We start from the raw sequence: 57,671 nt of genomic DNA, 5'->3' as shown, positions 1-57,671 counted from the left end.
ACCGCTTAAATGTTTTCCCCATTATGATGCCGGCATTAAGAGAACGAATCGAAGATATTCCCTTACTGTGCCATAGTATTTTAGCGCAACTGAATCATAAGCTTAATAAAGATATCAAAGGAATAAGTAAAAAAAGTTTAGCTAAATTAGCGGATTATCACTGGCCGGGTAATATCAGAGAATTACAAAACATTCTCGAACGAGAAGTGATTCTATCCAACTCTCATACTTTGTATATCCAGCAAAAATTCGATAAATCTCAATCAGCTGCGCGTTCACTCAACAAACCTTTAGCAGACATTGAAAAGGCCTACATTATCGAAGTATTAACTGATTGCCATTGGCAAATTGGTGGTCAACATGGCGCAGCAAAAATACTGGGCTTACCCGATAGTACTTTACGCTCACGCATGCAAAAGCTAAATATTCATCGCCGTTAAATCAAATAAAGCCTTCAAAACCACGATATATCGCATCAACACGATATATCGTGGCAACACCTTACCTAAAAAGTAAATTTAACCATATAATACAACACCTTAAAAACCATAATTTATGGCGCGTTTATTGATATAGAGTCATTACTTAATTATGACCCTGTAGTAAGAAATGAAGTTTGATATAAAAGAAGAGCACCTCATCATTAAGCCGTATAAATCTCAAACATCTGTTTATGTTAGAGAACAAAAAGGCTTTTACCAAAAAATTCGCCGCTATATTAACTGGCTACTTATGCTTGCTTTTATTGCCATGCCTTTTGTGCAATTTAATGATCAACAAGCGGTATTGCTCGATGTAGTTAAACAAGAGTTTAGAATATTTAACCTCACGTTCTGGCCACAAGATTTTATTTTGCTTGCCGGAATTTTTATGGTGGCAGCCTTTGCGTTGTTTTTTATTACCACTTGGCTTGGACGGGTTTGGTGTGGTTATGTTTGCCCGCAAACTGTTTGGACACTGGCCTATGTGTGGGTTGAGCATCGCATTGAAGGCACACGTAACAAACGCATGGCATTAGACAGAGCGCCTTGGACGCTAACTAAAGCCTACAAAAAAACACTCAAGCATAGTATTTGGCAGTTGATGTCGTTAGTTACCGCGACAACGTTTATTTCTTACTTTGTACCCGTGAGCGAGCTTTATAGCACTATGCTTACCTTTGATTGGAGCGGTGCAGTCACTTTCTGGGTATTGTTTTTTGCCCTAGCAACCTACGCTAATGCGGGTTGGATGAGAGAGCATGTCTGCATTCACTTATGTCCATATTCTCGCTTTCAGTCAGCCATGTTTGATAAAAACACCTTAATGGTTGCCTATGATGCAACCCGTGGTGAAACAAGAGGACCGCGTAAACGTAGTGATGATAGACAAACACTCAAAGATGACAAAGGTTTAGGCGATTGTGTTGACTGTAATTTATGTGTTGATGTGTGCCCTGCCGGCATAGACATTCGTAACGGTATTCAATACGAATGTATTAACTGTGGTCTGTGTATTGATGCTTGTGATCAAACCATGGAGAAATTTAACTACCCTAAAGGCCTTATTAGCTACACCAGTGAACAACAACTCGCTGGCAAAGAAACTAAACGTTTTAATTTAAAACTCGTCTCTTATGGGTCATTGAGTTTACTGTTCATCATATTATTAGGCATTTGGATTGAGGGTAGAATTCCGTTAGAAGCCAATATCATTCGCGATAGAACTGCGCTATATCGCGTTAATTTTGAAGGGGTGGTTGAGAATACTTATACCTTAAAAATCCTCAATAAAAGCCAAGTACCACTGCACTTTAATATTGATGTCGACAACTTAGTTAACACACAATCAACACTGACATTAACGTTGCCTAAAAAAGTACTGATTGGCGCGGGTGTTATGCAAGAGATCCCTGTGACTTTAGCTATTGATGGTTACGAACTCAAGAAGAAGATAACGCATTTTAATTTCATTATTCAAGCTATTGAACAGCCCGATATTGTCTTGCAAAAGAATACCGTGTTCTTTCGTAATTAATCGTTTAAGACCCGTTAATCATTAACCTAGCATAAGTTAAGAGCAAGTAGCTATTTAGTCAGCTACTTGCCGCTTCACATAAGACAAAATTTGATCACGAAAGTAATTTTATAAACCGATGTAACTTCTTTGCTCGTTTATTCTCTTAGTCTTTGTCTGCGTCACTGTCGTTTGCTTGCCACTGAAATAGCTCATCAAGCTGGGTATCGAATATATCGGTCAAACAAAAAGCCACCTCTAACGAAGGAGAATACTTCCCTGCTTCAATAGCAGCAATAGTTTGGCGAGTTACGCCCAACGCTTTGGCGAGTTCTTGCTGGGTCATTTCATCTTTTTCGAAGCGCTTTTTTCTTAGCTGATTACTAATCACGCCTTTAGCCTTTTTACTCATGCTTTTCTCCATAATTAATCATCGTAAGGTTAACCTACTAATCGCTTTAGCTAAGCCGCTTTACGGTAACGGTAGATTTGTGACGCACGTAAAATAAACTCAACCAGTAAGCTTGAAAGCATCAAACCGTGAATGAGAAAATCGATGGGGGGCACATTAGGAAAAAAGGGATAATTAGTAATAACACCTTGACAGAATATATGTACAAACAAAAGAATAATGCAAGTACTCAAGTTATAGTAAGCCCATCTAGTCGCTCTTGCTTCAATGAGTTCATCTCTTTCATCAACCAAAGAAATATCGTCATCATCGCCAGTGAACTTCCTAATAACAGCTAGAGCGGTAAAGGCAATAACAACAAAAATAATACTAGCAAGCATTGTTTGACCCCATAAACCAACTATTTGGTCGGCATGGGTCGAAAACGTTCCTTCAAGTTGTGTCATACCATTGGCATAAAACCAGGCTATAAATACGGTAAAGGTCACACTAATCCAAGCCGTTTGTTCACTAAAGTTACTATCTTTAAAAATCATGTCGCACTTCCAATGTTAAATAAACTTAACATACAGTACGTAGTTTAAATAGTAATGTCAAATAAAGTTAACATTGGGTTAATTAAAGTTAACCTAGCGTTCTGTTTTGTTAACATGATATATAGCTATTTAATAATCGTGGATGTTACGCAAATAATTGATATTAATAAAAGTGACGGTATATTTAATACCGAGAACGTCATCCTCGAAATCTATTAATAGAGACTCCTACTTTTATTTAGCATCTATTCTAGATTAAGTTACTTCGGAAATGAGCAATTTGCTTAATCTGCTATTAAAATCATTAATAGAAAAGAAAGTGACGGCTTAATTTCCAATGCCATTTACTACCTGAAACACATAGGAGCGTATGAAAATTAAAAACAATCCATTCAACATGACCGTGATAATTCTTACTATCGTCTTTTTCAATTTATGTCTGTTACCTACGAGTCAAGCCGAACCTGTTTTAGCTGAGTCGACCTTGGTGGTTGCTGAGATAATCGAACAAAAAATAGTTATTCGAAACGTTACTTTTGTTGATCCAGCAAATAAAGGCAAGAGTACAACTGCCAACTTAGTTATTACCAACAAATTATTTGATTTAGTGACTCAAGATGATGTTGACATTAGCCATGACGATATAATTTTTGACGGTCAAAATGGTTTTATTCTTGGCTCACTAGAATCAGGTCAAATTGCCAATTTCATGATTTTAGATGCTAATCCCCACGACAATATTGAAGCCTTACTCGACACAAAAAAGCATGTATTACTCGCCATACATAACGGCGTGATTATTCGAAATAATCTCAAAGCCGAAAGTAATATCTCAGCCCTAGCTGAACAAAAAAGAACCAAAGCCAAACGTGCCGGTTGGTTGGCTTATACCCCTCCGCCTATTGTTTTACCCAGTAACTACAAAGATGCCAATTGGATAAAATTTGACAATGATTATTTTTCGACCATCTTAATTGGTGCATTAGCTTTAGATAGGCAAAGCTGGCAATCACAAGATGAAGCCAGTTTAGCGCAAGTGGGAGATTTACAAGATTTTAATGGCGGTGAAATTCGGGCATTACGTTTTGGCTTAGCTGGCGCCATAAAATTTGATAAACCTTGGGTTTATATGATCACTGGTGCAACCAATACCTTTGATAAAGGTTTTGACACTAACACCACAGATAATGTCAGCGTTATAGATTGGCGCCTTGATATACCTACCTTTTATAACACCACCCTCAGTATAGGTAAGCAAAAAGAGCCTATTTCTATGGAAAGACTGATGAGTATGACCTTTTTACCGATGCAAGAGCGCTCTTTGGTTTCGGATGCGCTACTACCCTCTCGTAATTTCGGCGCTGTTCTCAGCGGTATTACGCTTAATCAGCAATTAACTTGGGCAGGTGGTGTTTTTAATAACTGGTTAGAAGATGATGGTTCAATTAGCGATAACTCGACAGAATTAGTGGGGAGAACAACCTGGTTACCTTATCTGTCTGAAGATGAAAACGAGTTGGTCCATCTGGCTTTTGGCCTACGTTACAGTAACGCGAAAGAAGCATTAAGATACGCCTCAGAACCTGAATTTAATAAATCAGCCATCTTTGTTGATACCGGTGAAATTGATGCTGATAACAGCCTTACCTACAACCTTGAAGCATCATGGCGAAAAGGCCCTATTTGGGTGATTGGAGAATATAGTAAGAATAAAGTGTCGGCAGATTACCTGAAAAATCCTGAACTCTCTGGCTACCACGTTAGCGCGGTATTATCACTAACAGGTGAGATGCGAGAATACAATAAAAGAAGTGGCACCTTTTCCCCTTTAATGGTTGCTCGTAGTGTTGAACAAGGCGGCTGGGGCGCATTAGAAGTCAGTACAAGGTGGTCGGTATTTGATGGCAGCGACGGCGGTTTATCTGCCGGCGATACCGCAATATTTTCTGTTGGCCTGGCTTGGTGGTTAACGCCAAAATTCAACATCAATTTCAATTACCGTTGGATCGATTTAGACCGCTGTAGTTTCATTTCAGAGGCGTGTGACTTACAAGGGAAAAGCAGCGGTTTCAATACGCGCTTAGTGTTATTCCTGTAGCCGCTTTATTACTGTAATAGATTTGACCGTAAACTAAGTAGACACATACTTAATTAACATAGCAAAACACATGAATACCACTAAATAGCGTAAATAATTGACCGGTATTTTGAACAAAAAGTGAGAGCCAAGCCAAGCACCAATAAATTGCCCACACATCATAGTCAAGCCAACCATCCAGATCACTTGCCCGGCAAAAATGAACACAATAAGCGAAGCAATATTGGTGGCAAAGTTTAATGTTTTAGCGATAGCGGTAGCTTCAAGAAATTTTTGTGCGCGTAATGCGCGACCTGCTAAAGTAAAAAATGAACCCGTGCCAGGACCAAAAATACCATCGTAACAGCCAATTAGCGGTATCACGAATCTCTTGTAATTTTCCGATGAGACTTTAGCTAACTTATTTTCTTCATCAACGGTAGGTGTAATAAGAAAATAAATACCAATACAAGTGATCACCACAGGGATAATAAGTGTCAACATTTGTGCATCGACAAACTGAATAATGACTGTGCCTACCGCCGAGCCAATAAAACCTGCAAGCATTAAATGCTTTACCTGATGCCAGCGTACTCGCCTAGCCCGTAACATCATTATGGTAGCTGTGGCTGTGCCCATGCTTGATTGTAATTTATTAGTCCCTAATGCTAGCAGTGGCGGTATACCACTCATCATTAACGCGGGTAACGTTAATAGACCACCACCGCCTGCTAAGGTATCGAGAAAACCGGCAATAATGGCAACGGTAAATAAAAATAAGGCTATTTCAATGGTTAGGTTGGCAAACTCCAAGACACTTCCTTTAAACGTTAATAATGGTTACAGCAATCAATAACCGAGACTGTAAGCAAGTAGTAGCCGATTAGCAACCTATCAAGGTTAATAATCGATTTCAAAAAGAGAAAGCAAAATAAGGGCTATCGTTATTACCACCATTAATCTTCAACACTGCTAATGTGCTTACGACACCCGAAAACAGTCACGGACAACATTGTTTTGTGCATTTAACTCTTTTAACAATAAGATAGTCATTAATAAATGAGTCTATTTAGTAATATATTCATGGAGGTTCATGCTACATTGCCCTCAACATTGACCGCCACAAGATAAAAAAGTGAAAATCCAAAATAAAAACGTACTGTTATTCGACCTCGATGGCACTTTAGTAGACAGTGCCCCTGACCTTGCCTTAGCGATTAATCAAACATTACTAGACCTCGGCAAAGCTGAGTTTGACCAGCAGATTATTCGTAGCTGGGTGGGCAATGGCGCAACGGTTTTAGTTGAACGTGCACTATCGGGTTCAGCTAACATTAATGAGCAATTAGATATGACATACGTTCAAGGTGCTTTGGCGATTTTCATGCGTTATTACCAGCAGTATTTATGCGTAGAATCCACTTTGTATAAAGATGTCAAAGAAGGTTTGTTTGCGTTAAAAGCAGACGGATTTCGTCTTGCCATTATTACCAACAAACCAGCCGAATTCATTCAACCTATATTAAGTGGCTTAGGTATTGATAATTTATTTGAGGTGTTAATTGGTGGCGACACTTTATCGCAGAAAAAACCACACCCAGCACCCTTATATTATGCCTTAAAGCAACTTGAGGTTTCTGCTGAGCAGTGTGTGATGATTGGCGATTCTAAAAACGATATCTTAGCGGCAAAAGCGGCCAACATAGATAGTGTCGGCTTAACTTATGGTTATAACTACGGTGAAGATCTCAATCAATATCAGCCACAGTGGTGCTTTGATACGTTCAATGAACTATTGATAGCGTTAAAAGGTGAAAGGAAAAGTTAATATAAACTATAAATTTTTTGCTAACGCTATTGGATAATCGCGCTGTTTTGCTAACATAATGGCTCGTTCAGTTACTTCGTATTCAGAGCACTGTTGGCTTATTGGAAAGTAATGTTCAGTTAAATAATTACCTAACTCCGACTCAGCTATTAATCCGCAATCGACTAAATTTTGTAATATTGCATCTGCTGCCGCTAGTGCCGAAGAGGCTTTTACAATTTCAGTGCGCGCATAATGTTGACCATAAAATGAAACATCGGCAGTACGTAAATCAGCATCTTCACCGGGAATTTGTTGAGCACCAAACAGCGGTTTTGCTGCCACTGTAGCAGTATTAAATCCAGGAACAAACTGAGCAATATGTTCAATCGATCCTAACGTTCTATTATTCACCAATTGTTCAGGCCACTGTTTATCAATTTTTTCAATGAATCGTTGTGCTAATTTTGGCTGTGCGCTCTGTTGACAACTGGCCACTAAGCCTTGATCAAACAAGGTAATATCTTGGGTCATACCATGTAGTTGAAAATAACCGTCTGGGTAAGGCGTCAATTGCGCCATGCCTTGAGGTGTTCCGCGCTCACCGTAAAATACAATCTCTGGCCACAATCCTTGGCATTCTGGCCAATGTGCAACATAAGCAGCTTTAAATTCCACCATACGTTTACGCTTGGCACTGACCATGTCATCAATTTCACCACTTTTAAATCCACACGCATTAATAACATAATCAAATTGCTGATGGTGGATCGTTTGGCTTTGCTGATATTGAGTTGAAACTTGCCAACCTAAAGCAGTTTTTTGCTGGATAATAGCGACAACTTGGCTGTCTGTTTGCAGGTGGCAGCTGGGTAAAGTATCAATTGCCAAACTCGCAATGGCGGCAAAACGAAAAGCAGATAAACCATACTCTTGCACTAATAACACAGGAAACTTAAGGCGGTCTAAATCAACATGATGTGCAAATGAAATAAGCCAATCACTGTCTTGAGTCGCCTCATTAGGTATCGCTTTGCTACGTAGCACATCCACTTCATCACGTGAATAAAACCTAAAATAGTCTGCTGGCTCACCGAGTACTTTGTTACGACTGTCTTTCGCCACCAATTCGCTATATTTAGCGCGTAATTTCTCTAAGCGAGGCAATAAGTCTTCCGGTTGGCCGTGATCCGTTTTAGGCAGCGCGATAACGGTTGGCCTAACGTTGACACTCTGAGGGTAAACTCTAACGGTATCTATCGATTGCTGTAATAGCGTAATGCATTGCTCATCACAAATTTCGCGATACAAGTTACCGCCGGCGTGCAAATGGCAAATAGGCGGTCCATTCACTAAACTGGGGCCCTTTTCTATTAGTGTGGTATTTAAACCTAACTCAGCGAAACGCAAAGCAATTGTTGATCCTGCAACACCACCGCCAATAATGGCAATTTTTGCAGTTGAACTGAGTAATGGTTGCGCTGTTGTTTGATTTGCTTGAACTTTATTCATAACAGTGTCGAGAAAATATCTTCATGGGTGGTATTTTACTTTGATGTGCACAGCTTGCGTAGTATTAATGACTCAAAAAGATGAACGCTAACGTGCTTTCTTTTTACATTTTACAAAATAGTTACCAGAAAATCGACTTATTCTACGCGACTATCTAACGATTTTTGCTCATGGTAACGTTCAATACAAGCATTACACACACAGCTTACTCCCTTGAGATGCGTAGGTATTTTTGCCAAAAGTGCTGCGGGGACTTGAGTATTCATACACCAACACCCATTGCTAGCTTTAACATCGCAGCGATTACTTTGTTCGCATAAAGGGCAAATGCTGTCATCATTTTTATAAGTCATAAACATTCAGTAAATTTGATTGTGAGGGATAAGCCATGGTGATGATTATGTTAACAGCTTTACTCAGGGTTAAGCAGGTGTTTTTCAGACATAAAAAAACGACCCGCAGGTCGTTATTTTAGTTTTCTTTATTAGCGCATGATTGTATCTACAATACTAATGAACTAAGCAGAAAAGTCATTGGCTTTTTTACTGCGACTTTTAGCCATAAAGCCTAATGCTAAAAGCATAAGTAATACTGTTGCAGGCTCTGGTACGCTAGTAGGACGGTTAACACTTACTACGCCATCAACTACATCGTTTGCACAAGACATTGCCCAGCTAAATGCTAGTTGTGAAGCATTTTGAAAAACATCAATACCATTGACGTTAAAGCTAAAACTAATGACATCATAGTTGTCATAGTTATTACCCGTATTTTGTCTGTCGACAGACCAAGCACTTTGTTGCCCTGCACCAATGGTATTACCGGCCATTATTTCGCCTGTTTGAACAGAGCTAGAATTATTGTGGTATTGCTTCGCTGTCACGGTAGAGCCAATTTCAGTTAAAGTACCAGTATTATCCCAGTGATTCTTTTCCCAGTACTTATCGCGCTGTCTATCAGCATCAGATAATACGAAGGCATAGTCAAACGGAGAATTAGCACCGTCGGTACCAATAAGAAGGTCACCCATGACAATATTGCCATTGCCGCTACCTGTACTATATTCATTGTTGTAATCAACAAAATTAGTATAAATATCAACAGTAATTAAGCCATCGTTAGCCCATTGAACATCCATTTTATCAATTTCATATTGCCATCCACCAACCGCATCATTATTGGCATCATCAATCGTTGTATCAACGAGAAAATCAGCTGAGAATACATTTACCGATGAAAATAAAGCAGTTACTGCAAGAATTTTAAATACATTTTTAATTAAAGTCATAGTCTTATACGTTATCACTTTCAGATTGAAGAGAGAGGATGAACAGCTTATTTAGAACTCATCACTAATTGACATCATTATAAGCAATTATTGTTCCACTATTTCATTGTCGCCATATAACAACACTTTAGCTATGTTACGTAAATGTAACATTGGAGTAAAGCGCACTACTGTAAAAAAAACTGACAATAACCTTTAAAAATATCACCTTATATTTCAGATAAATGTTTATCAACTAAGTGTCTATCAGTGTTACTATTTTATCGTTTTATTTCTTCTGTCTGGCTATCTTTTCTTATGGTATTTAGCTTTTGGGTAGGATTAAACATGCATTGTCGCCATATAGAAACACATCATTAAAATCGGTATCACATGAATATAAAAAATAGTATACGCGCTTCCCTACTCTCATTATTGTTCATTTCCTCTTCAACGCTTGCTAACGAAAACCTTAATGCCAATTATGAACAAGCCTTAATCGCCTTTCAAAATGAAGAGTTTGCTAGTGCTGTTATCCATTTAAAAAATATTATTCAAGAAAACCCTACACATATGCCGTCTCGGGTTTTAATGGCACAAATACTGATTACCCAAGGTAATGGCTCCGCTGCACAAATAGAATTAGACCGAGCAAGAGATGGCAAGGTCGATGATGATCGATTAATTACTTTGTATGGGCAAGCTTATGTCCTACAAGCTAAGTATGATGACGCGTTAAAAATAGCTAAGTTAGGGCAACGTAACGAGAAAATAGAAAGCGAATTATTACTTATCAGAGGACAAGCCTATATTGGCAAAAAACAATATAAATTAGCGGATAAAGCCTTTATATCTGCACTAAGTTTACAACCTAAAAGCCAAATCGCTTTATTAGGAAGAGCACAAGTTGCTTTGCAAGAATCAAACGTTGATCAAGCGCTCACCTACATTGACTTATCGCTTGCCAGTGTAAAACCTTTCATTAATGGTTGGGTATTAAAGTCCAAGATTTTACACCGCTTAGGCGATCGCCAAGGCGCATTAATGGCTATTGATGAAGCACTTAAGATCAATAACAAACACTTATCTGCTCGGTTAACCAAGGCTATGCTGCATATTGAACTAAAGGAGTATCAACAAGCACTGCCTCACGTAGATTATATTCTTGCAGAAATCCCTAATGAGCCTAGAGCTGGATATTTAAAAGCCATCATCAACGTTAGCTTGCCTAATAGTGATAAAGAAAAAGGCAGTTCGGATAAGAATAAGTTAACTGAAGTCATTGCAACCTTAGCCGCCGTTCCGCCTGAGGTAATGAGAAACACGCCAGACTATTATTTTTTAGCTGGGCTAACTAATTTTCAATTTGGTAACTTAAATGATGCGCATCGTTACCTAAGTTATTACCTAAATTATGTTGAATTTGATATTGATAGTGTCCGTATGTTGGCCAGTATTGAAATAGAGCAAGGTGATTTAAATTCAGCTCGGCACTTACTAACGAAAACCAATGTTGCCCGCCCAGGTAACCCAGATATTTTAACTTTACTTGGTTTAACTTATTTACAGTTAGAAGACAGTGAAAAAGCTCAGTTTTATTTTGAAAAAGTGGTTGATAGCTATCCAAAGTCTACTGTCAGCATAAGTAATTTAGCTCGCAGTAAAATGCAATCGGGTGACTATCAAGCAGCAATCGAAGCTCTTTCTGCGATTAAAGATAATGAGATTAATGGCACACAAATCAAATTACTACTTATTGATTCATACCAAAGCACTAAAAAATATTCTTCAGCGATTAATATTGCTAAGTCATTAATCGCTGAGTTTCCAGAAAATAGTTTTTTCCAACAGCGTATAGGTATGCTCTATGGTTTAAATGAGCAAATACCAGAAGCCAGAGCCGCATTTGAACAATCTCTAAAGTTAAATGAAACCAACTTTATTGCTATGGTGCATTTAGCACGTATGGATAATATTGCCGGTGACTTCGATAAAGCACTGCTATTTTTACAAGAAAAGCTCGCTATTTTTGATAAAAACATTTTATTGATGACTGAAATATCTGACAGTTATTTATTCAAAAAAGATATTGATAACGCGCTGATTTGGATAAACAAATCATATGCGCAAAACCCAAATGATTTTTATGTAGTGCTAAAGTTAAGCCGTATCTTAGCTAAGCAAAACAAATTGGATGAAGCGATTGATTTAGTTGATGTATTCATTGGTTTGAATCCAAAAGAGCCACAAGCTTTATTAACCATTGCCAAGTTATATCAGCAACAAAATAAACATCAACAAGCCGTGCTTGCATTAAGAGATTATGTTGAAAAATCTCGTAAAAAAACCACAGCACTGATCACTTTAGCTAAGGCGCAACTTAAAGCGAAAGATAATGCTGGCGCGATAAAGTCTTATAAAAAGGCCATTATCGCTGATGATAAATATTTGCCTGCTTATCTTGGATTAGTAAATCTGACTATCAAAAACAAAAATGAAGCATTTTCATTAAGTCTGATTTCATCCATCGCTGAGATTACTCAAAGTAGCAGTTTACCTTTAGTACTCAAGGGTGATTTATACCTTGCATTAGGGGATAGCAAACAGTCCATTGATTTTTATCAGCAAGCATTAAAAAAGTCTGATCAAAAACAAGCGATTCTCGGTTTATATCGTAGTTACAGACTTCAGGACAAGCAAAGTAAAGTGATAAGACCATTAACAAATTGGTTAAAGAAATATCCCAATGACATGTTAGTGGCTATCGCTTTAGCTGATAGCTATAAAGGCAGTGAACAAATCCAGAAAGCGGCTGACTATTACCAAGCATTAATGAAAAAATATGGTCCGTTACCTATTTTATTGAATAATGCTGCCAGTGTTGAATTTACCTTGGGTAATACCGAAAAAGCTAAGCAATATGCCCAACAAGCTTATGATTACTTACCTGAAAATGTCGCTATTATTGATACGCTTGCTTGGATTAAAAGTAGAATGGGTGAACATAAACAAGCGATTGCTTTATTTCGTTTAGCACTGACAAAAGATTTTGATAATGCTGAAGTGAAATATCATATTGCTGTTACTTTATTCGCTCTATCACGAGAAGTAGAAGCTAAAAAGTATTTAATTGAAGCAATAGATAGCGAGCAAAATTTCCCTGAAAAAGAAGCCGCTAAAGCCCTTTTAAATAAATGGTTGGGTTAAAACGCGGTAATAAAATGTTGAGCTAAGTTTATTAAATAAAATAGCGTTAGCTTATATTGAAATTTTTACTTCAGCACACGGTCTTTTAGGTAATAATTAATAAAGGCTGTTACGTAAATGAAGAACATAAAAAACTTAAGCTTAAAGAAAAACATTGTCATCTCAATTTTTTCGCTACTATTATTACTCGCTAATAACGCCTCAGCCAATACATCGATTGATGTCGGCCCAACTCTTGGTAAAAAAGCACCGATAATATCTGTTATTAATACGCTAAAGCAGCCAGTTAATATCAAACAACTTAGGGGTGATAAGGGCCTGATCATCCTATTTTTTCGCTCTGCCGATTGGTGTCCTTTTTGTAAAAAACACCTAATAGAATTGAATAATCATGCTGAACAATTTACTAAGTTAGGCTATGGCTTAGCCGCTATTTCTAATGATAGTACTGATATTTTAAAAACCTTTACTGAGCAAAAAAATATACGTTATCCATTACTTTCTGACCAAAAAGTACAAACTATGTTGGCCTACGATATTGTTAACGCTGAATATGCTGCAGACAATGAACATTATGGTATCCCTTACCCTGGTGTAGTAGTCATTGATAACAAAGGTAATGTTATTCATAAACACTTTTTCAAAGGCTATAAAAAGCGCGTTAAGTTTGCCGATCTTTACTTACAACTAAATGGCGGCATGTAATACTCATTAACTCGCCGCTTGATAATCGCTATATTGATAATGTTCTTATGAATATAAAGCACTATCGACAAAAGCTTGAGTTAACTGTTGATACAGCTGATCGATTGTCGGTCGCTCAGTAATATTTTCAAACAGCGCAGTATGAACCTGCGCTTTTACCCGCTCGGTTTTATCACATAGTTGATAACATAAGTTCACCGGCTTTATGATCTCATCGAGTAACACATCAATCAGAATAAAGGCTTGCGCTAATACTATCTTGCCGCCCCCTTTTTTTAATATCACCCGCTGGGCAGTACCCACTATTTTTTTACCATTAATATTAATATTGTAGTCACCATCACAGTAAGAGAATTCTGTCGCATGCGCTTGGCTAACTAAATTAAATTGACGAAAAAAACCATGTAACACTGTACATAAGTTTTCGTAAGCTTGGGGGATTGAATAAGGGGTATCTTTTGACCAAAGATACAGGTGAGATAAATTTATAATACCAGGACACTGCGGTACGGGTGCACCGCCAGTTTTACGCGAATGTAGCAGCCATTTATCCGCCAACAAACCCGCTTTAAGTGCGTCTGATTCAGGCCATTTTTTACCTGCTGGTAATACTAAAGTAGGTTCTTTAGCTTGCCACAGCATTAAACATTGCTTGAACTCTCCGGCTTGAATTTGAGCAATAAGCGCTGTTTCTTTTTCAAATACCTTAGCAACAGAGCTTTGCTGGTAACGCAGGAGTTTATTACGACTCATATTCATTTCTTACGTTATATTTAGCCATATTTTAGTTGTTCTTTTTTAGGAGTCTTCTTCATGCATTTGACCGTCAACTAACATCATTAGCTCTGCGGACTTATCATCATGTTTAGTCAATCGATAACTACCATCAAACATATTCTCTAAAAAGATAGTCTCTCCATCACTGGTTTGTAATTGTTTTAGTACTTCTTGAGGGAGTTCAACCCTACACCCGCACCAACTGCTTGTATTTTAAGTTTAATCATCATAATACTCCAAGTTATAAGTTGGGTATATCAATAAAAGGCCCAACAAAGTTCTAGATGTTATTAAAATTATAGCTGGCTATTTTATACTCACCGAAATGAATAATAACTCGCGATTAGTTTGAGCTACTTCTGAGGTACCTAATGACACCTATTTCAGTGATTACAACCAAGTGCGAACCTGTTTTTTATAGTTTGAAAATTCATCCTTAAATAATACTGTCAGCGCTCTTTCTTCAGGGGCAATTTGGAAACGTTGAATGTAAGCTACATACATCATAATTAAAACAACGCCCCACGCAGACCCCAAATAACTTGCCCAAGCAAATAAAAACGCAACGAAACCAACATACATAGGGTTGCGAGTAAATTGATAAATTCCTGAGGTTACCAGCGCACTTGCCTTATCAGGCTTGAGCGGATTAACCGTAGTGTTGGCCAATCGAAAAGATATAACGCCTGAAAGGGCAAAGAATATACCTGCAATCATAAAGGTAATAACTAAGGTTATTTTTAGCGTGCTTGTTAATAAGATGACTGGTGTAATTATACTTAACCACCACATCCCTGCAGCAATGAGTATCGCTACTAAAGGTGGTGGTATTTTATTTTCTAGAAACTTCATCGTTATCCTTAATTGTTGTATTAACTTATCTGATAGTAGATAAAGCTAAGCAATACTAAAATCGTTGCTTGATAAAACTATGGCTTGTAACTTAGTCACTGCTTGCTCCGGTGAAATACCGTATGACGTATCAGCTTCAGTAATCGCCGTAACTACGGCAATGCTTTCTACGCCTGTTGCGACAACTTCTGCTGCACGCGCTAGGTTTATTCCCCCAATAGCCACCACGGGTATTTGTTGTAGCATATTTTCAGGTCGTAATGCTAACACTTGTCTTAAGTTATCTACTCCTTGAATTTGCCCCGTCATATCTTTCGTTTTGGTTGGATAAATTGCGCCAATAGCTAAATAAGATGGTTGTAATTGTTGAGCTAATAAAAACTCATAACAACCATGGGTACTAATACCTAAACGCATGCCTGATTGCTGAATTGCAGTGAGATCTGCATCTTGTAAGTCTTCTTGACCAATATGCACACCATACGCGCCATGTTTTATCGCCAACTGCCAGTAATCATTGATAAATAGGCGAGTACCGTAGTCTTTTGCCAGTTCTACCGCTTCAAAAATCACTCGTTCTAACTCGTCTTCGCTAAGATTTTTCACGCGTAACTGAATGATTTCTAATCCTAGCGGTAATAATCGCTTGAGCCAATATAATGAATCAATGACGGGATAAAGACCTAGCTTTTTTCCTGCTAAGTTTAACGCGTTAAATGACGATAAATTGTGATATTGACGACTTAATTCATCGTTCACATAAGGAAAGGATGACGCCAAAATAGATGATGCATGTGACCAATGGGGTTGCATAAAGGCACCATAATATTGATGACCGAATGATTGACTTATGTGCTCACTAGCCTGTAAACCTTGGCTGATAAAGGCTTTAGCTAAGGTAAAAGCATCACGCACTAAGTAACCTTGAGCAAAGAAAGCGGATAATGCCGTGGCAAAACTACAACCACCACCATGACTGTAATGACTTTCAACACGCTTGGCACTTAACTGGTAACTAATCGCTGTTTGCGTTTTCTCCTGGTTATCTTGCTTGCCATTCAATTGATTTAATTGATGGTAACAATAATCTGTCGAGTAATTTTCATCAGCTAAACTATGACCACCTTTAACAATAATGCTGTTAATAGCGAAGTCTTTAAATATTCTTTTCGCCAGTACTTCGACATCTGTTTCATCGGTTAATTTCGCTAAACTTTTCGCTTCCATCAAGTTAGGGGTTATCACATCAACTTGCTGTAATAAGGGGGTAAGTTGCTGCAAAGTAAGTGCGTTAAAGCTACCACCAACACTGGCTTGACCAACGGGATCATAAACACTGATTAAGTTAGGCATGAGCTGTTTATATTGCTCAAGTAACTTAGCTAACCACAATACTTGTTCTACGTTAGCCACTAAACCAATTTTGATGACCGATGGTGGTTTGTCATCGATTAATATCGCGGCTTGTTGCTGTAATATCTCAACCGAAACAGCATTCACCGACAGCAGTTGCTGCGAATTTTGTACGGTATTGGCGGTAATAAGATGACAAACTTCAACACCCAAACCATGACCCGTTTTAATATCAGCAGCAATGCCTGCCCCACCAGAGCAATCACTACCCGAAATGGTCCAAATTATTGGTTTTTTATTAGTTATATCAATCATGCCTGTCATCCTATTCACTTTTTTTATTGTATTTAAAATAAGCTAAAGAAGTAAATAGCTTAAAGGCTAAGTTAGTTGACGCTAATGCAAGGCGAATACGCGCAGCCTAGTTTACTAGGTGAGCATCTTCAACGCGGCAGTAGTGTTAAATAACAACGCATTTATTAGCTGTTTTGGTGCCAAAATGGAGTATCAAGTGTCGGGGTTGACGGATGGGCCGTTTGTCTTTGTTGCATTATTCCCGCCACATATCCTTGCTCGCCAGCTTGCAGCGCTTGTCCAAACGCTTTCGCCATCAACACAGGATTATCCGCCAGCGCTACAGCACTATTAAGCAATACTCCGTCATAACCCATTTCCATCGCTAAACAAGCATCTGAAGGTTTGCCAATACCTGCATCTAATATCAAGGTGGCATCGGGTAAACGTAAACGAATCGTTTCCAAATTATAAGGATTCATCAAACCTTTACCTGTACCTATTGGTGACGCCCACGGCATAATCACTTCACAGCCTAAATCATAAAGGCGCTGGCATAAAACGAGATCGTCGGTGCAATACGGTAAGACTTTAAAGCCATCATTTATTAACTGCTCGGCGGCACGCAGTAACTCGATTGGATCGGGCTGTAAATTATAATCATCGCCAATCACTTCCAACTTCAGCCAATCAGTTTTAAATATTTCACGGCTCATTTTCGCCAGTGTCACCGCTTCTTTCGCTGTTTTACAACCAGCGGTATTGGGCAGTAAGTGACCGTTCACTTCGGTTACGATTTCTTGTAAGTAAGACCATATTTGTTGACCTGCTTGCTCTGCCGGATTTTGACGTTTCAACGACAGAGTTACCACCTGTGAGCCACTGGCCAAAATCGCTTGTTTCATCACTTGTGGTGATGGATATAAAGCGCTGCCAATAAGCAAACGACTATCTAAATTTTGTCCGTAGATATTCAATGACATTAAACTTAGCCCCCTTGAATAGGTTGTAAGACATCAAGGCTATCGCCATTTTTTACCATGGTAGTGTCGTAATCTGATTTACCGACAAAATCACCATTAAGCGCCACGGCAAAGGTACTTTGTTGCGGTTCAATAAAATACAACGTTAACGCTGAGCTGACACTAATATGTGTTTCATTACTTAGCGGGTAGGCTGTGCCGTTAATATGAATGTTCATAGGATGACTCCTGTAAAGTTCTGCTTGGTTGGTTTATATCCCAAGTATAGTTACCGTCAACAACTACGGGTAATAAGTCACTGTATGGTAAAGCTGCTGCGGTGTTATTTATTCGATTGGCAATAACCGCAAGGGTTTGTTCAAGCACTACAGGTGCAATCAAAAAACCGTGGCGGAACAAACCATTTACTTGAATAAGTGAATCTTGCACAGTAATTTTAGGCTGGTTATCACTAAAGGCAGGCCGACATTGACTGACATGTTGTCGAATATTGGCTTCCGCAAACCCCGGATGCACGCTATACGCGGCACTGAGTAGTTCCATTGCTGAGCGCACTGTCATAGGAGAATCATCATCACTTTCAATTTCTGTTGCACCCACTACATAAAAACCCTTTTGCTTGGGTGCAATATAAAGCTGATACCTTGGATGCATTAAGCGAACTGGCCTTGAAATATTAACCGCTGGAGCATATAACTGAAACAGTTCGCCCCTGACAGCACGTAAATCCGTCATTGGTGCACAGGTGCTATTACTTTGTTTAGTGGTTGCCCCCGTACCACGACAATCAATCACTAAATCAAATTGTTGACTTTGGTTAACATTATTTTGCTGATAGCTAATTTTAGTGGTGTGCTCAGCGACATCAATGCCAGTGACTCGACACTCACTTAACCAATCCAATCGGTTTCCTGTGACTGGATGTTGAGCTTCTGTTTCAAGTTGCTTGCGTAGTGCGACTAATAAACGGCGATTACCCAACTGTCCTTCTTGTGGAAGGTATAATGCTTGGTTAAAGCTTCGCCCTATTTCAGGCTCTAATGCTAAAAGCTCTGCACGATTAAGTGCGTGCTTGGTATGTTCGGGATAATTATTATTAAGGTGTCTAACAAAACGTTGATAATCACCTTTGTCTTGCTCATGACTTACCATGATAGCGCCAGTTTGTTGAAAAAAAGTATGTTCATGCAAACTGTCGAGCAAAGCCGGCCATAAACCTAATGACTCAAAACCCATGCTAACGATATTAGGCTCACAATGCAGTGATTCACCCAACGGTGTTAGCAATCCCGCGGCAGCATAAGCTGCACTGTTATGGGCGAGTTTATTGTCTTTATCAAATAAAGTAATAGTTACGCTATGAGACTGTTTTTGTCGAAGCTGTTCATTACGAAGCAAAGACAGGGCAAGTAATCGCCCCATCAATCCTGCGCCAACAATGGCAATATTCATTGTTTATCCGCCGCCGTTAGTCAGCTAATTGGTAGATTTCGCTACCCGTTGCTTTAAACTCAGCAGACTTTTCTTGCATCGCCTGTTCAATCGCTTCGTCAGCCATTCCTTCAGGAATCAAGGTAATTGTCTCATCAAGCAGTTGAATTTTAATCGCATTTTTATCACTCTTACCTTCGAGATTAGCGGCGTACTCTCGTACTTCTTGTGAAATTTTCATTGAACAGAATTTTGGACCACACATAGAACAGAAATGCGCGACTTTACCAGACTCTTGCGGCAAAGTTTCATCGTGGTAAGTACGCGCTCTTTCTGGGTCTAAACCAATGTTAAATTGATCGTACCAACGGAATTCAAAACGCGCTTTAGACATGGCATTATCACGAATTTGAGCTCCTGGATGACCTTTCGCTAAATCGCCAGCATGCGCGGCAATTTTATAGGTCATCAATCCTTCTTTTACGTCTTCTTTATTGGGTAAGCCTAAATGTTCTTTTGGCGTTACATAACAAAGCATGGCACAACCGTACCAACCAATATTAGCGGCACCTATACCAGAAGTAATATGATCGTAACCCGGCGCGATATCTGTGGTTAATGGCCCTAAAGTATAAAAAGGCGCTTCACCACAATGCTTAAGTTGCTCTTCCATGTTCTCTTTAATCATATGAAGCGGTACATGACCTGGACCTTCAATGATAGTCTGCACATCATGCTGCCATGCTATTTTAGTTAACTCACCTAAGGTATGTAATTCAGCAAATTGTGCTTCATCGTTAGCATCAGCTACTGAGCCTGGACGTAAACCATCACCTAATGAGAATGATACATCGTACTGTTTTAATATTTCACAGATGTCTTCAAAGTGGGTGTAGAGAAAGTTTTCTTTATGATGCGCTAAACACCATTTCGCCATGATGGAACCACCACGTGAAACAATACCGGTAACACGTTTAGCTGTCATGGGTACATAACGTAATAAAACGCCCGCATGGATAGTAAAGTAATCAACCCCCTGCTCTGCTTGTTCAATGAGCGTATCGCGGAAAATTTCCCATGTTAGGTCTTCAGCTACGCCATTGACTTTTTCAAGTGCTTGGTAAATAGGTACGGTACCAATAGGTACAGGTGAGTTACGCATAATCCATTCACGCGTTTCATGAATATTACGGCCAGTCGATAAATCCATTACCGTATCTGCGCCCCATTTAGTTGACCAAACAAGCTTTTCGACTTCTTCTTCAATAGAAGAGGTTACCGCTGAGTTACCAATATTCGCGTTAACTTTAATTAAAAAGTTACGTCCGATAATCATTGGCTCACATTCTGGGTGATTGATGTTTACGGGGATAATAGCGCGACCGCGAGCTACTTCATCACGGACAAATTCAGGCGTGATTTTTTCTGGAATACTGGCACCAAAAGATTGGCCTTTGTGTTGTAGCAGTAGGGTTGCATCTTTTACTTCTTCACGTTTCAAGTTTTCACGAATCGCAATATATTCCATCTCAGGGGTAATAATACCTTGGCGAGCGTAATGCATTTGGGTAACGTTTTTGCCTTTTTTAGCAATACGCATTTGCGGCAAATTATCGAAGCGGATATCGTCAACACCTTCATCATCAAGGCGTTGTTGCGCGAACTGTGAATTAGTAGAAGTTAAAAGTTCAACATCACCACGGGCATCAATCCAGGCTTCACGTAAACGAGGAATACCTTGATGAACATCTATTTCTACCTTTTCATCGGTATAAAAACCTGAGGTATCATAAACACAAAGCGGTTCATTTTTTTCGTAAACGGGGCTGTCTTTGCTAGCGCCTTTCCCTGAAGAAATAAGCGTATCGGTTAAGGTGATTTCACGCATACCTACTTTGATATCGTGGATTTTCCCTTGTACATAAACTTTTTTGGAATTAGGAAAAGATTGGTCTGAAACATTTTTTAAGAATGCTGCTGCCGATTCACGCTTTTCACGTCGTGTTTGCGTCTTATTGGTGGTGTTGCTCATGGTCGCTACCTGTTTTAAAAAATTTAAATTTAAAAAATAGGCGGAGTTTGTTTAGCTAAAGAAGAGGGTCAAATAATATAGTTTAACCCCAAGTAATAGGGTTTAATTGCTCTCTCTTGTTTCCTACGCAGATATTAATCTGATCAGGTTTTACGGATCCCGCTTTCGCGATCTCAGCCTTTGGCACTCCGACAAGTGTGCGTTGTTAGTTAGACTAACAACGCGAGCAGATTCTAACGTGAGCAGATAACAGTTAGCAAGTATTTATATTTGTCCGCACTAAAAGTACATCAGATTACGAATGATCGAACTAAAAAGGTTAAAGTAAATAACTCAGTAAAATAGACTTGCAACCCCTAATTATGACGGTAATATGTGCCTAAAATCACCCAGAGAATAACAAATGTCTAATCTGAATATTAAAATAACTACACCTGATGAGTTTACACTAGTGCCTTGGAAAAATGGTTTAGGTCACACCACTGAACTAGCTATTAGCGATGGTGGTAGTTTAGATGATTTTGAGTGGCGTTTAAGCATCGCCAGTGTGGACAATGATGGTGACTTCTCTAATTTTTCTGGTTATCAGCGTAATTTAGTCTTAATAGCAGGCAATGGTTTAAACCTCGACCATCGAAATGGTGATGTTGATAAACTAACCCATTTACTTGATATTGCTCGCTTTGATGGTGCGAGTAAAACCCATGGTGCTTTAGTCAATGGCGGTATTAAAGACTTCAATGTTATGACTAATCAAAACGCATTCACCCCTGAGGTTGACGGCTATATTGAGCAACAAACTGCGACTGTTGCCATGTTGGCAGACAGCTTATTTTTTGCCTACAGCCTAACTGACGACATGAGTGTCAATACCTCTCAGGATGAAGATTGTTACACGGTACCTGTTGGTCATTTAATCAAGCTTTGTGCAATGAATGAAAAGAAACCAGACGACCAGCTCATTGTAAAAGTAACAGGTAAAAATATGATCGTTATTCAGCTTAAAGTTAAGTAGTTGTGTTTTTAAGGTAGTGATGATTTATATTTACTGAGCTTTAAGATTGAGCCAGAATTGTTGGTTTTTCAGTGATAAGTCACTGCCCAATATGTCATTTGATAATTCAAAATAGCGCTTACCTTGCCATTTTTCCAAAGGAAATAAGTGCTTAGAAACCCTATGTGTTCTCATTAGGTTCATAAGGCTACCATCATCTAAGGCGGTCTTTAAACCACTATCTAATCGCTTAGCTAATACCGTATTATTTTTTTCAACAAAGTAATAGATAGGAAAATTATAATGAAGGATCAACTCATCCATCAGAATAACATTAGGGTACTTTTGCATAGTAATCCTTTGCTCTGCATACCCTTCAAATATTGCACGAGGAAAATAATCACAGCGCTTTTTAGCTAACATTTTAAACATGGCATTAAAGTGTACTACTCTTGAAACAAGATAACCGTTCGCTTCTAAAATATCAGAATCTGGCCAATGAGCACCTTGACAAGCATTGAGTTTTTTTAACTGCTCTGGTGCTTTTATTTGAAGAAATTTTTCTTTATCTTCTTGGCGAATTAATAATACACGGTAGCCTAGCAGTCCTCTAAATAACGGAATACGTACCGGTAAATAACGTAATTCTCGCCTAGCATTAGTACCCGTCCAAAGAATATCAACATAGTTATCCTCTAAGAGCATTAAACTACGGCCTTGCGTTACGTCATCATGCGCCACAAAAACAAGTTTACTCTTCGGATATAAATGTTCACTTTTACTTAAAACTAAACGTGTTAATTCAATAAAATAGTCATAAACAGGATCAATTTTAGCACGAGGAGCAAGTATACGAATATCATTAGCATGTGCTTTTAAAGCCACACCAGGAGAAAGTAACAACACGATCAAGGTTAAGTAAATTACCGATTTTTTATGTGCTGAATTGAATACCATTTATAACCCACAATACCTGCCTATGATTATAATAATAGTGTACTAAACTGAAATATTCCATGATGAAAAACATCCTCAAATATTCTAATTCAAAGTGAATTAAAACAAAAAAGATGATTTTCTGCCTTTATTCATTGCCCTACGCAATGACTTGATTTAAATACACTGAAGCACCCAGTAAACCTGGTTGCTTCTCTGTGATCACATACGTGGCGATCTCTTTATTTAAAGATGACATACGTCCTTTAGCCTCAAAGCGCAGTCTAAAATCACTCTCGCTAAGGAAATCAATAAAACGAGGCACGATACCACCAGCAATATAAACGCCGCCTTGAGTATTCATTGTTAAAGCAAGATTACCGGCAAAACTTCCTAATACCTTACAAAATAAATCAAGTGCCTGATGACAAAATGAGCACGTATTATCTAGTGCTTTCGTACTAATTTCTTTAGCGGTCAATTGAGTTGTCGGTTTAGTCAAAACATCACCATGGTGAATAGATAATAATGCTTGATATATCTGCTCTAAACCGTAACCGGAAAGTAGTTGTTCATAGGACACACGTGGTTTAACACTCTGAATATATTGTAACGTTTTTATTTCTGTGTCACCGATTGCAGCATAATCAACATGACCACCTTCACCACCAAAGCAATACCACTTATTAGCGATAGGTAATAAATTTGCAACCCCTAGACCCGTACCCGGTCCACACACGGCAATGGCTTTATTCGAAAGCGCTTTACCACCCCCAATTTTGACTTTTTGCTCATCCGTTAACATCGGAATAGCCATAGCTATCGCAGTATAATCATTGATAAGTATCAGTTTATTTAACTTAAGTGCCTTTTTTAGCTCGGTTTGAGAGAACTGCCAAGGTAAGTTAGTCATGGAGATGATGTCAGTATCTACCGGACAAGCGATAGCTAAGCAGGCATTAATACTAGCAGCGGTTATTTTCTTCTCTGTTAAATAACATTGAATTACGTCGAGTAAACAAGAGAAATCACAACATTGATAGGTTTCAATGTCGATAAGTGTGTTACTGCTATCACTTCTGGCAAGTCTGATGTTGGTGCCACCGATGTCGGCAACAAGATTAACAGGGTCGTTCATATTTACTTATCACTTTTCAAATGGATATGATTAATTTAAGGACTGTCATACATATACAGTCCTTAATGATCACCTAAGCCTATGATTATTTATAAAACATAGCGTAGTGAATTTTAGCTACTTTACATTTCCTCTAAACGAACGCCGCATGTTTCTTTTATGTATTTTATTACAAAGAATATGCTCAACAATGCTGAAACGGTATATAAACCATAAGCGCCAGCCAAACCAAAACTGCCTAACAATATCGGGAAGGTCATAGTAATGGCAAAGTTTGCTATCCATTGAGCACTTGCCGCGACAGCTAACGCTGCACCACGGATCCTGTTATTAAACATTTCGCCTAATAAGACCCAAACTATAGGACCCCAACTTAGACCAAAAAACACCACAAACAAATTAGCCATCACTAAAGCCACTGTGCCTGTCGTATCGCTTAATGCCAGCTGACCGGCCTCATCTAAACCACCGGTACCGAAGATAAAGGTCAGCACACCTAAGCTGATAAACATACCTACACTGCCGACCAGTAATAACGGTTTACGTCCAACTTTATCTACCAGCGCTATGGCAATAAAGGTAGAGATGATATTGGTTGTGCCGGTGATAATGTTGATAAATAACGATTGGGATTCGTCAAAACCTGCGGCTTGCCAGAGCTCTGCGCCATAATAAAAAACTACGTTAATACCGACAAATTGCTGGAATACCGACAATCCAATACCTACCCAAATAATAGGATGAATTTTTTTCTTACCTTCAATAAAAAGATCCATGATGTTAGGTTTTTTATCACCGTGCAGGGATTTTTTAACTTCTTCAATTTGCTCATTTTCTACGCCGGTTGCTATGCGTCGAAATATTGCTCTGGCTTCCTCAATCTTACCTTGAGCCACTAAATAACGTGGTGATTCAGGAATAAATATCACGCCCACTAAAAAGAGTGCCGCTGGCAGTAACTCTACCCAGAACATCCAGCGCCAGGCTGCAATATCTAACATCAAGATTGCTTCCGCACCACCCGCCACAGAGGCAATGATGAAGTTACTTAAAAAAGCGGTAAACAAGCCCAGTACTATGGCTAATTGCTGCAAAGTAGCTAAACGACCGCGTAAAGCCGCAGGCGCAACTTCGGCGATATATGCAGGAGCCAATACTGATGCAGCACCAATGCCTAATCCACCAATCAAACGATAGAAAATAAATTCAGCCGACGAGCTTGATATTCCCGACCCAAATGCGCTAATGGCAAAGATAATTGCAGTAATGATCATGATGGGTTTACGTCCAAAACGATCAGATATAGGCCCTGCCATCAAAGCACCAACAGCGCAACCTAACAGTACCGAGGCGACATTAAAACCACTTGCAACATCGCTAGCATTAAAGGCGTTTCCTAACGCGGTTACTGTGCCATTAATAACACCCGAGTCAAAGCCAAACAAAAAGCCACCGATGGCTGCTACAGAAGAGATGAATAATACGTATAAAAATGAAGTTTGAATTTCTTCAGTGTCGTGCAGTTTTTGAATTGAATTATTAGGCTCAGGAGGGGTCATCTAATGGTATCCTTTTATTATTTTATTGTTTTATTGTTTTATTGTTTTAAAAAAAGAGCACTCGACTAGGACACTTTCAAGGTAAAGTGATGCGGTCTAAGAAGAATGATTAATAATTAAAAGTGCCAAGTAAAACCGGTTTCAGTTGTAAACTGAAACATAATCCTACTTGGCTAAGGGAGTTTTTTTACTGAATTAAAGAGTAATCAACTTTGTTTTCTTAAGACCACTAATCCTTTATTCACCCGATCAGTTTTAATATTGAAATTATGATTGAGCACATCGATTAATCCTTTAATGTCACCTGTTTTAAAGCGACCTGCAATTTTTATTTTTTTCAAATCTTCATCGGCAATTTCGAATGTTACTGAGGTGTAACGACTCACTTCTTCCATCGCTTCAGCTAAGGTTTCACCATTAAAGACCAAATGACCTTGTCGCCAAGATAAACTTTGTTTGATCAATTTCTTATCTATAACAGATACTTTATCTATGCCGGCTTTCGTGATGGCCAATGAGGCGATTTCTCCTTTAGAAACAGCTAGAGAACTCGATGGTATGATAAGCGCAGTTTCATTTACCTCTTGCTCTTTATTGAGTTGGCCAATAATGACTTTACCCTCAGTGACAATAAGCTCTATTTCACTTGCCTTTACTTGCACGCTAAAAGCGGTGCCCACAGCTTGAATCACTTTATGATTAGCAACAACGCTAAGTGGTCTAGACTTGTCATGAGCAACTTCAACATGAAGTTCACCACGTTGTAAGTCAAGTAACCGATAATCATCGGTATAGCGTACTAATAAAACACTATCGGTATTGAGTAAAACTTTCGAGTTATCAGGTAAGTAGATAGTGCTACTTTCGCCTACTGCTGTTTCGTATCGGACAAACTGTGCCTCTTCTTGCCATAAAGAATTCAAGGTAATATCGGTAAAGAAAGCAACAAATAACGCCAGTACCATTGAGGCCGCTAATGCTAATGGCCATTGTGTTACTTTAGCTGCCGACTTAGTTACTGACTTAGTTACTGACTTAGCTTTAGTAGAGACCGGGAACAGGTCAGCAAGTCGGTCAAGAGAGTCCATTTTATCCCACATGCTGGCCATTTCTATGATCAACTTTTGGTGCTGTGCATTTTCTGACAACCATGTCTTAAATTCTGCCTGCTCTAATTCTGTTAGGCTTCGATCCATTCGGGCTATCCAAATGCTAGCTTGATCAAACATCGCATCATCGTCATTATTAAGAGAATAAACGTTAGTCATTAGCGATCCCCTCGTACTTGATGTGTTTTTTTACTATTTTTCATTGTTTCCGTTCTTTCTTCTTTAGTTAACTGCATCATAAAATAGGTACAGCGTTTAACGCCGAGACCAATATGTTTTTCTACTGTGCTTTCACTGATTGCCAATTTTTTCGCTATTTCTTTTTGCGAGTAACCATACACTTTCTTTAAAACAAACACTTTACGACACTGTATTGGTAGCTGTCTTATTGCTTCGCAGTATTGAGCAAACTCTTTATCCGTGGCGACTTGCTGATATATTGCGTCATCACCACTGACAAATTGCTCAAATTCAGCCATGTCATCTACCGCATCAACGAGTCTAACATCAGCCCGTTTAAGGTGATCTATGGCTAAGTTTCTTGCTGTTTTCAACAAAAATGAGCGCGGTTGTTTAATCGCTTCTTTGTTTTCAACTTGGCATATACGTACATAGGTTTCTTGTACAATATCTTCCACTTCTCGTGGTGGTACAATACGCGAGATCACTCTGCGCATTGTCTGCCTTACTGCCATAAAACTGATGTGTAATGTGCTTTCTTTTATCATAATATTGTTTTCACTTTTTAGGTTTAGCTAAGTGTGAATTTTATTTTTTATCTATTGCCTACTTTATAAGACGAATGACAAATAATTTTCCGCTAGTGCTTTCAATAAAAAATAACAAAAAAATAAAAAATTACTCAAGTAAAATAAAACTACCTATAGTCAAACGTCCTTTTTGAGGCACAGATGACAAACCTAAAGCCGCATTGACATTGCCTGAGTGCAACAAATTACTTGGATAGATAATAGCCCTATTCATACGAGCCTCTACTGAATATAGCTGTTCAAATAGTTTGTCGCTACCGTGCATATACTTAGGTTTTTTATGTATCTGATTAGCAATAGCTTCTTTTTTTACTTGATTAGCATAGTGATATAATCGGTCTTGAGTGATCGTTTGATATCCGGTTTCTTTATGCCGATAAAAAGACGTTCCGCCATGCTCTTTACTACATAAGTAATGCACTACGGCAAATTGATTACTTTGCGGAGTATCAATATGAGGCAGCATTTGCATAGGCCGCAATTTATTTACTGGGGTATCTGCCACAGCTAAGGCTGATATAACTGTTTTGGCCACACTCGTTTGTGAGCAGCCAAAAAAAGAATGAAATTGGGGCAAGTATTGACGACATATCTGCTCACCATAGTCACTTGGCATTAGTTTACGCTTACCCGGATAAAAATTATTTTTATCCGCTTGAAAAGCCGAACCATCACCAGAAAAATCAATTAAATCAGTAACTGAATTGGCAAAGTTATCAATAATAAGTAAAGGAATTTCCTCATCGCCAATGATATGCTTTGTTAAGTTTGCTTGGTTATTTAAGCTAAAATCAAACATGAGTAATTTTTAATTCCAAACGAGAATAATGCTTAGCGCAATTTAATGAAAACTAACTAGCCAGTTGTTTATTTTTTAAATCAATCAAATGATGAATTTGGCCAAGCGAGGTAATTAAGGTATAGATTGCTTGCAGCAGACCCGCTTTATGTAAACTCGATATGTTCTCAGCGGATAAGGCGGCAAGTTTTTCCGTATCAATAGTATATAAACCATTTAACGTGGTACTTTGCTGATTAGCAAAAGTAACTTCCATTTTCATCACTTGCAGTAACTGCAACTTTTCTAATTGCTCAAGTAACTGTTTATTAGCTAACTCTCCTTGTAATAACTGAGTAAGGCAATACTTAGCTTGTTGAAAATATTCAGTTTCCCCACCATTATCATCAAATAATGATTCGCCTTCATTGGTGGAGATTGCTGGGCTTTCACTATCAAAGCAGACAACATAATCGCCAGATCCCGCTTGATCTTTGTTCTGTTCAGGGTTACCAACAAAAAATGGTTGTCGTCTAATTTGTAATGGTAGGTATAAACCTTGCCATTGACCCTCTCGCCAAAATAAATTTTCTCCCGCTTCAAAACCTAGCATAGCAGCAACGACAAATTGCCCCGTATCGCCATTTTTAGTAATAACTAAAGGATACTGTACTGCCATATTGGTAAACTCAGACATAACGGCTGGCACTAAGTGTAAGTTCGCGCCATGTAATTCAGCCTTAGCTGCATCTACTTTTAAGTTAAGGTGATTTTTATTATCTATCGCAACTAACTGTGCCATATATTATTACTCTTTAGGTGATACTAAAATTTAAGCGGTTATACCAAGTGGGTTAAACGGCTTAGCTAAATTCGGCTAAAACCATAGCTTTTAATTTTATCTAATAACTCTCGATTACTCGGTAATGACGATAACGCTTTGTCAATTAATTGCTTGTTTTTCATGAACTGACTATTAGCAAATTCACCGTCATCAAGTGCGTACGGAGTATGACAATAATCACTTTTAAAGTGCATACCATAAAGTACATATTGATAACTCGCCGCAGGGAATACTTCATTATTGCTGGTAAAATCATGATCGGCCGGGGCACGATATTGCCACTCTGTCATCAAGTCTTGTAAACTTTGTGGAATGGTTGTTGGATCACGATTATCGCTCCAAAATGGCTCTGTTCGCTCACTTAAAATATAATGTAGCTTCAAGAAATCAATGATTCTATCCCAACGATATAACGCCGTTTCATTAAAACGTTTCGCCACAACATCCATTACCTCTCGAGAAGCAGGTAATTGCTCACTGATCATTTGTGCCGCGAGCTCAACCATGACTAAAGCGGAGGCTTCAAGCGGTTCTAAAAAACCCGCAGATAAACCAACGGCAACACAATTATTTTGCCAAAACTTCTCTCGATGACCACTGACAATAGGGATTTTACGCACATTAAGGGATGCAAATTTATCGCCAACATATGTCGCAAGAACCGCTCTAGCTTCTGCTTCTGTTGAGTGTTTACTGGAATATACATAACCCACACCACGACGATGTTGTAGCCCTATATCCCAAATCCAACCCGCTTCTTGACCCGTAGAAATTGTATGCGAGGCAATAGGTGAATCTGCTGAGTCGTAAGGAACTTGTACCGCGAGCGCGGTATCAATAAATAAAATGTCATCACACTTCTTGAAAGGTACTTGGTAATGTTTGCCTAATAAAAGTGATGAAAAACCCGTGCAATCAACAAAAAGTTCACCAGCAATATCACCATTATTTTCAGTGCTTACAGAAAGAATATCGCCTTTATTGGTAGTATCATTATTAGCGCTATTATCCGCGCAATTAACACCGGTAACGTCATCAACAATATGAGTAACACCGAGCTTTTTTTGGCAATGTTTTTGTAAAAACACAGCAAACTTTGCCGAGTCTAAATGATAAGCATAATTGGCTACATCAGCGAATTCGGCATGGCGAATGGTTTTGGGTGCTAGACCTTGCTCACAAATGGCTTCTTGGAAACACACATCGTTTGAGAATGAGTTAACATGACTGTGATTTTGCTTTGTTTGTGCTTGCTTAGCTAACCAATGTGCCGCTAAATCTGTTTTACCAAAGCCTTGCGGTAAAACTAAGGGATGATAATAAAAGTCATCTTCAGTGCCATCAAACCACTTGGCAAACTTAGCGCCTTGTTTAAAGCTGGCCTCACATTCACGAATAAAATCACTTTCACTAATACCTAATGCTCTCAGCGTACTGCGCATGGTTGGCCAAGTACCTTCTCCAACACCTACCGCTGGAATGTTGGCTGATTCAATAAGAATAACTTTTAAACCCTGCTCGGTATTACTTTTGTGTTTAGCCGCTAAACGCCCAGCGGTTAACCAACCAGCAATACCACCACCGACAATGACCACTGTTTTTGTTAATTTATTCATGATGTACAACCAAGTATTTTAGTATGCAGATAAGCAGGTTATACGCATAGGCAAACAAACTCGACTATAAATTTGCTTGCTTATAAATACAGAAGGTAAGGTTTCTTTTAACAAAAGAAACCTTACCTTTCAAACAGCTAGATTAATTAGAATGAACCACGTATACCGAATGAAATACGACGTCCGCTATCAACAACATCTAATATCTGATTAGAGAATCGACCACGACTGTGCGTATATTCTTCAGTTAAGTTAATACCTTCAACAAAGACGGTAATTTCATCCGTGATGTCATAACTTGCGCTTGCATCCCACTGAGAATAAGCTTCAACATAAGTTACCCCATCACCGCCGCCTTGCGTAAGGCTGTACAAGAAAGTATCACGCCAGTTATAGGCAATACGACCTTGGAATGCACCACTTTCATAGAACGCGATAAGGTTAGTGGAATCACTTAAGCCTGTTAACGCAAATACTTGAGTAATATCACTATTATCTAATTCGGCATCACTATCAACAAGCGTAGCATTAGCTAACAGGCCAAATCCAGAATCAAAGGTATGTTGTGCCGCTAGTTCCCAACCATCAACAACTGCTGACTCACCATTGCTTGGCGCTGTATTGGTAAATACGGCAACTTGGTCACCTGCATCAGGGCCACTCACATCGCTTCCTGTCGAAGGGTCTGTTAACAAGCTCCCATCAGCAGTAACAAAAGTTTTAGGGTTTTTACTGCTGGTTATAAAGTTAGCTACATGTTTTCTGAAATAACCCGCTGAAACATAACTAGCATCCGCGTAATACCATTCAAGTGACAAGTCTAAGTTATCTGAGCTAAACGGTACTAACTCAGCATTACCACTAGAAGACTGTAAGTTACCCTGGCGCACAGTGTCTAAAGACGTAATTGGACGCAAGCTACTTAAAGTAGGTCGTGAAATACTTCTTGAGGCTGCAGCGCGTGCAACGAGTTCATCTGTGATTTCTAATTTAGTGCTGAAATTAGGTAAAATCTGCGCATAACTACTGCTTTCATCAAAGCCTGAAGCTGGGCCATACACCGCTAGCATTTCAGTGGCATCTAAAATATCTAATCGCTGAACATTCGCTTGTGTAGCGCCTACCGTCACATCAGTGCTTTCGTAACGGAAACCACCGGTAGTGTAGAGAGGCATACCTGCTATCTCACCCTCAAAATCGAGTTCTAGATAAAAAGCGGTAGTTTCTTCTTTAACTTCAAAAGAGTTATTCGTTTTTACTGCGTTAAAATCAACACCTTCAACAGCACCTAAGAAGTCAAATAATGCTTCGCCATCAAATGTTAACCACTGTGATGGTGTACGACCACTACCACTTACATCACTTAAAAAGTCACTACCGGCATCAAATACTTCTTGTGGAAAGGCGCTAACATCAGGGAAGTCTTGGTAATTACAGTAAGTACAATGGGTACCGCTAGAGGTGTTATCCCAAGAATTAACTGTTTTCGTTTCAGCAGAATACATGGCACCAAATCGAGCCGCAGAGAAACCATTATTTCCATCAGATAACCAAAGACTATCCCACTTAACTTGAGTAACGACATCTTCAACTTCTTTACTGTCACGAATCATGACGTGTGCACGACTGTTAGCGGTATCTAAATAATCAGACACACCTTGAGCTGGCACATAATCAGGACTATTTGGATCTTGATTAACCCCATCGCCTTCTTGTTGACCACTATAAATTGAAGCATTTGGCGTGGCAAAGTCAGAATAATAAGGCAAAATATTACCATCTACATTCCATTGCACGCGGTTAGCGTAACCTAATAACGCTAAACTACCACCACGACCATTATTAGGTTCTCTTTTAGCGGTTGAATTACTTAAATCGAATTTCATATTTAAGTTATCGTTAACATCCCAATCAAAGTTCAATCCAATAGAAAGAGAATCGGTTAAACGATCGGCTTTTTTAGCGTGAAAATCTGTTGCTAAACCTGTCTCTTGATACATTGAAGTGATAGTACCATTTGCATCAACAACAGCATTTTCAACATTGTCAGAAGTAAACCAATGACCATAAGAGGTGGTATCAGATGTAACATCAAAATCTGAATATAATGCATCCGCGGTAATAATAAGATTATCAGAGGGGGCATACTGCAAGACTAAATTGGCATTGGTACGTTCACGTTTTTCTGTGGTAACCAATGAATCAAAATTTTGTGGAATAAAAATATTACCGGTATAAACTTCACCAGACTCGGTTACAGGAGCACCTTTGCCAAAAGATGAGTTTTCTCGCCAACCGGCACTTTGTGCACGGTTTAATTTCGTTTCACGTTCTAAATACGATATTGCGAATAGCGCACCAAAAGTATCATCATTAAAAGTATTACTTATCAAAAGTGATGCTTGTGGTGAGGTCTCTTCACTATTTCCGTCGTAAGTTGCTTTAACACTACCTGCTATTTTAAAGCCATTAATTGCAAAAGGTTTCGCGGTTTCAATATTTACCGTAGCGCCAATACCACCTGACTGCACCTTTGCTGAAGATGTTTTATGCACATCTAAGGTTTTTACCATTTCAGCAGCAAGCGTATCAAAACTGAAATCACGACCGGGATCTTCCGAGGCTTGTTGACGACCATTAACTAGTACCGTATTAAATTGTGGACCAAAACCACGCACGGTTATTTTTTGACCTTCGCCGCCAGATCTATCGATTGAAACGCCCGTAATACGTTGTAATGACTCGGCAAGGTTAGTATCTGGAAACTTGCCAATATCTTCAGCAGAAATAGAATCAACTACACCACTCGCCTCACGTTTAGTGTCTAAAGCGCGACCAAGAGCGCCTCGAATACCGGTAACGGTTATTTTTTCAACGTCTTTTTCGGCAATATTACTTTCTTCAGCAGTGGCTTGCATAGAAGCAGTTGAAGCTAAAATTGCTATAATTGCTGTTGATAATGTATTTTTTTTAAACATGTTATCTGTCTTCCCCAAATCATTTTTATTATTTATGGAAAGCAGACCTTGTTCACTCAATGTTGCAACTAACTCAGTACCTTCAAGTAAAAGTTTAATGGCTTGTTCAATAGAATAATTGCCCGTTAACTTATTAGCAGTAGTAGCGCTTACTTTATCTAGTGAGAAAATAAGCGTTAAATCTGCTTGCTCTGCAAATTGAGTGAGCGAAAGATCTGCTCTTTGCTGAGGAATATTGAACGAATAAGTATTATTTAACTCGGCACACTGAGCATAAGGTGCACACGCTAATGCGAGTGTTAACGCTAAACTAGCGGAGTTAAATTTTCGTTGTTCAATAACCTCAACAGTAAGTTTTTCACTTACAAATATTAAAGACGATTGAACAAGTTTTTTCCGCCAGTGCATCAGTAACCTTTTGTTATTATTTAGTGCGTTTATGTTATTTTAGCTAAAGTCATTCTTACAAAACTAAATTAAATTTACTAGATAAAAATAATTTGGCTTGAGCATTGGGTATCTAAGAAACTGTTTTGACTTATAGCCACTTCATTAAATTATTGCTCACTTCTGCTGATTAAAAGGCTCCAGGTCAGCGTTGCTCTCAATCCCAATAACTAGCTATTGCTCAATAGAGCGCCTACCCTGATTCATTTTTCCTGTACACAACAAGACCACAAATTTCATGTGTTTGGTATTGCTGGTGAACAAAGGTTTTATGTGCCAATGAATATATGATTATTTAATTTTTAGATCATGATAATGTTAATTAATAGCCTATTAACCATAAACTTAATTATTAATAGTAATGTTAGCAATTCGTACCAATATAATATTAATTAACAACGTTTCATCAATAAAAGTTAGGCTTAATCATATTGTGAAATAGGGACTATACGTAAAACAATAAATAGTTAGATAAAGCCAAGTGGGGCTTGCCTTTCACCTAATCCTGTATATACTACCAGTAACACTGTGTAAATTTACAGGCTAAAGCTATGATAGATTCGACTACCGAATTACGCCCGCTGACTAATCGACAGCAACAGATTTATGATCTAATCAAAGTAAAAATCCAAGATACAGGCATGCCACCTACGCGTGCCGAAATTGCTACATTTTTTGGTTTCAAATCAGCTAATGCCGCCGAAGAACACTTAAAAGCTTTAGCAAAAAAAGGCTATATCGAAATGCTTGCCGGCACCTCGCGTGGCATTCGCTTAGTTGAAGAAATGCTTGAAGCAGAAGGTTTACCATTGATAGGTAGAGTTGCTGCTGGTGAACCTATTTTGGCACAAGAGCATATTGAAGAACATTATAAAATGGATGGTAATTTATTCCACCCTGCGGCCGATTACCTTTTGCGAGTTAACGGCGAAAGCATGAAAGATATTGGTATTTTAGATGGTGACTTACTTGCTGTGCATCAAACCACTGAAGTACAAAATGGTCAAGTAGTTGTTGCCCGAGTTGAAAATGATGTCACGGTAAAACGCTTTAAGCGTGAAGGAAATATTGTTTATTTACATGCCGAGAATGAAGCTTTTTCTCCGATTAAAGTCGATCTAGCTAATCAAGAATTTAATATTGAAGGTATTGCTGTCGGTATTATTCGAAGTGGTCGTTGGATGTAACTAAATACCAAGCTTACAGTTAAATCATGCGCCATATTCTTTATCTGACTCATTAGGTAATGAAATATGGCGTTTTTATTTGTCTCCATATATTTTTCTCTTCTAAATTTCAACGAAATTTTCTTCAATTTTAAAACCCCTTTATTAAAATTAATAAAAGCTATCCCTGGTAATGCTCACATAGGTTTTAGAGCTAATACTCCATTGAATTAAATCACTTTTTTACTATTTCTTCGCTATAAAATATTTGACCTAGATCAATTTTTAGCGTAATTCTATTACTAGTAACGCATACAAAACGAACATAAAAAGAATAAAAAGACGTCGATGCGCTAATCCTGTCACACTAGTTCACTAGTGCCATGCCTGATTATTATTCACGTCGGTAATTAACCTGATCTCTAAATTAAGTAATATTCGTCATGCACCATTTTACATCACGATATAATGCCTAAACCGAGCTTTAGTTAGTTAATAAAAATAATAACAACAGATATTCAGTTCAATGAGTTATGAAGTACATTGCTGCAGATCTGTTCTCTATAATGACAAAGAGGAGATGCCGTGTGGGGAAACATAAGCTAATTTGGCTAGTGTTGGTAAGCCTATTTACCAATTCAGCCTGGGCAGATATGCAGTTAAACCTAACGAAAGGGGTTACTGCCGTTAGCAGGGAAGTATATGATTTACATATGCTGGTACTCTACATTTGTACTGCTATTGGTGTAATAGTTTTTGGTGCTATGTTTTGGTCTATGGTTTTTCACAGAAAATCTAAAGGAGTAAAACCTGCTGATTTTCATGAAAGCACTAAGGTTGAAGTATTATGGACAGCAATTCCTATTGTTATATTAATAGCTATGGCAATTCCAGCAACACAGACCTTAATTGCCATGGAAGACAATGAAAATTCTGATGTTACCATTCAAATAACAGGCTCTCAATGGAAGTGGCATTACAAATACTTTGATCAAGATATCGAGTATTACTCTGTGCTTTCGACCCCACGCGAACAATACGAAAATCAACAAGAAACTAGTGCCATCAAAGGTGAAAACTATTTACTTGAAGTTGATAAACCCCTTGTTATTCCTGCCAATAAAAAAGTTAGATTCTTAATAACATCTGATGATGTTATCCATGCTTGGTGGGTACCTGCTTTTGCGGTTAAACAAGACGCTAACCCTGGTTTCATCAATGAAGCATGGACTAAAGTTGACGAACCCGGAGTCTACCGTGGTCAATGTGCTGAGTTATGCGGAAAAGATCATGGCTTTATGCCAATCGTCGTTGAAGTGAAATCTGAAGCAGACTATGCCAAATGGCTTGATGAACAGCATCAAATAATTGCCCAAGCTGCAGAAGCTGAAAAAGCCTCATTAAATGCAGCAGTGCCTATGGATGAATTAATGGCATTAGGCGAAACCACTTATGTTGCCTATTGTGCCGCATGTCACCAAGTTTCTGGTACTGGTTTACCGCCAGCATTTCCTGCACTTAAGGGAAGTCCAGTAGCGATGGGTGATATCGCCACGCACATTAAAACAGTATTTAATGGTAAGGCAGGTACGGGTATGCAAGGTTATGGTAAGCAATTGAGCATGAAACAAATTGCTGCTGTTGTTACCTACGAGCGTAATGCTTGGGGTAATAATACCGGTGATGCCGTGCAAGCATCTGATGTTAAATCTGCTGTTGAAAACGATTCTGTTGAAGGTACAACACAAGATGCAACAGCATCCGTAGCAATTGAAACTACTACTGAAGAAGTGGTCGAGACAATAACTGCAGAAGTAGCCGTCGAGGATTTAGCTAAGGTCTATAACCAAGATGAATTAATGGCTATGGGCGAAAAAGTTTATATGACCGCTTGTGTTGCTTGTCATCAACCAACAGGTACAGGCTTACCTCCGGTATTTCCTGCGCTTAAAGGCAGTGTGATTGCAACGGGAGATATTGCTGTTCATTTAGATATAGTGATTAACGGAAGTAAGAAAAATGCTGCCATGGCTGCTTTTGGTAGTCAATTAACCAAAACCGAAATAGCCGCCGTTGTGACTTATGAGCGTAATGCTTGGGGAAATAACACCGGTGATTTAGTTCAACCTGCAGCTGTTGATGCTGCTAGTGCGAAGTAGGGGGATATAAAATGACTACAGACGTTATAGAACAAGATTCGCACGACGAACATCATGATGAACATAAAATGACTGGCATAAAACGCTGGTTGTATACCACTAACCATAAAGACATAGGTACCTTATATTTATGGTTTGCTTTTATTATGTTTTTAACCGGCGGCGCTTTAGCTATGGTGATCCGTGCTGAGTTATTTCAGCCTGGTCTTCAAATAGTTGAACCTGACTTTTTTAATCAATTAACAACCGTGCACGGTTTAATCATGGTGTTTGGCGCCATTATGCCTGCCTTTACCGGTTTTGCTAACTGGATGTTGCCTATGATGCTAGGGGCGCCAGATATGGCATTACCTCGCATGAATAACTGGAGTTTTTGGATTCTTCCCTTTGCTTTTGCTATTTTATTGGGCTCTTTCTTTATGGAAAGTGGTGCACCTAACTTTGGCTGGACATTCTACGCACCATTATCAACGACTTACTCTAATGGTAGTACTGCATTCTTCGTTTTTGCTGTTCATATCATGGGTATATCTTCAATAATGGGTGCGATCAACATTGTTGTTACCATCATGAACATGCGTGCTCCTGGCATGACATATATGAAAATGCCTTTGTTTGTTTGGACCTTTTTTATCACTGCCTATTTGTTGATAGCCGTAATGCCCGTGCTCGCAGGGGTAGTGACAATGTTACTGACCGATACTTATTTTGGTACTAGTTTCTTTGATGCTGCTGGTGGCGGTGACCCCGTAATGTTCCAACATATTTTCTGGTTCTTTGGACACCCTGAAGTTTACATCATGATCTTGCCAGCATTTGGCATTGTATCAACCATTATTCCAGCCTTTTCACGCAAAAGACTGTTTGGCTATAGCTCAATGGTGTATGCAACGTCATCAATTGCCTTACTGTCGTTTATCGTTTGGGCGCATCACATGTTCACTACAGGTATGCCACTATTTGGTGAACTGTTCTTTATGTATTGCACCATGCTAATTGCCGTACCTACTGGTGTTAAAGTCTTTAACTGGGTAGCCACTATGTGGCGTGGTTCATTATCCTTTGAAACACCTATGCTGTTTTCAATCGCCTTTGTTATTTTATTCACCATTGGTGGCTTCTCTGGCTTGATGTTAGCCATGACGCCTGTTGATTTTCAGTATCATGACACTTACTTTGTTGTAGCCCATTTTCACTATGTGCTAGTTACCGGTTCATTGTTCTCTATCTATGCAGGTGCTTATTTCTGGTTACCAAAATGGACAGGTCACATGTATAACGACTCGTTGAGCAAATGGCATTTTTGGTGTTCATTAATCTCAGTAAACTTACTATTTTTCCCTATGCATTTTTTAGGGTTAGCAGGTATGCCGAGAAGAATTCCAGATTATGCACTGCAGTTTGCTGACTTTAATAAGTGGGTCAGCATTGGTGGCTTTGCCTTTGGCTTATCGCAACTGATTTTCTTAGCGGTAGTAATAAAATGTATTCGCGGCGGCGAAAAAGCACCGGCAAAACCGTGGGATGGTGCAATAGGTTTAGAGTGGACAGTAGCAAGCCCTGCGCCTTACCACACATTTAGTACACCGCCACCGCAGCAAGATATTGATAATGCGAACCAACACGAGCACTAATTTATATGAGCACTGATGAACACAAAGCCAACATAAATAAAAATACTAATACTGATACGGGTATCAGTATTAGTAATAACAATAAAACAGTAAAAAAATTACTGCTTGTCGTTATTGCTATGTTTGGCTTTGGTTTTGCTCTAGTGCCTTTATACGATGTGTTTTGTGATATTACCGGCCTGAATGGTAAAACTAATAGTACTGCGGTGGCTTATACGGCAAGTAGCGTCGATGAGTCACGTACTGTAAGAGTACAGTTTATTACCCGCAACGCTAAAGGTATTCCGTGGGCGTTTGAGCCGGTCATTAATGAAATTGATGTTCACCCCGGAGAAATGAAATTAGTATCATTCTACGCAAAAAATAATGCTACACATGACATTATCGGGCAAGCAGTACCATCAGTATCACCAGGTTTAGCAGCAAACTACTTTCATAAAATTGAATGTTTTTGTTTTACTCAACAACCGCTAGCTGCGGGAAAAGATGTTGAAATGAGTTTGCAGTTTTATGTTGATTTAGAACTGCCTACCGATATAAAAACGTTAACTTTATCTTATACCTTGTATGACATAACCGAGAAGTCGTCATAGGGTACTACTCGAAAAAAGGGATAGAAAATGACTAATAAAGAATACGAAAGTTATTATGTACCTAGTCAAAGCCACTGGCCAATTGTCGGCGCGATAGCACTATTTATGATCGCCTTTGGCGCCGCTAACTATGTCACCGATTTAAAAAATGAACAAAGTGGTTACGGTGGTTATTTACTGTTGGCGGGTATTGCACTTGTTGTCTATATGCTCGTTGGTTGGTTTAGTGACGTCATTAAAGAGTCCTTATCTGGAAAGTATTCACACCAAATGGATAATTCATTCCGCCAAGGTATGAGTTGGTTTATTTTTTCTGAAGTGATGTTTTTTGCCGCATTTTTTGGCGCATTGCTGTATTTACGGGTATTTTCTGTACCTTGGTTAGGTGGAGCAGGTAATAACGCTGCAACTGGCGCGGTACTTTGGCCTGACTTTGTTGCTCAATGGCCTTTATTAACAACGCCTGATGGCACTACCACCACATCGATGGGTTGGTTTGGCTTACCCTTGATTAACACCGTTTTACTATTGACGTCTTCGATTACTGCCCATTTTGCTCACACGGCATTAATTAAAAACGAGCGTAAGCCGCTCAAAATATGGTTGGGTATCACCATATTACTTGGCGTATCGTTTATGTTCTTTCAAGTATTAGAATACGCGCACGGCTACTCTGAAGAAATGCGTCTATTTTTAGATAGTGGTGTCTACGGTAATACTTTTTACTTATTGACTGGTTTTCACGGCATGCACGTTACTTTGGGCTGTATTATGTTAATCGTAATGTGGTTTAGAATATTAAAAGGTCATTTCACCCCTGAGAATCATTTTGCGTTTCAAGCGGCAAGCTGGTATTGGCATTTTGTCGATGTGGTTTGGGTAATGCTTTTTGTTTTTGTCTATATTTTATAAGGTCTGATTTTTTGCAGTACGCTGACTTCCCAAAAAAAATATTAGCTAAATCATTAGTAAGAAGCGCCCTTTGGTTAGGGCTAACGCTTATTGTCTTTATTGGTTTAGTTAAATTGTCTTTCTGGCAATATAACCGCGGCTTTGAGAAAGATCAGCGTACTATCCGCATTACTCAGCTAAATGAGGAATCGCCGTTAACCCTAAGTGAAGTAGTCAAACTTTCTAAGGAGAAGCAGTTTACCGGTAAAGAAAGTATTAACGATTTTCCTGTCACCATAAACGGCCTTTTTAATGGTGATTATATATTCCTACTCGATAACCAAGTGGAGAAAAGCTCTCTAGGCTATCGAGTATTACAAGTGGTACAAACGCCAACTTATGCTGTATTAGTCAATTTAGGTTGGGTACAGGGTTCAATTGACCGCAGCATACTTCCTGATATTTCTCCCTTACATGGACAGTTTACCTTTCAAGGCCATGTTCGTATTGTCGAGCAAGGAATAATGCTGCAGGAGCAAGATTTTACTCAGCCAAGTTGGCCATTACGTGTACAACAAATTGAATTAACTAAATTTTCAACGTTAATATCTCCGTTAATTGATAAGCCGCTACTACCGTTCGTAATCTATGTCGACCCAAAAGAAAGCCTAGGTTATATAAAGAACTGGCACCCAATGGTGATGCCCGCTGACAAGCATTTCGGCTATGCCTTTCAATGGGCCGCTTTAGCTATCGCTTGGCTAATATTGATGATTAGCTTGCGAATTAAAACACAAAAATCTACCCGTGTTGCAGCCGAAAATTCACCTAATGTTTTACAGAATACGTAAACGAACATTATTAATAATAATAAAAGAAAAATAAGGCGTTAACATATGGCTAACTCAAACGATTCTAGTGATAGTGCTACTTTGATCAGTACCGATAACTCGGATCATACTTCCAACCATTCCTCAAAAAACAAAAACCGTCGCAGTTTACTCTTGTTGCTTTCAGTATTTATATTACCGATATTATTAGCCAAATTAGCCTTAGAGAATCAATGGCTGGACTTAGGTGTAACCAATCAAGGCAAGTTATTAAATCAGGCATTAACGCTAAATGATCTAGGTATTGATCAGTCAGAATTTGCCAAACAATGGCTTATTATTTATCGATTACCTAACGTATGTCCTGAAATATGCTTGCATAGTATTGAAGCTGTACATAACAGCTATGTCGCGCTAGGAAAAGATATGCCAAGGGTTACTGCGGTATTACTCAAGGAAGATATTTTTTCTGCCCAGCAAAGTAAGCAACTTGCCAAGAGCCAATGGCGTGTGCTTGCCTTAACACATCAAATAAATAACTTACTTCTAGAGCCACAAGTACTTATCGCTGATCCTTTAGGTAACATTATTTTAAGACATCAACCACCAGAGAAAGTGGAACAACAACCCGCTTTTGGTAAAGCTATTATCGCCGATATGAAAAAGCTTTTGAAATATTCTAAGGTGGGTTAACTCAATGACAGAACACAATAAAAACACAAAAACATTACGACGCTTAGTACTAACCAGTTTGCTCTTAGCTATCGTTGTTATTGGCTTAGGCGCTTACACCCGTTTAACGCATGCTGGCTTAGGCTGCCCTGATTGGCCAACATGTTATGGCTTAGTTGATGTGCCTGAAACTAGTGTACAGATTGCAGCAGCAGAGCAAGCTTTTCCAGAAAGACCGGTAGAACCTGCTAAAGCATGGAATGAGATGATTCACCGCTATTTTGCTGGTAGTCTGGGCTTGCTTATTGCCGCTATCGCCTTTTTTTCAATAAAATTACGTTTTTCAAAAAGCTCAAGAGTTCGATATCCGGTCTTGCTACCGCTATGCATTTTATGCGTTGTTATCTTCCAAGCTGCACTAGGTATGTGGACGGTAACGCTGAAGTTAATGCCTATTGTGGTGATGGGGCATTTACTCGGCGGCTTCACCACACTGTGTTTACTCTTTTTATTATATTTACGCATTAAGTCTAAAGGAATAAACGCTCAAGGAGCGAATTTAGTCGATTGGCAACTTAAAAAATACAGTAGCTTTGCACTACTGGGTATTACTATTTTGACCGCACAAATTGCCCTTGGCGGTTGGACCTCATCAAATTATGCCGCGATGAGTTGTGTAGAGTTACCCATTTGTCAGGGTGACTGGTTATCGGATTTAAGTTTTGAACAGTCATTTGACTTAATTCCTCCAGCCAAAGAAAGTTATGAATTTGGTCACCTCGCCCATAATGAACGAGTCACTATCCATGTTAGTCATCGCTTAGGCGCTATCATAACGGGTCTATTTCTCGCTTGGTTAGCCATCATGGTTTTTATCAAGGCAAGAACTCATTCTATAAAAAGTGCCGCTATTATTTTACTGAGTTTATTAATTATTCAAATCAGTTTGGGGGTCAGTAATATTTGGTTTTCGTTGCCACTTAAAGTGGCTGTTGCGCACAATTTAGTTGCCGCCTTTTTAATGCTAAGTTTGATCACCTTAGCTTATAAGTTAAGACAAAATTCCGAGGAGTCTCTCTATGAGTAAAGCTATTAATAAAACAATGTCACCGATATCGCCAGCGAATAACACTGGTCATCAAGCCTTTTCTATTAGTAGTGTTTTTGCTAATTGGCGCGCTTATTACGATATAACAAAACCTAAAGTTGTCGCTTTACTCGTACTGACCGCATTAGTGGGTATGAGTTTGTCTGTTCCTGGAGGTTTACCGTGGCAATTGCTAATACCAGCAATGTTAGGCATTGCTTTATTATCTTCAGCCGCAGCAGCGATTAATCATATCGTCGATGAAAAAATTGATACGGTTATGGGCAGAACACATAACAGGCCTTTACCTGAAGGTAGAATTAGCGTCACTAGTGCCATTGTGTTTGCTACGACCATAGCCTTGTTAGGTTTTATTATGCTTTATGCCTTAGTTAACCCTCTGACTGCATTTTTGACCTTAGCGGGTTTAGTGGGTTATAGCTTTGTTTATACCATGTATTTAAAGCGTGCTACCCCGCAAAATATCACTATTGGTGGTTTAGCCGGTGCTATCCCTCCTTTATTGGGTTGGACAGCAATGACTAATGAAGTAGCACCTAACGCTTTATTATTAGTCTTGATAATTTTTACTTGGACACCACCACACTTTTGGGCATTAGCTATTCACCGTAAAGATGATTATGCCAAAGTTAATATACCTATGTTGCCGGTAACCCATGGAGTGAGTTTCACTAAAACACAGATATTGTTATATACCGTATTACTCTTTGTTGTCTGCTTATTACCTTATTTAGTTGGCATGAGCAATTGGTTGTACTTAGTCGGGGCCTGTACTTTGAACTTGATCTTTTTTGGCTATGCTTGGCAGCTCAAGTTTCATGCAAAAGAAGAAACGGCAATGGCAACATTCAAATTTTCCATCATACATTTAATGTTGCTTTTCATTATTTTACTACTCGATCATTATTGGCTACCCATGGGCTAGTTTTATAAAATAACGAGTAAAATTTATTATCAATAACTTAGTATTATAAATTAGTAACAATAAACACAGGGTTTCGATGAATAAAACTATCTATGGCATTATTGCCTTAATATCAATCAGTGCAGGCGCAGTTGGCTTTCATCTTATGACGCAAACAAAGCAAATGCTGCCACCTGAGTATGCCTTGCATTATAAACAGGCTCGGCCAATATCAGCTTTTACCTTAACTGATGAGCTAGGTCAGCCTTTTAATAACACACAGCTACTCGACAAATGGTCACTGGTATTTTTTGGCTATACCTCTTGCCCTGATGTTTGTCCAACAACCCTACAAAACCTCAATTTTATTTATGAAGACATAACCGCCATTGCCGACAATAGTCAGGTGTTATTAGTCTCTGTTGATCCTAAAAGAGACACCACCGAAAAGCTTGAACAATACATTGGATATTTTAACCCTAACTTTAAAGCTTTGCGGGCAGAACACGACGTGCTCTTCCCATTCTCTCGTAATTTAGGATTGATGTATGCCATCACTAGTAAAGAGGCAAGTAAAGAGGCAAGTAAAGAGGCAAGTAAAGGCGAGGTTGATGTACCTGTTGGAGATGAAAACTATTGGGTAGATCACAGCGCATCATTAGTATTAATCAATCCTGAAGGCAAGATATCGGCAATATTTAGACCTGAGCAAGCTGTAGGTAAAGTGCCTAGCATTGACAATGATAAGTTATTAAGCGACTATCAAAAAATAGTCGCTCTCTATCAATAATTTACAATAGATAAGAAACAAGGGTAAAAACTTACCCTCTTATAAATGGTACCAGCTACCATCCTCTTTTAAGATAAACCACGGTTTAGAATACCAATAGTAGCGACCTGGTTTGCTGATACTTGCCGCGGTACAGTTAGCACGAACTCTGCCAACGGGAAGATCTTTACTAAAGTTAATGCTAAAACTCTTATCATCATGCCAGGTGATTTTTTGCTTACCTAAGCCAGAAATATAACAATTTAAAGCCGATTTATAAAAGTCACCGCTTTCAATATCAAAGGTAATACTTTTGGCTTCATTGTGTTTAAAGGTTGTTTCGGCTTGCTCACCTTTCAAACTAATATTGAATGCCAACGAGTTTAATTTATCACGTAAACCTGATATTTTATCGTACGGTTTTGAGGCAGGAAAACGTGGTACGCTGGTTAAATCAGTCGATAAATCGATTGCTCCTGATTGCTGAGAAAATGCGACAAAGTCATTTGCTTTAGCCCATGCTTGCACCGCTACATCATACTCTCCATAAGGATAAGCATAATATCGCCAGCTTTGACCGGTATTTTCTTTAATAATAGCTTCCGCTTTTAATAATAATTCCGTTTGCTTACTCAGCCATTGTGCTTGCGTTAACCCTCCAGTGATACGTGCCATTGAATCATGTTCATAACCATGGTTTGCAATAATGACACCTTCATCTGAAAGCGCTTTGAGTTGAATCCAAGACAAATAATGTGAGGCATCATTTTTTACATTTCGATTGATAATGCCAGGGTTTACATAAATGGTATAAGGAAAAGCAAACTTGTCTAAAATGGGCTTGGCCTGAGTTAAGACATCCCTATAGGCATCATCAAAAGTGATAGCGACGCTTTTATCCGGTAAGGGTTGTTGTTTTTTTATGCCTTCAATTAACTCAGATAAAGGTACAACTTTAAAATTATTATCTTTAAGATACTGTAAGTGCACTTCAAATTGCTTTGGAGAAATACTGGTGCTTGCTGGTGTACTATCGCTCACGTGATGGTATTGTAGAATTACTGCTGCATGACTACTGAGCGTAACGCTCAATAATAATGAAACTGAAAATAGTGTCCGCAACATCTTTTTCATGGTCTATACCCTTAAAAATCAGAAAAGATAAAATAACGTCTTTTACTTTAAACCACTAGAACTTTAGGATGTTTTTTTGATTAAAACTAGTCCTTTCGATCAATAAAAACGTCTATTTTACTTAATCTTACTCTCGGTCTTATCAATTATCAGCGTTACACTATTCCCATGCATCACGATTAAAACAACGTTGGTAGCATTGTTAATGATCAACATTATTTGGCGCCGGCTTTAAATTTGGAATGCTAGTACCTGCCATCGTTTGACACACAACACCAACAGCAAAACAAAAGAAGGTGGTGGCACCAAGCGCAGCTTTAATATCGGCTTCAACATCACCGCCATAAATGATTGTCACCACAACGCCAATAGCAGCCAAGCCAAAGCTGCCTTTTGCGATTATGGATGATGCTTTTTGCCAAAAACGCTTTGGTGGATGTGCTACAGGAAGATGATGTGCTGGAGTTTTTGTCGACATAGGGTAATTGGCTTGATTAAGTAAAGTAAATGAATATTAACACGCCAATATGTACCAAGCTTGATACCGGTCAACTAATAATCAATCACATGTATAGCTTATGTAATCAAGTGTTACTTAGTGTTACCTTTCACCAAATATTCAATAAATTTAGCCAGTATTATGCCACACGCTAAACCTGCAACATTGGCAGCCATATCAAGCCATTCGCCATATCTATTAACGTAAGGTTGAATTAACTCAATTGCACCGCTAAAACTCGCAAAGCCAAAGGCTATCCATAGCCAGTGCTTTGGTTTTCGTAACGCGAGCGGTAACATTAAGGCACCATAAGAGATGAAGTGATGCGTCTTATCACTTCCCGGGACTTGTGGTAAATGTTCCACTGGCCATAAAGATAACGTTGCGATAGCAGTCAGTAAAAAAACTGTAAGGATAAGCCAATATTGTTTTATTAAATTCGTAATTAATTTCATTGAGTGTATGCGTTTATTTTGTCGGTCGTTTGTTAGTCGGTCTAGTGCGATAAAGGATATTTAGCCAACGATTGGCAAAGATTCCCACATAGCCCCATGCTGCCAATAAGCAGGCGAGTGCCAGTGTTATAATGCCAATAATTTGCCAAAGGTGATGATAGAAATATCCTAAAGCAATGAAGAGCAAACCAATAACAAAAAGGCCAAGTCCACGTAGGAACAGCGTTAAACTGACTTGTGGATTTTGGCCTATTTTTTCTAATAATTTAATCATGTGGAATTAATCACATCAGTAAATTTTAGTAATACGAATGATCACCGCGCTCATGCTCTGTTGCATCTTTAACGCCTTTAATTTCGCCAGCCATTAAGTCAATCAACTGCTTTTCAATACCATCTTTTACTGTAACATCAATTTGTGCACAACCATTACAGCCACCGCCAAATTGTAATACTGCATAGCCATCTTCGGTAATTTCAACCAAAGTACATTCACCACCGTGACCCGCTAATTGTGGATTAACTTCAGCTTGTAAGAAATAATGCACGCGTTCAAATAATGGTGCGTCATCAGCGACTTTCCGTAATTTAGCGTTAGGCGCTTTTAACGTAAGCTGTGAGCCCATTTGATCTGTTGTAAAGTCAATTTCAGCGTCTTCTAGAAAACTTTTACTGTCTGCATCTACCATCGCTGAGAAGCCTTCGAAAGGCAGTGTGATATCGTCTGCTTCAACCGCGTCAGGTGGGCAATAAGAAACGCCACATTCAGCTTTCGCTGTGCCAGGGTTTACAACAAAAACACGAATATGGGTGCCTTCAGCTTGTTGCGAAAGTAATTTAATAAAATGCTGCTGCGCATTGTCTGAAATAGTGATCATTATTTTAACTCTCTCTGCTCTCGGATACTTTTACCACTTTAAAATCACTTTAAAGTAATCAGTTGAAAAATACCTGACTGTTTTACTCAAGTATGACTATTTTACGCTGCTATTTGCTTATGTGCTAATGATTTTTACGCTTTTGTTTGATACCTTAGACAAGTCTATAAACGAGGTCATCTAGATGTTACTTATACGAATTATAATTTTATCAATTACTCTAGTCTGCTCTGCCAAACTTATTGCAATGCCTGTACAAGATTACTTACCTACGGGTAGTCAATTTAATAGCAAAATTTCCTCACCTCGTCACAGTTTAGGATTTGAAATTGGCCAACGTCATGTCAGACATGATCAACTAAAGAGTTACTTTTATCAGCTAGCCAAGGATTCTGAGCGTGTAAGTATCACGTCTATGGGAAAAACACCTCAGCAGAGAGAACAGCTACTTGTTACCATTTCTAGTGCTAAAAATTTAGCAAATTTATCGACTATTCTCAGTGATCGCGACATTTTTTCTCAAAAGGTTTCCCAACAGAAAAAACAGTCTGATAAACAAAAGGCTGACAGTGCCCCTTTAGTAATTTGGCTAGGCTATAGCGTACATGGTGATGAAATAAGTGGCGCTAATGCCGCCATGATTGTTGCCTATTACTTAGCCGCTAATACTGATGAAAAAATGGCTGAATTACTTGCCAATACCGTGATCGTATTAGAGCCGAGTATCAACCCTGATGGAATGGATAGATTTGTAAACTGGGTAAGTACTTATCGCAACTCTACTGACAATAGCGACGTAAACCACATAGAACACCACCAAGACTGGGTTACCGGACGTACTAATCATTTCTGGTTTGATTTAAATCGCGATTGGTTATTACTTTCCCAACAAGAAAGCCAACATAGATTAACGTACTTCCACCAATACCAACCCCATGTTGTTGGTGATTTTCATGAAATGGGTCATAACAGCAGTTACTTTTTTCAACCCGGCATTCAAAGCCGCACTCATCCACTGACACCAAAGAGAAATATCGAATTAACAACTACCTTGGCTACATTTCATGCCGCGGCATTAGACAAACAAAAACGTCTTTATTATAGCGAAGAAAATTTCGATGATTTTTACTACGGTAAAGGTTCAACCTACCCTGATATCAATGGCAGCATTGGCATTTTGTTCGAGCAAGCTAGCGCTAGAGGAATGCAGCAAGAAACAATTAATGGCTTACTTACTTTAGAATTTAGTATACAAAATCATGTCACCACATCGCTTTCCACCATAAATGGTGCTTGGAAAAATAGAGAGCAATTGAAGCAATACCGCAGTGAGTTTTATCAGCAGAGCGATAAACTAGCAAAACAAGAAAATTTCGCCGGTTATTTGTTACACGAAAGCAAGGATAACTTCCGACTCAATGCTTTGTTGTCAAAATTAGCGCAGCATAAAATTAATGCTTATCCACTAAATGCAGAGTTTGAATATAGGGATAAAAAATATCAAAAGAATAACAGCTATTATGTACCTCTTGCGCAACCTCAATTTCGACTAATTCAAGCTTTGTTTAATCAACAAACTGATTTTAAAAATAATACTTTTTATGATGTTTCCGGCTGGACAATGCCTTTAGCCATGAATATTGAATCTATCCAAATAAATCGTACTCGCGGACTCAAACTTGTCAATCAAGCATGGACTCAACCAACACAATTCTCACAAAATAGTACAAGTAGTCCTGCTTACGGGTATATTTTTGAATGGCATCATTTTTTGGCTCCGAAATTACTTAATAACCTCCTAGCTAATAATATCAAAGCACGAGTGGCAACAAAGACTTTTACCAGTGTAATTAATGGTAAAAATAAGCAATTTAAAGCGGGCAGCATAGTAATCCCCGCTGGTATTCAAAAAAATCCAGACTGGCAAGCGACTTTACTTGAAGCCAGTAATAGCACAGGTATTACGTTAGACAGTATAAGTACCGGTTTAACAATGAAAGGCGTGGATATCGGTAGTAGTTCATTAAAGCCCATTAGCAAGGCTAAGACGCTCTTATTAGGTGGCTCTGGCATATCTCAATATGAAGCAGGTGAAGTACGATTTTATCTTGATGAAACCTTAAACATTCCACTCTCTATTATTGACCATGCTCAGTTAAGAAAAGTCGATTTATCAAGTTATACACATATCATTCTCGTTGATGGTAATTACCAGCATGTTAGTGACCATACCGCGAAGCAATTGAAACAATGGGCAGAGCAAGGGGGAGTGATTGTCAGCCAGAAACGCGCCTCTCTTTGGTTAGCAAAGCAAGAAATATTACAAGCTAGATTTGTCAGTAAAGAACATATAAATCAGTTGTTTGACAATGACAACCTTAGTTATCAAGATAAAGAAGACCTAGCTAGCAGTAAACGTATTGCAGGTGCTATCTTCCAAGTTGAGTTAGATATTAGCCATCCGCTAGCTTACGGTTACCAACAAAAATTATTGCCTTTGTTTCGTAATAGTAATTTGATCATGGAACACCCTAAGCAGCCGTTTGTTACCTTGGCACAATATACGCCAGCACCGCTGATGAGTGGTTATACTGACAAAAACTTAGTCAACCGATTAGCCCATAATGCCGCAATTGTCGCTCACAACGTCGGCAAAGGCCGAGTAATAGCGACTACAGAAGTACTCGCCTTTAGAGGTTACTGGCATGGAAGTGCAAAATTACTAGCCAATAGTTTATTTTTTAGTAAAATTTTTTCTGCGCCATATAAATAAATGTATCGAGGATTAAGCAACTACGACTCCACTCTTCTTCACATTCGGTAAAGTTAAGCAAACCGTTACTAAAGTGACGGTTTCAACGCCTGCCTGTTTTAGTAGCTTGCTTATTTCACTAGCTGTAGTGCCCGTTGTAACTACATCATCAATAATCACTACATGCTTGATATGGCTTGCTAACTTTTTTTGCAAAGAAAAGGCATCAGCTAAATTTTTCCGTCGTTGATTACCTGTTTTCCCCATCTGGCTATCATTATTTTTTACTCTCTCCACTACGTTAGCATCATAAGGTAGTGATAATTGTCTAGCAAAGGACTTTGCTATGAGGTGCGCTTGGTTATAACCTCGAATCTGCCACTTCTTTACATGCAAGGGCACCGATAACACTAAATCAATAGGAGCAATGACTTTGCTCATTGCCATTGCTTGCCACTGAGCACAGAGTAAGGTACTAAACAATTTTGCTAACTCGAAACGACCTAAGTACTTCATTTGACCTAACCATTTATTAAATGGATAAATATAGGGTGATAGAGCAAACAATTGATCAAAGTGAATATGGGGTAAAGCGCGATGAATAGCTGGCCAATTTAATAAATTACCCGCGATTATGCTTTGATTAAAATAAGGTAAATCGTTTATACAGTATTGGCAGAGTAATGCTTGCGGTAGCGAATAACCGAGTAAAACACTATTACTAACGTTTGCACCGCATAGATCACAACAACTAAGGCTACTTAGGGTATTACTACAACACGTTTTAAGCTTTCTTAAATCTAGCTTCCATGCCATTTTACTTACCTTTTGCTATCGACCAATATAATATAAACTAATACCATAATATTTATAGTGCAGTAATAAGCATGGCAAAAAGCTTAAAATTTTCCACTTTCCCTCCGAATAACACGCTTAAAAAAAATATAATTCCTATTGTTCTTATCCATGGTTGGGGCTTAAATTCAGGTGTTTGGCAACCGCTGCTAGCATTATTCAATGAAAATAAAGAGAGTAGCTACCAAATAATAACTCTTGATCTACCCGGCTTTGGTATCAATAGCTTATGTGATATTAAGCCATACTCATTAACCAATATCTGTCATCATATTGACCAAGTAATTGACCAACCCGCTATTTACCTCGGTTGGTCATTAGGTGGGCTAATTGCAACGGAAATGTCACTCAAGTACCCTGAAAAAGTATTAGCATTAATTACGGTAGCCAGTAGTCCCTATTTTGTCGAAAAATCGATGGAGAACTGGCCAGGCATTAAAGCCAATGTACTAGATAACTTCCATAGCCAACTAGCTAAAGATACTGCTAAAACAATTTCTGGTTTCTTAAAAATTCAAGCAATGGGTAGCCCTCATATTAGACAAGATTTAAAGCTGATCACCCAGTTAGTCATGGAACTCCCACTTCCTGGCCAAAAAACTTTAGCTGACTCACTGGCATTGTTAAGTCACTGTGATCTTCGTCTGCAATTATCAAGTATCAAGCAACCTTTTTTACGCTTATATGGCCATAATGATAGCTTGGTGCCAAAAGCAGTGATCGAACAAATTAGCCATTTAGCGCCCAACGGTGATCTTCACTTATTTGAGCACGCTTCCCATGCGCCATTTATTTCTCACCTTGATGAATTTTATCAGGTGTTATTGACTTGGTTAGATTCACATTTTAATTGATATTAGAGAGGAGAGTTGACCGGTATTAAGATAATAACGCCTTTACTTTTTCGTCTTCTTGATTAATAATTAACCAATACGTTTTATTTACGTTGGAGGATTACCTGTGGAAATACCATCAGCATTAAATTCAGGTTTACAAGGTTTACAAAACGCGAGAGCTGCTGCTGATCAAGCTGCGACTGATATAGTGGCCAGTACTGCGCTGAGTAATGATACACAAAATAATCCCACCAATAATGGTGAAGTAAATACCGAGGTGAGTAAGCCAAATAACAATTTAGAAGTGCCTGATTTAAACCAAGCAATAGTCAATTTAAAAGTGGCTGAATTTCAAGCTAAAGCTTCAACAGAAGTAATCAGAAGTGCCGATGATTCACTTGGCACCCTAATAGATGTAACAGCTTAGCAATTAGCTTTTTAATAATTGGTAAATTATTTTATTTATGAATATCACTCCGCATACAGCAAGCTTGCCCTTAGCCACAGTGGTCAACCCACCTACGGAAGGCTTGCGTCGTGAGAATAATCAACGAGAAATTATCACCCAAGTTACCGCTGCCAATCCATCCGCAGCTGAAAAAGGTGTAGCTTCAGACAAAGAACGTGCTCGCACACCTGCTCAAGTAAACGAAGAAGTAGATTTTGCTAATTTAAGAAAACAAGCAGAGCATGCCGCAAGCTCCATTTCTGAGCAAGGCGAACAGCAAGGCGAACAAAGTTCCCAGCAAAACTCAGAAGAGCAACAAAAGCAGACTAAAGATAGTAACTCTGAAAATGATAAAGCTGAAAAAAAGAGCAAACAGGCGCACGCTGATGAAAGAGTTATCAATCAGTTGCAACAAAGAGATAAAGAAGTAAGAACACACGAATTAGCCCACGCTACCGCAGGCGGAGCTGCAACGGGCTCTCCTTCATATACTTTTGAAATAGGGCCTGATGGAAAAAAATATGCGGTAGGTGGTGAAGTGGCTGTCGACTTAAGCACCATAGCTGGTGATCCTCAAGCGACAATAATTAAAATGCAAAAAGTGCATGCAGCTGCGTTAGCACCAGCAAGCCCATCAGCACAAGATACTCGGGTGGCGGCAAGCGCTGCACAACAAATTCTTACAGCACAATCAGATCTTTTAGCACTTAAAAGTGATAAGGCAAATCAATCGAGCCCTGCTAATAACAACTTCCAAACTAAATCCACCTTTAACGATGATAGCTACCACGACACCAGTAATGAGTTTGATACCTTAATGAATCAAACATTATCCGCACAAGACGCTATTATTTCTAGTTCATCAAATCAAAAACTAGCCTCAAGTACAGATACCATGCAATCTACTGAAGTACTACAGCGAGCCAATCGCATTGAAAGTTTTTATTTTAATGTAAGCCAAGGTTATGAAAAACCTGACAACTTCCAATTTGAATTAACAGCTTAACTAAATTTAAGCTGTTTCTCCTTCTTTTTGATACCTTTGCTGATAGACATCACGCGCTTGATTGAGTTCACTCATTGCATGTGTTTTAGTATAGGGACGTAATATGACTAATATTTTAAGTACGCCTTGATAGAACACTGAATCATTGACTTCATTAACTATGGTTTGGGTTTGATGAAAACTTACCCAAAAAGTGTTAATGAGACGTAAAATACTGACAATATCAGCCAATTCATCATCACTAAAATCAATAAAGTCAGCGGCTCTTAAGGAAATAAGAAGTTGACTAACGCGCTCCGAAATAGATTGTTGCACTTCAACATACTTTTCCCGCAAGATTGGGTTTTTATCTAATAACACGGGTAAATTGCTATAAAAGAAACGAAATTTCATTGTCGTTTGAAAAACCGAATCCATATACAAAACAAGTGAGTCTAGTGGCTTTAAGTCCGCAGACACCCTCGGTAAGGTCTCTAAGAGCAAACTACGTGCATACTCTTCGTAAATAGATAAAATAATGTCTTCTTTATTACGGAAATGGTAATACAGATTACCAGGGCTAATGGCTAAGTGAGCAGCGATATGGTTTGTGGTAACATTACGCTCTCCTTGCTCATTAAATAATTCAATACTGGCTTGGATTATTTTATCACGGGTTTTCATGCAACTACTTCTTATTTGATTTGATTGAAACTAGCTCAATAATACTATCAAAATTCAGTAGATATAAAGTGTTTTGAGTAAATACTTTAAGATTTATTTGTTTTATTTGTGATTAATTATTCATTTTTGTTGATTATCCATGGCTTAGCGGCAATATTAAAAGTATAAAGACTTGTCACTAAGTTAGTTATCCCATTACAATAACACCTAACAATCGACAAAAAACACAATAGAGCATGATGATAAAAGCTATATACCCAGGCACTTTTGATCCTGTTACCAATGGTCATAGCGACTTAATTGTTCGTGCCAGTAAATTATTTAGTGAAGTAATTATTGGTGTCGCTTCAAACCCAAGTAAGCAACCTCGCTTTGATTTAGCACAACGTGTCGCCATGCTAGAGCAAGTAACTCAACATTTAACTAATGTGACTGTCGTTGGCTTTACTGGCTTATTAGTTGATTTTGCTAAGCAACATCAAGCTAAAGTGCTTATTCGTGGCTTAAGAGCGGTTTCTGATTTTGAATATGAATTTCAGCTAGCTAACATGAATCGTCGCTTATCTCCTGAACTTGAAAGTGTATTTTTAACACCTTCAGAAGGAAACTCATTTATTTCGTCAACCTTGGTAAAAGAAGTAGCCTTTCATCAAGGTGATGTTAGTCAGTTTGTTGACCCAGTGGTAAAAGCGGCACTCGAACAAGCTAAAAATTAATCTTTTTGGCAGCTAGGACAAAACACCGAGCTACGATTAGACTGCCTAATTTCCTGTAGCTTGGTCTGGCAAGTCATACAATCTTTCCCTGCTCGACCATAAACCATAAGTGATTGAGCAAAATAACCCGGCCGACCATCCGCTTGAGTGAAATCTTTAAGGGTCGTACCACCTTGCGCAATGGCAGCACTAAGTACTTTTTTTATAATCTGAGTTAGCCGGTTCATCCGTTGCTCATCAATGTCTCCTGCTTTCGATGTTGGTAAAATACCCGCTTTAAAGAGCGCTTCATTAGCATAAATATTACCTACCCCCACCACAATATGATTATTCATGAGGAAAGTCTTAATAGGTACTTTTCTATTTTTTGCCTTACTAAACAAATAGCCTTCAGTAAAATCATCACTCAGAGGCTCAGGACCTAATTTACTTAACAATCCGAGTTCATCTTGATCATTCGCCAACCATAAAACCGCACCAAAGCGCCGAGGATCATTCAATCGTAATACTTTACCGTGTTGAAAAACCAAATCAAAATGATCATGTTTAGCGATTGCTGTACCTTTCTCAATTACCCTAACGGTACCAGACATTCCTAAATGCATTAATATAGTTCCTGTTGAAAAGCGTAATAATAGGTACTTTGCACGTCGTTCAACATCAAGGACAGTTAAGCCAACTACAGAGCTTATTTCATCCGGGATAGGCCATCGCAAGCGAGCGTTACGAATAATCACCTCACTGACTTGTTGAGCGATGATATGAGGGCTAATACCTAAGCGGCATACTTCTACTTCAGGTAATTCTGGCATAATTTCTTCTTGTAGGTGTAATTGTAACCATTATCTATTGAATCTATCACTACAAGTTAATGGGTAATAGCTGTTGAGTTAATGTTGCAGGTAACGCTAACCATATATTATCTCGCTGCTGATAAATTAATAATTGGTCGCTGAGTGGGTATAAAATGAAAGTTCTCGTTTGTGAATCACCTGCCAAAGAAATTTGCACTGCTACTCCTTGATCACTATCAATCACAATTTCCGCAGCCTGAACTAAGCCACTACTCTGCTGCCAAGCAAACATCATTTGCTCAATTTGCTGCTCCGTTTTGTCGAGTATTAACCCTTTAGTAGTTAACTGCCAACTGCGACCCGCGCGTTCTAATAACACGTGTTGCTTTTCGGGTAGATCAATTGCCAATGTTAAAATAACACTATGCTGTGGGAGAATGAGTCGCTCAGCATTATTTTTAGTTTCTTCGCTAGGGAAGAGTTTATCGTTAGTGGCATTAATTACTAAAATGATAGTCATCACTGAAAAAATAATGACGTTGTTCCATCCTGTTCGAGATAATTTCATATACATTTTCCAAGATACCTAGTGAATCCATCATACTGAACTTTCTATTTAATAGCGCGTATAATACAAATCGGACAAATTTATGGCTCATTTAGCGAGAATTAATTAGTTGGTATGCTTTATTTCAGACATAAAAAAACCCGGTTAAACCGGGTTTTTAGTAGAAACAAAATTAATTACTTAATTTTAGCTTCTTTATAGATTACGTGCTTACGAATGGTTGGATCAAATTTCTTGATTTCCATTTTTTCAGGCATAGTCTTTTTATTCTTATCTGTAGTATAAAAATGACCAGTACCAGCACTAGAAACTAAACGAATTTTATCGCGCATAATAATTTCCTTTAAATAAAGTTATTAAACTTTTTCGCCACGGGCACGGATGTCAGTTAATACTACATCAATACCTTTTTTATCGATAATACGCATTCCTTTCGGAGTTAAACGTAATTTAACGAAACGATTTTCACTCTCAACCCAAAAACGGTGAGATTGAAGGTTAGGTAAAAAACGACGACGAGTCGCGTTTCTTGCGTGAGAACGGTTGTTTCCAACCATTGGCACTTTGCCTGTTACTTGGCAAATTTTAGACATATGAGTACTCCAATATTAATTTCAGCTCGAGCTATATTTTCCCCAAGACCGTCGTCTCGGGATCCTGAAAAAGGTGGCATATTATAGAGAAACTGAATAACGAATACTAGTCTTAATAAGAAAATACTAAAAAAACAGTATTTATTAATAAGATCCATATGGTTAGGTAGAAAATATAAAGAAAAGATTCACCAGGGCAGTGAATATTCGACTAAATTTTGTCTCTTTCAAGTGTGAAAAGTCAACACTCTTTATAAAATCAACCAATTCTTGATTGCAGTAATTTTTTCAATTGCTCGTTTTGTTCTTTATTGCACAATTCATCAATGAGAATACGTA

The 57,671-nt window shown here is 38.6% G+C and carries 56 protein-coding genes and 1 riboswitch (2 of these 57 running past the window's edge); of the genes, 22 read left to right on the top strand and 34 right to left on the bottom strand.

Annotation, left to right across the window (positions count from 1 at the left end):
• On the top strand, positions 1-440 hold the final stretch of the coding sequence (locus CXF71_RS09915) for a sigma-54 interaction domain-containing protein (protein WP_101232788.1). 985 nt of this gene lie to the left of the window's left edge; only the last 440 of its 1,425 coding nucleotides appear in the window; its start codon lies off the left edge, out of view; its stop codon occupies positions 438-440.
• A 169-nt stretch (positions 441-609) separates the two neighbouring features.
• Entirely contained in the window at positions 610-2,016 is a 1,407-nt protein-coding gene (ccoG, locus tag CXF71_RS09910) for a cytochrome c oxidase accessory protein CcoG (protein ID WP_101232787.1), read from the top strand.
• A gap of 145 nt (positions 2,017-2,161) precedes the next feature.
• Here the strand turns inward: ccoG and CXF71_RS09905 are convergent, their stop codons facing one another.
• Together CXF71_RS09905 and CXF71_RS09900 are read right to left on the bottom strand one after the other, a co-directional pair.
• Positions 2,162-2,407 (bottom strand): helix-turn-helix transcriptional regulator, encoded by a 246-nt coding sequence (locus tag CXF71_RS09905; RefSeq protein WP_101232786.1) that lies wholly within the window; start codon positions 2,405-2,407, stop codon positions 2,162-2,164.
• 50 nt (positions 2,408-2,457) lie between these two features.
• The gene (locus tag CXF71_RS09900; RefSeq protein WP_101232785.1) at positions 2,458-2,943 is read right to left on the bottom strand and encodes a hypothetical protein; all 486 of its coding nucleotides are present in this window, start codon (positions 2,941-2,943) and stop codon (positions 2,458-2,460) included.
• Positions 2,944-3,313: 370 nt separating this feature from the next.
• On the opposite strand from CXF71_RS09900, the gene CXF71_RS09895 reads away from it, so the two are divergent.
• A complete protein-coding gene (locus CXF71_RS09895; RefSeq protein WP_101232784.1) occupies positions 3,314-5,041 on the top strand; it encodes an OprO/OprP family phosphate-selective porin in 1,728 nt (575 codons plus the stop codon).
• Between the two features lie 33 nt (positions 5,042-5,074).
• Here the strand turns inward: CXF71_RS09895 and CXF71_RS09890 are convergent, their stop codons facing one another.
• Positions 5,075-5,833, bottom strand: a complete 759-nt coding sequence (locus tag CXF71_RS09890; RefSeq protein WP_101232783.1) for a TSUP family transporter — start codon at positions 5,831-5,833, stop codon at positions 5,075-5,077.
• Positions 5,834-6,155: 322 nt separating this feature from the next.
• On the opposite strand from CXF71_RS09890, the gene CXF71_RS09885 reads away from it, so the two are divergent.
• Positions 6,156-6,848, top strand: coding sequence for a phosphoglycolate phosphatase (locus CXF71_RS09885; RefSeq protein ID WP_101232782.1), 693 nt, complete (start codon positions 6,156-6,158; stop codon positions 6,846-6,848).
• A gap of 6 nt (positions 6,849-6,854) precedes the next feature.
• Here the strand turns inward: CXF71_RS09885 and CXF71_RS09880 are convergent, their stop codons facing one another.
• From CXF71_RS09880 to CXF71_RS09870, 3 genes are all read right to left on the bottom strand, one after another.
• Positions 6,855-8,339, bottom strand: a complete 1,485-nt coding sequence (locus CXF71_RS09880; RefSeq protein ID WP_101232781.1) for an FAD-dependent oxidoreductase — start codon at positions 8,337-8,339, stop codon at positions 6,855-6,857.
• Between the two features lie 137 nt (positions 8,340-8,476).
• Positions 8,477-8,692, bottom strand: coding sequence for a cysteine-rich CWC family protein (locus CXF71_RS21825; protein WP_101232807.1), 216 nt, complete (start codon positions 8,690-8,692; stop codon positions 8,477-8,479).
• A 164-nt stretch (positions 8,693-8,856) separates the two neighbouring features.
• Complete coding sequence (locus CXF71_RS09870) at positions 8,857-9,627, bottom strand: PEP-CTERM sorting domain-containing protein (protein ID WP_101232780.1); 771 nt, start codon at positions 9,625-9,627, stop codon at positions 8,857-8,859.
• A 372-nt stretch (positions 9,628-9,999) separates the two neighbouring features.
• On the opposite strand from CXF71_RS09870, the gene prsT reads away from it, so the two are divergent.
• Together prsT and CXF71_RS09860 are read left to right on the top strand one after the other, a co-directional pair.
• Positions 10,000-12,813: an XrtA/PEP-CTERM system TPR-repeat protein PrsT gene (gene prsT, locus CXF71_RS09865; RefSeq protein WP_101232779.1), complete on the top strand. Its 2,814-nt coding sequence runs from the start codon at positions 10,000-10,002 to the stop codon at positions 12,811-12,813.
• A 117-nt stretch (positions 12,814-12,930) separates the two neighbouring features.
• Complete coding sequence (locus CXF71_RS09860; RefSeq protein WP_101232778.1) at positions 12,931-13,518, top strand: peroxiredoxin family protein; 588 nt, start codon at positions 12,931-12,933, stop codon at positions 13,516-13,518.
• 45 nt (positions 13,519-13,563) lie between these two features.
• On the opposite strand, the gene CXF71_RS09855 is transcribed toward CXF71_RS09860, so the two are convergent.
• The 7 genes from CXF71_RS09855 to thiC form a co-directional block, all read right to left on the bottom strand.
• The gene (locus CXF71_RS09855) at positions 13,564-14,271 is read right to left on the bottom strand and encodes a lipoate--protein ligase family protein (RefSeq protein WP_101232777.1); all 708 of its coding nucleotides are present in this window, start codon (positions 14,269-14,271) and stop codon (positions 13,564-13,566) included.
• A gap of 414 nt (positions 14,272-14,685) precedes the next feature.
• Positions 14,686-15,147, bottom strand: coding sequence for a methyltransferase family protein (locus CXF71_RS09845; protein ID WP_101232776.1), 462 nt, complete (start codon positions 15,145-15,147; stop codon positions 14,686-14,688).
• 45 nt (positions 15,148-15,192) lie between these two features.
• Complete coding sequence (gene thiE, locus CXF71_RS09840; RefSeq protein ID WP_101232806.1) at positions 15,193-16,815, bottom strand: thiamine phosphate synthase; 1,623 nt, start codon at positions 16,813-16,815, stop codon at positions 15,193-15,195.
• 164 nt (positions 16,816-16,979) lie between these two features.
• Positions 16,980-17,777, bottom strand: coding sequence for a thiazole synthase (locus CXF71_RS09835; RefSeq protein WP_101232775.1), 798 nt, complete (start codon positions 17,775-17,777; stop codon positions 16,980-16,982).
• Between the two features lie 5 nt (positions 17,778-17,782).
• Positions 17,783-17,995, bottom strand: coding sequence for a sulfur carrier protein ThiS (thiS, locus tag CXF71_RS09830; protein ID WP_101232774.1), 213 nt, complete (start codon positions 17,993-17,995; stop codon positions 17,783-17,785).
• Positions 17,979-19,229: an FAD-dependent oxidoreductase gene (locus tag CXF71_RS09825; RefSeq protein ID WP_101232773.1), complete on the bottom strand. Its 1,251-nt coding sequence runs from the start codon at positions 19,227-19,229 to the stop codon at positions 17,979-17,981. Before CXF71_RS09825 ends, thiS begins: the two co-directional genes overlap by 17 nt.
• Before the next feature lie 16 nt (positions 19,230-19,245).
• Positions 19,246-21,240: a phosphomethylpyrimidine synthase ThiC gene (gene thiC / locus CXF71_RS09820; RefSeq protein WP_101232772.1), complete on the bottom strand. Its 1,995-nt coding sequence runs from the start codon at positions 21,238-21,240 to the stop codon at positions 19,246-19,248.
• A gap of 103 nt (positions 21,241-21,343) precedes the next feature.
• Positions 21,344-21,441: riboswitch (TPP riboswitch) on the bottom strand.
• Between the two features lie 202 nt (positions 21,442-21,643).
• Here thiC and CXF71_RS09815 point away from each other — a divergent pair.
• A complete protein-coding gene (locus tag CXF71_RS09815; RefSeq protein WP_101232771.1) occupies positions 21,644-22,255 on the top strand; it encodes a HutD/Ves family protein in 612 nt (203 codons plus the stop codon).
• Positions 22,256-22,285: 30 nt separating this feature from the next.
• On the opposite strand, the gene CXF71_RS09810 is transcribed toward CXF71_RS09815, so the two are convergent.
• From CXF71_RS09810 to CXF71_RS09770, 9 genes are all read right to left on the bottom strand, one after another.
• Entirely contained in the window at positions 22,286-23,191 is a 906-nt protein-coding gene (locus CXF71_RS09810) for a hypothetical protein (RefSeq protein ID WP_101232770.1), read from the bottom strand.
• A 139-nt stretch (positions 23,192-23,330) separates the two neighbouring features.
• The gene (locus tag CXF71_RS09805) at positions 23,331-24,308 is read right to left on the bottom strand and encodes a glucokinase (protein ID WP_101232769.1); all 978 of its coding nucleotides are present in this window, start codon (positions 24,306-24,308) and stop codon (positions 23,331-23,333) included.
• Positions 24,309-24,430: 122 nt separating this feature from the next.
• A complete protein-coding gene (locus CXF71_RS09800; protein ID WP_232771436.1) occupies positions 24,431-25,867 on the bottom strand; it encodes a sugar porter family MFS transporter in 1,437 nt (478 codons plus the stop codon).
• A gap of 206 nt (positions 25,868-26,073) precedes the next feature.
• A complete protein-coding gene (locus CXF71_RS09795) occupies positions 26,074-27,135 on the bottom strand; it encodes a FecR family protein (protein WP_101232768.1) in 1,062 nt (353 codons plus the stop codon).
• Positions 27,135-27,704: an RNA polymerase sigma factor gene (locus CXF71_RS09790; RefSeq protein ID WP_101232767.1), complete on the bottom strand. Its 570-nt coding sequence runs from the start codon at positions 27,702-27,704 to the stop codon at positions 27,135-27,137. The genes CXF71_RS09795 and CXF71_RS09790 overlap by 1 nt, the downstream gene beginning before the upstream one ends.
• Before the next feature lie 130 nt (positions 27,705-27,834).
• On the bottom strand, positions 27,835-28,545 hold the full coding sequence (locus tag CXF71_RS09785) for a DUF6445 family protein (protein ID WP_101232766.1): 711 nt from the start codon (positions 28,543-28,545) through the stop codon (positions 27,835-27,837).
• Positions 28,546-28,597: 52 nt separating this feature from the next.
• Positions 28,598-29,326, bottom strand: coding sequence for a SapC family protein (locus CXF71_RS09780; protein WP_101232765.1), 729 nt, complete (start codon positions 29,324-29,326; stop codon positions 28,598-28,600).
• A gap of 65 nt (positions 29,327-29,391) precedes the next feature.
• Positions 29,392-30,984: a tryptophan halogenase family protein gene (locus CXF71_RS09775; protein ID WP_442871928.1), complete on the bottom strand. Its 1,593-nt coding sequence runs from the start codon at positions 30,982-30,984 to the stop codon at positions 29,392-29,394.
• Positions 30,985-31,130: 146 nt separating this feature from the next.
• Positions 31,131-33,962, bottom strand: coding sequence for a TonB-dependent receptor (locus CXF71_RS09770; protein ID WP_101232804.1), 2,832 nt, complete (start codon positions 33,960-33,962; stop codon positions 31,131-31,133).
• A gap of 998 nt (positions 33,963-34,960) precedes the next feature.
• Between CXF71_RS09770 and lexA the strand changes: the two genes are divergently transcribed.
• The 10 genes from lexA to CXF71_RS09720 all read left to right on the top strand — a co-directional run bounded on the left by lexA (position 34,961) and on the right by CXF71_RS09720 (position 45,156).
• A complete protein-coding gene (lexA, locus tag CXF71_RS09765) occupies positions 34,961-35,596 on the top strand; it encodes a transcriptional repressor LexA (protein WP_101232763.1) in 636 nt (211 codons plus the stop codon).
• A gap of 632 nt (positions 35,597-36,228) precedes the next feature.
• Entirely contained in the window at positions 36,229-37,734 is a 1,506-nt protein-coding gene (coxB, locus tag CXF71_RS09760) for a cytochrome c oxidase subunit II (protein WP_232771438.1), read from the top strand.
• 11 nt (positions 37,735-37,745) lie between these two features.
• Entirely contained in the window at positions 37,746-39,368 is a 1,623-nt protein-coding gene (gene ctaD / locus CXF71_RS09755) for a cytochrome c oxidase subunit I (RefSeq protein WP_101232761.1), read from the top strand.
• Positions 39,369-39,373: 5 nt separating this feature from the next.
• Positions 39,374-39,961 (top strand): cytochrome c oxidase assembly protein, encoded by a 588-nt coding sequence (locus CXF71_RS09750; protein ID WP_101232760.1) that lies wholly within the window; start codon positions 39,374-39,376, stop codon positions 39,959-39,961.
• Positions 39,962-39,988: 27 nt separating this feature from the next.
• A complete protein-coding gene (locus CXF71_RS09745) occupies positions 39,989-40,873 on the top strand; it encodes a cytochrome c oxidase subunit 3 (RefSeq protein ID WP_101232759.1) in 885 nt (294 codons plus the stop codon).
• An 11-nt stretch (positions 40,874-40,884) separates the two neighbouring features.
• Entirely contained in the window at positions 40,885-41,703 is an 819-nt protein-coding gene (locus CXF71_RS09740; protein ID WP_101232758.1) for an SURF1 family protein, read from the top strand.
• Between the two features lie 45 nt (positions 41,704-41,748).
• A complete protein-coding gene (locus CXF71_RS09735) occupies positions 41,749-42,375 on the top strand; it encodes a hypothetical protein (protein ID WP_101232757.1) in 627 nt (208 codons plus the stop codon).
• Between the two features lie 4 nt (positions 42,376-42,379).
• Complete coding sequence (locus tag CXF71_RS09730; protein WP_101232756.1) at positions 42,380-43,441, top strand: COX15/CtaA family protein; 1,062 nt, start codon at positions 42,380-42,382, stop codon at positions 43,439-43,441.
• Positions 43,434-44,387, top strand: coding sequence for a heme o synthase (gene cyoE, locus CXF71_RS09725; protein WP_232771435.1), 954 nt, complete (start codon positions 43,434-43,436; stop codon positions 44,385-44,387). Before CXF71_RS09730 ends, cyoE begins: the two co-directional genes overlap by 8 nt.
• A 76-nt stretch (positions 44,388-44,463) precedes the next feature.
• Positions 44,464-45,156, top strand: coding sequence for an SCO family protein (locus CXF71_RS09720; protein ID WP_101232755.1), 693 nt, complete (start codon positions 44,464-44,466; stop codon positions 45,154-45,156).
• Positions 45,157-45,195: 39 nt separating this feature from the next.
• Here the strand turns inward: CXF71_RS09720 and CXF71_RS09715 are convergent, their stop codons facing one another.
• The 5 genes from CXF71_RS09715 to nfuA form a co-directional block, all read right to left on the bottom strand.
• Positions 45,196-46,269 (bottom strand): polysaccharide deacetylase family protein, encoded by a 1,074-nt coding sequence (locus CXF71_RS09715; protein WP_101232754.1) that lies wholly within the window; start codon positions 46,267-46,269, stop codon positions 45,196-45,198.
• A gap of 202 nt (positions 46,270-46,471) precedes the next feature.
• Complete coding sequence (locus CXF71_RS09710; RefSeq protein WP_101232753.1) at positions 46,472-46,747, bottom strand: hypothetical protein; 276 nt, start codon at positions 46,745-46,747, stop codon at positions 46,472-46,474.
• A 113-nt stretch (positions 46,748-46,860) separates the two neighbouring features.
• Entirely contained in the window at positions 46,861-47,223 is a 363-nt protein-coding gene (locus CXF71_RS09705; RefSeq protein WP_101232752.1) for a VanZ family protein, read from the bottom strand.
• A gap of 13 nt (positions 47,224-47,236) precedes the next feature.
• Complete coding sequence (locus tag CXF71_RS09700) at positions 47,237-47,497, bottom strand: hypothetical protein (protein ID WP_101232751.1); 261 nt, start codon at positions 47,495-47,497, stop codon at positions 47,237-47,239.
• A 25-nt stretch (positions 47,498-47,522) separates the two neighbouring features.
• Entirely contained in the window at positions 47,523-48,101 is a 579-nt protein-coding gene (gene nfuA, locus CXF71_RS09695) for a Fe-S biogenesis protein NfuA (RefSeq protein ID WP_101232750.1), read from the bottom strand.
• A gap of 184 nt (positions 48,102-48,285) precedes the next feature.
• Between nfuA and CXF71_RS09690 the strand changes: the two genes are divergently transcribed.
• Positions 48,286-50,874 (top strand): M14 family metallopeptidase, encoded by a 2,589-nt coding sequence (locus CXF71_RS09690; protein WP_101232749.1) that lies wholly within the window; start codon positions 48,286-48,288, stop codon positions 50,872-50,874.
• Positions 50,875-50,886: 12 nt separating this feature from the next.
• Here the strand turns inward: CXF71_RS09690 and CXF71_RS09685 are convergent, their stop codons facing one another.
• Entirely contained in the window at positions 50,887-51,669 is a 783-nt protein-coding gene (locus CXF71_RS09685; RefSeq protein WP_101232748.1) for a ComF family protein, read from the bottom strand.
• A 71-nt stretch (positions 51,670-51,740) separates the two neighbouring features.
• Here CXF71_RS09685 and bioH point away from each other — a divergent pair, with 71 nt between their 5' ends.
• The 3 genes from bioH (at position 51,741) to CXF71_RS09670 (ending at position 53,998) form a co-directional block, all read left to right on the top strand.
• A complete protein-coding gene (gene bioH, locus CXF71_RS09680) occupies positions 51,741-52,562 on the top strand; it encodes a pimeloyl-ACP methyl ester esterase BioH (protein WP_101232747.1) in 822 nt (273 codons plus the stop codon).
• A gap of 106 nt (positions 52,563-52,668) precedes the next feature.
• A complete protein-coding gene (locus CXF71_RS09675; protein WP_101232746.1) occupies positions 52,669-52,971 on the top strand; it encodes a hypothetical protein in 303 nt (100 codons plus the stop codon).
• A gap of 37 nt (positions 52,972-53,008) precedes the next feature.
• On the top strand, positions 53,009-53,998 hold the full coding sequence (locus CXF71_RS09670) for a putative metalloprotease CJM1_0395 family protein (RefSeq protein WP_101232745.1): 990 nt from the start codon (positions 53,009-53,011) through the stop codon (positions 53,996-53,998).
• A gap of 6 nt (positions 53,999-54,004) precedes the next feature.
• On the opposite strand, the gene CXF71_RS09665 is transcribed toward CXF71_RS09670, so the two are convergent.
• A complete protein-coding gene (locus CXF71_RS09665; protein WP_101232744.1) occupies positions 54,005-54,661 on the bottom strand; it encodes a TetR/AcrR family transcriptional regulator in 657 nt (218 codons plus the stop codon).
• 236 nt (positions 54,662-54,897) lie between these two features.
• Between CXF71_RS09665 and coaD the strand changes: the two genes are divergently transcribed.
• Positions 54,898-55,377: a pantetheine-phosphate adenylyltransferase gene (gene coaD, locus CXF71_RS09660; protein ID WP_101232743.1), complete on the top strand. Its 480-nt coding sequence runs from the start codon at positions 54,898-54,900 to the stop codon at positions 55,375-55,377.
• Here the strand turns inward: coaD and mutM are convergent.
• The 5 genes from mutM to CXF71_RS09635 form a co-directional block, all read right to left on the bottom strand.
• Positions 55,374-56,189 carry a bifunctional DNA-formamidopyrimidine glycosylase/DNA-(apurinic or apyrimidinic site) lyase gene (gene mutM / locus CXF71_RS09655; protein WP_101232742.1) on the bottom strand — a complete coding sequence of 272 codons (816 nt, stop codon included), beginning with the start codon at positions 56,187-56,189 and terminating at the stop codon, positions 55,374-55,376. The two genes, coaD and mutM, sit on opposite strands and share 4 nt — an antisense overlap.
• Positions 56,190-56,238: 49 nt before the next feature.
• Positions 56,239-56,739, bottom strand: a complete 501-nt coding sequence (locus CXF71_RS09650) for a hypothetical protein (RefSeq protein ID WP_101232741.1) — start codon at positions 56,737-56,739, stop codon at positions 56,239-56,241.
• 176 nt (positions 56,740-56,915) lie between these two features.
• The gene (rpmG, locus tag CXF71_RS09645; RefSeq protein ID WP_011041084.1) at positions 56,916-57,071 is read right to left on the bottom strand and encodes a 50S ribosomal protein L33; all 156 of its coding nucleotides are present in this window, start codon (positions 57,069-57,071) and stop codon (positions 56,916-56,918) included.
• Positions 57,072-57,095: 24 nt separating this feature from the next.
• Entirely contained in the window at positions 57,096-57,332 is a 237-nt protein-coding gene (gene rpmB / locus CXF71_RS09640; RefSeq protein ID WP_011041083.1) for a 50S ribosomal protein L28, read from the bottom strand.
• 259 nt (positions 57,333-57,591) lie between these two features.
• On the bottom strand, positions 57,592-57,671 hold the end of the coding sequence (locus tag CXF71_RS09635; RefSeq protein WP_101232740.1) for a hypothetical protein. It continues 358 nt past the right edge of the window; the window shows 80 of its 438 coding nt (coding positions 359-438); its start codon lies beyond the right edge, outside the window — the gene reads right to left on this strand; its stop codon occupies positions 57,592-57,594.

Origin of the sequence: Colwellia sp. 12G3, assembly GCF_002836775.1 — a bacterium.
GTDB lineage: Bacteria > Pseudomonadota > Gammaproteobacteria > Enterobacterales > Alteromonadaceae > Colwellia.
The sequence above is the reverse complement of the archived record's forward strand: the minus strand, read 5'-3'. Positions and strand labels throughout refer to the sequence as shown.

Bases quoted from the DNA above. Each gene is read 5' to 3' on its own strand.
- ccoG (WP_101232787.1), top strand. From the start codon at position 610: ATGAAGTTTGATATAAAAGAAGAGCACCTCATCATTAAGCCGTATAAA.
- CXF71_RS09905 (WP_101232786.1), bottom strand. From the start codon at position 2,407: ATGAGTAAAAAGGCTAAAGGCGTGATTAGTAATCAGCTAAGAAAAAAG.
- CXF71_RS09900 (WP_101232785.1), bottom strand. From the start codon at position 2,943: ATGATTTTTAAAGATAGTAACTTTAGTGAACAAACGGCTTGGATTAGT.
- CXF71_RS09895 (WP_101232784.1), top strand. From the start codon at position 3,314: ATGAAAATTAAAAACAATCCATTCAACATGACCGTGATAATTCTTACT.
- CXF71_RS09880 (WP_101232781.1), bottom strand. From the start codon at position 8,339: ATGAATAAAGTTCAAGCAAATCAAACAACAGCGCAACCATTACTCAGT.
- CXF71_RS21825 (WP_101232807.1), bottom strand. From the start codon at position 8,692: ATGACTTATAAAAATGATGACAGCATTTGCCCTTTATGCGAACAAAGT.
- CXF71_RS09870 (WP_101232780.1), bottom strand. From the start codon at position 9,627: ATGACTTTAATTAAAAATGTATTTAAAATTCTTGCAGTAACTGCTTTA.
- prsT (WP_101232779.1), top strand. From the start codon at position 10,000: ATGAATATAAAAAATAGTATACGCGCTTCCCTACTCTCATTATTGTTC.
- CXF71_RS09860 (WP_101232778.1), top strand. From the start codon at position 12,931: ATGAAGAACATAAAAAACTTAAGCTTAAAGAAAAACATTGTCATCTCA.
- CXF71_RS09855 (WP_101232777.1), bottom strand. From the start codon at position 14,271: ATGAGTCGTAATAAACTCCTGCGTTACCAGCAAAGCTCTGTTGCTAAG.
- CXF71_RS09845 (WP_101232776.1), bottom strand. From the start codon at position 15,147: ATGAAGTTTCTAGAAAATAAAATACCACCACCTTTAGTAGCGATACTC.
- thiE (WP_101232806.1), bottom strand. From the start codon at position 16,815: ATGATTGATATAACTAATAAAAAACCAATAATTTGGACCATTTCGGGT.
- CXF71_RS09835 (WP_101232775.1), bottom strand. From the start codon at position 17,777: ATGTCATTGAATATCTACGGACAAAATTTAGATAGTCGTTTGCTTATT.
- thiS (WP_101232774.1), bottom strand. From the start codon at position 17,995: ATGAACATTCATATTAACGGCACAGCCTACCCGCTAAGTAATGAAACA.
- CXF71_RS09825 (WP_101232773.1), bottom strand. From the start codon at position 19,229: ATGAATATTGCCATTGTTGGCGCAGGATTGATGGGGCGATTACTTGCC.
- thiC (WP_101232772.1), bottom strand. From the start codon at position 21,240: ATGAGCAACACCACCAATAAGACGCAAACACGACGTGAAAAGCGTGAA.
- CXF71_RS09815 (WP_101232771.1), top strand. From the start codon at position 21,644: ATGTCTAATCTGAATATTAAAATAACTACACCTGATGAGTTTACACTA.
- CXF71_RS09810 (WP_101232770.1), bottom strand. From the start codon at position 23,191: ATGGTATTCAATTCAGCACATAAAAAATCGGTAATTTACTTAACCTTG.
- CXF71_RS09805 (WP_101232769.1), bottom strand. From the start codon at position 24,308: ATGAACGACCCTGTTAATCTTGTTGCCGACATCGGTGGCACCAACATC.
- CXF71_RS09800 (WP_232771436.1), bottom strand. From the start codon at position 25,867: ATGACCCCTCCTGAGCCTAATAATTCAATTCAAAAACTGCACGACACT.
- CXF71_RS09795 (WP_101232768.1), bottom strand. From the start codon at position 27,135: ATGACTAACGTTTATTCTCTTAATAATGACGATGATGCGATGTTTGAT.
- CXF71_RS09790 (WP_101232767.1), bottom strand. From the start codon at position 27,704: ATGATAAAAGAAAGCACATTACACATCAGTTTTATGGCAGTAAGGCAG.
- CXF71_RS09785 (WP_101232766.1), bottom strand. From the start codon at position 28,545: ATGTTTGATTTTAGCTTAAATAACCAAGCAAACTTAACAAAGCATATC.
- CXF71_RS09780 (WP_101232765.1), bottom strand. From the start codon at position 29,326: ATGGCACAGTTAGTTGCGATAGATAATAAAAATCACCTTAACTTAAAA.
- CXF71_RS09775 (WP_442871928.1), bottom strand. From the start codon at position 30,984: ATGAATAAATTAACAAAAACAGTGGTCATTGTCGGTGGTGGTATTGCT.
- CXF71_RS09770 (WP_101232804.1), bottom strand. From the start codon at position 33,962: ATGTTTAAAAAAAATACATTATCAACAGCAATTATAGCAATTTTAGCT.
- lexA (WP_101232763.1), top strand. From the start codon at position 34,961: ATGATAGATTCGACTACCGAATTACGCCCGCTGACTAATCGACAGCAA.
- coxB (WP_232771438.1), top strand. From the start codon at position 36,229: ATGCAGTTAAACCTAACGAAAGGGGTTACTGCCGTTAGCAGGGAAGTA.
- ctaD (WP_101232761.1), top strand. From the start codon at position 37,746: ATGACTACAGACGTTATAGAACAAGATTCGCACGACGAACATCATGAT.
- CXF71_RS09750 (WP_101232760.1), top strand. From the start codon at position 39,374: ATGAGCACTGATGAACACAAAGCCAACATAAATAAAAATACTAATACT.
- CXF71_RS09745 (WP_101232759.1), top strand. From the start codon at position 39,989: ATGACTAATAAAGAATACGAAAGTTATTATGTACCTAGTCAAAGCCAC.
- CXF71_RS09735 (WP_101232757.1), top strand. From the start codon at position 41,749: ATGGCTAACTCAAACGATTCTAGTGATAGTGCTACTTTGATCAGTACC.
- CXF71_RS09730 (WP_101232756.1), top strand. From the start codon at position 42,380: ATGACAGAACACAATAAAAACACAAAAACATTACGACGCTTAGTACTA.
- cyoE (WP_232771435.1), top strand. From the start codon at position 43,434: ATGAGTAAAGCTATTAATAAAACAATGTCACCGATATCGCCAGCGAAT.
- CXF71_RS09720 (WP_101232755.1), top strand. From the start codon at position 44,464: ATGAATAAAACTATCTATGGCATTATTGCCTTAATATCAATCAGTGCA.
- CXF71_RS09715 (WP_101232754.1), bottom strand. From the start codon at position 46,269: ATGAAAAAGATGTTGCGGACACTATTTTCAGTTTCATTATTATTGAGC.
- CXF71_RS09710 (WP_101232753.1), bottom strand. From the start codon at position 46,747: ATGTCGACAAAAACTCCAGCACATCATCTTCCTGTAGCACATCCACCA.
- CXF71_RS09705 (WP_101232752.1), bottom strand. From the start codon at position 47,223: ATGAAATTAATTACGAATTTAATAAAACAATATTGGCTTATCCTTACA.
- CXF71_RS09700 (WP_101232751.1), bottom strand. From the start codon at position 47,497: ATGATTAAATTATTAGAAAAAATAGGCCAAAATCCACAAGTCAGTTTA.
- nfuA (WP_101232750.1), bottom strand. From the start codon at position 48,101: ATGATCACTATTTCAGACAATGCGCAGCAGCATTTTATTAAATTACTT.
- CXF71_RS09690 (WP_101232749.1), top strand. From the start codon at position 48,286: ATGTTACTTATACGAATTATAATTTTATCAATTACTCTAGTCTGCTCT.
- CXF71_RS09685 (WP_101232748.1), bottom strand. From the start codon at position 51,669: ATGGCATGGAAGCTAGATTTAAGAAAGCTTAAAACGTGTTGTAGTAAT.
- bioH (WP_101232747.1), top strand. From the start codon at position 51,741: ATGGCAAAAAGCTTAAAATTTTCCACTTTCCCTCCGAATAACACGCTT.
- CXF71_RS09670 (WP_101232745.1), top strand. From the start codon at position 53,009: ATGAATATCACTCCGCATACAGCAAGCTTGCCCTTAGCCACAGTGGTC.
- CXF71_RS09665 (WP_101232744.1), bottom strand. From the start codon at position 54,661: ATGAAAACCCGTGATAAAATAATCCAAGCCAGTATTGAATTATTTAAT.
- coaD (WP_101232743.1), top strand. From the start codon at position 54,898: ATGATGATAAAAGCTATATACCCAGGCACTTTTGATCCTGTTACCAAT.
- mutM (WP_101232742.1), bottom strand. From the start codon at position 56,189: ATGCCAGAATTACCTGAAGTAGAAGTATGCCGCTTAGGTATTAGCCCT.
- CXF71_RS09650 (WP_101232741.1), bottom strand. From the start codon at position 56,739: ATGAAATTATCTCGAACAGGATGGAACAACGTCATTATTTTTTCAGTG.
- rpmG (WP_011041084.1), bottom strand. From the start codon at position 57,071: ATGCGCGATAAAATTCGTTTAGTTTCTAGTGCTGGTACTGGTCATTTT.
- rpmB (WP_011041083.1), bottom strand. From the start codon at position 57,332: ATGTCTAAAATTTGCCAAGTAACAGGCAAAGTGCCAATGGTTGGAAAC.